The sequence below is a fragment of the Pseudomonas sp. Irchel 3E20 genome (assembly GCF_900187645.1).
Taxonomy (GTDB): Bacteria; Pseudomonadota; Gammaproteobacteria; order Pseudomonadales; family Pseudomonadaceae; genus Aquipseudomonas.
Window position 1 is genome coordinate 1 of record NZ_FYEE01000001.1, and the last position, 57,671, is coordinate 57,671.

The following is a 57,671-nucleotide window of genomic DNA, read 5'->3' on the forward strand; positions in this document are numbered from 1 at the left end:
CATCCCGAACTCAGCAGTGAAACGATGCATCGCCGATGGTAGTGTGGGGTTTCCCCATGTGAGAGTAGGTCATCGTCAAGATTAAATTCCGAAACCCCATTTGCGAAAGCAGATGGGGTTTTGTTTTGCGCGATGGAAAAGCGCGCAAGTGCACCCGAATCCTCACCGTTGGTCAGCAGCGGACAGTGCTAAGGTTCGCCTCTGGTTTTTTGCATTTTTCAAGGAAGCTCCCATGCCGGATGCGACGTCTCTCAGTGCGGGTTTCATGGTGGTTCAGAGCAACAGCCTGGATGAACTGCGCAGCCTGGTGATAAACCTGATGCGGCGTTACCCCTTGGCGCCCCTGGAGAATGAAATTGCCCTGGTACAGAGCAATGGCATCGCGCAATGGCTGAAACTGGCACTGGCCGAAGACCGCGAGGACGACGACCTCGGCGGTTGCGGTATCGCCGCCGCGATCGATGTGCAATTGCCCGGCAGCTTCATGTGGCAGCTCTATCGCATGGTGCTGGGCCGTGACGAGATTCCTTCCAAGTCCCTGCTGGACAAAGCGCCGCTGACTTGGCGCCTGATGCGCCTGCTGCCCGAGCTGATTGACCAGCCGCACTTCGAGCCGCTGCAACGCTTCCTCACCCACGACACCGACCTGCGCAAGCGCTACCAACTCTGCGAGCGCCTGGCCGATCTGTTCGACCAATACCAGGTATACCGCGCCGACTGGCTCGAAGATTGGGCCGCCGGCCGCCATCAGTTGCGCAATGCCCGAGGCGAGCCCAAACCCCTGACGCCGGCCAATTGCTGGCAGGCCCAATTGTGGCGCGCGCTGTTGTTGGACGTGGGCCAGGAAGGCATGGCCCAGAGCCGTGCCGGCGTGCACCAGCGCTTTATCGAACGCATCCATAGCCTGGACACAGCGCCCCTGGGTCTGCCGTCGCGGGTGATCGTTTTCGGGATTTCCTCGCTGCCGGCCCAGGCCCTGGAGGCACTGGCGGGCCTGGCGCGGTTCAGCCAGGTGTTGCTGTGCGTGCACAACCCTTGCCGGCACCATTGGGCCGACATCGTCGCCGATAAAGACCTGTTGCGGCACCAATACAAACGCCAGGCACGCAAGGCCGGCATGCCCCAGGTCATCGACCCGCAAACCCTGCACCAGCACGCTCACCCGTTGCTGGCCGCGTGGGGCAAGCAGGGGCGCGACTACATCAGCCTGCTCGACAGCTACGACGACCCCGGCAGTTACCGGGCGACGTTTCGCGACGGGCGCATCGACCTGTTCAGCGACAACAACCCGCACACGCTGCTCAACCAATTGCAGGACGACATTCTCGAACTGCGCCCCCTGGCGGAAACCCGCGAGCACTGGCCCGCGGTCGATCTGGTGGCGGACGAGTCGATCCGTTTTCACATCGCCCACAGCGCCCAGCGTGAAGTGGAGATCCTCCACGACCAACTCTTGGCCCGCTTCAGCGCCGACCCGGAGCTGAACCCCCGCGACGTGATCGTCATGGTGCCGGACATCGACAGCTATGCCCCGCACATCCGCGCCGTGTTCGGCCAACTCGAGCGCCACGATTCGCGCTTCATCCCCTTCACCCTGGCCGACCAGGGCCAGCGTGGCCGCGACCCGTTGCTGATTGCCGTGGAGCACCTGCTCAAGTTGCCCGACAGCCGCTTCCCGGTCAGCGAGATCCTCGATTTACTGGACGTGCCCGCCCTGCGCGAGCGCTTTGGCATTGCAGAGCGCGACCTGCCCACGCTGCACCGCTGGATCGAAGGCGCGGGCATCCGCTGGGGCATCAACGCCCAGCAGCGCGCCGGCCTGGGCCTGCCGGCGGACCTGGAGCAGAACAGTTGGCAGTTCGGCCTGCGCCGTATGCTGCTGGGTTATGCAGTCGGCAGTGGCGAGGCCTGTGATGGCATCGAGCCCTACGATGAAATCGGCGGCCTCGACGCGGCGTTGATCGGCCCTTTGGTGGCCCTGCTCGACGCCTTGCAGCGCGCCCACCAGGAGTTCTCCAGCGCCGCCACCCCGGCGCAGTGGGGCGAACGTCTGCAAGGGTTGATGCAGTTGTTCTTCCTGGCGGCCACCGAGCACGACGACTTCCTCCTCGCACAATTGGAAGAACTGCGCGAAACCTGGCTGGAAACCTGCGAAACCGTGGGCCTGCAAGATGAGCTGCCGCTCACCGTGGTGCGCGAAGCCTGGCTTGCCGGGTTGGACCAGGGCCGTTTGTCCCAGCGTTTCCTGGCCGGTGCGGTGAACTTCTGCACCCTGATGCCGATGCGCGCCATCCCCTTCAAACTGGTGTGCCTGTTGGGCATGAACGACGGTGATTACCCCCGCGCCCAGCCGCCCCTGGACTTCGACCTGATGGGCAGCGACTACCGCCCCGGCGACCGCTCGCGGCGCGAGGACGACCGCTACCTGCTGCTCGAAGCCCTGCTCTCGGCCCGCGAGCAGCTCTACATCAGTTGGGTCGGGCGCAGCATCCGCGACAACAGCGAGCGCCCGGCGTCGGTGTTGATCGGCCAGTTGCGCGATCACCTGGCCAGCGGTTGGCGGCTGGCCGATGATAGCGACCTACTGGCCGCCGTCACCGAAGAACACCCGCTGCAACCCTTCAGTGCCCGCTATTTCCATCAGGGCGCGGGCTTGTTCAGCTACGCCCGGGAATGGCAGGCCCTGCACCAACCCTGCGCACCCATCGCCCCGGTCGAGGCCCTAGGCCCTTACGTTCAGGAAGAGCCCTTGGCCTTGGGGCAGTTGCAGGACTTTTTACGCAACCCGGTGCGGCACTTCTTCAGCCAACGCTTGAAAGTGTTCTTTGAAGCTGCGCAAGCGCCGCTGGAAGACGAAGAACCCTTCGTGCTGGATGCACTGCAACGCTACAACCTCAGCGACAGCCTGCTGCAAGCGGCGCTGCTGGCCCCCGAGCAGGCCGACGCCGCGCTCGCCGCCCAGGCCCGGCGCCTACAGGGCAGTGGCCTGCTGCCCATGGCCGGTTTCGGCCAATGCTTGCAGCACGAGTTGATGGAGCCGCTGCCCGGCCTGTTGCAACGCCACCAACAGCTGCTGGCCCTGTGGCCGACGCCGCTGGCCAGCGCCATGGCCATCAGCCTGGACCTGCACGGCGTCACCCTCGAAGGCTGGCTCGGTGGCCTGCACCGGCGCAGCGACGGGGCGTTACTGGCGGTCACCCCCATCGCCAACGGCATCGGCGCGATCAAAAGCCGCAAATGGCATCGCTTGATCCGCCCCTGGGTCAACCACTTGGCCGCGTGCGCCAGTGGCTGGCCGATGACCACCGCCCTGGTGGCCAGCGACGACACCCTGCTGCTCGCGCCCCTGGAACCGGGCGCCGCCCAAGCCCTGCTCGGCGACGTGCTGCAAGCCTGGCAAAGCGGCATGCGCCAGCCCTTGCCGGTGGCGGTGAAAACCGCATTCGCCTGGCTAAGCCAAAGCGACCCGGCCAAGGCCGACGCCGCCGCGCGCAAGGCTTATGAAGGCGACGGCCAGACCTTTGAGGGCGAGCGTCGGGAAAGCCCGGCCCTGGCCCGCCAGTTTGCCGACTACAACGCGTTGGTGAGCGACGAAACCTTCGCCGATTGGTGCAACGCCCTGTACCGCCCGCTGCTCGATGCGCCCTGGCGCTCCCAAGCCCAAGACGAGGCTCGCCCATGACCCCTCAAGCGCCACTGGCCCTGGCCTTCCCCCTGCGCGGCAGCCAGTTGATCGAAGCCAGCGCCGGCACCGGTAAGACCTTCACCATCTCGGCCCTGTACCTGCGCCTGGTGTTGGGTCACGGCGGCGAGGCCGCAGGCTTTGGCCGCGAGCTGCTGCCACCGCAGATTCTCGTCGTGACCTTCACCGATGCCGCCACCCAAGAGCTGCGCGAGCGCATCCGCACACGTCTGGCCGAAGCGGCGCGGTTCTTTCGCGACGAAACCCCGGCCCCCGACAGCCTGATCGACGAGTTGCGCGGGCAATTCACCCCCCAGCAATGGGCCGGGTGCGCCAATCGCCTGGACATCGCCGCGCAGTGGATGGACGAAGCCGCCGTCTCGACCATCCACAGTTGGTGCCAGCGCATGCTGCGCGAACACGCCTTCGACAGCGGCAGCCTGTTCACCCAGACCCTGGAAACCGACCACAGCGACCTGCTCGGCGAAGTGCTGCGCGATTACTGGCGGCTGTTCTGCTACCCCATGCAGGGCGATGCGCTGAACTGGGTGCGCGCCCACTGGGGCGGGCCGGCCGCTCTGCTGCCTCGGGTGCGGGCGCTGTTTGCCAGCGAACGCCACGGCGAAGAAGGCAAGCCCCCCGCCGAACTGATCGAAGAATGCCTGCAAGAGCGCCGCGCCGCCCTGGTGCAACTCAAAGCGCCGTGGCTGCAATGGGCCGATGAACTCAAGGCCATTTGCCTGCAAGGCGTGGCCGCGAAAACCGTCGATGGGCGCAAGATGCAGGCGCGTTTTTTCGAGCCCTGGTTCGAGAAACTCAGCGCCTGGGCCGCAGATGAACACCAGGAGCAACTGGACATCGGCACCGGGTTCACCCGCCTGACCCCTGACGGCATGGCCGAAGCCTGGAAGGGCGAGCCGCCGCACCACCCCGGGCTGGACGCCATGCCCGCGCTCAAGGCCAGCCTCGACGCCTTGCCCACCCCGGACTCCGCAGTGCTGCAACACGCGGCACGCTGGATCGGCGCGCGCTTTGAGGCGGAAAAACGCCGCCGCGCCGAGATGGGCTTCGACGACATGCTCCTGCGCCTGGACGCGGCGTTGCAGGTGGAGGGCGGCGAGCGGCTCGCGGCGCTGATCCGCGAGCAGTTTCCAGTGGCCCTGATCGACGAATTCCAGGACACCGACCCGGTGCAGTACCGCATCTTCGAGAGCATTTACCGCATCGAAGACAACGACCCGGCCAGCGGCCTGTTCCTCATCGGCGACCCCAAGCAGGCGATCTACGCCTTCCGTGGCGCCGACATCTACACCTACCTGCGCGCCCGCCAAGCCACCCGCGGGCGCCTGCACACCCTGGGCACCAACTTTCGCTCCAGCCACGCCATGGTGCGGGCGGTCAACCATGTGTTCGAGCGGGCCGAGGCGCGGGAGGCCGGGCGCGGCGCGTTCCTGTTCCGCGAGGCCGATGGCGACAACCCGGTGCCGTTCCTGGCCGTGCAGTCCCAGGGCCGCAAAGAGCACTTGCAGGTGGACGGCCAAGCCCTGGCGGCGCTGAACATTTGGCACCTGGCCAGTGAACAGCCACTGGCCGGCATGCAGTACCGCCAGCACCTGGCCGCGGCCTGCGCCAGCGAGATCGTCAAACTGCTCAACGGCGGCCAGCAGGGCCGTGCCGGGTTTGCCCGCGACGGCGAGGCCCTGCGCGGCTTGCTGCCGGCAGACATCGCCATCCTCGTGCGCGACGGCAAGGAAGCCCAAGCCGTGCGTGGCGAGTTGTCCGCGCGCGGCGTGCGCAGCGTGTACCTGTCGGACAAAGACTCGGTGTTCAGCGCCCAGGAAGCCCACGACCTGCTGGCCTGGCTCAAGGCCTGCGCCGAGCCGGATGTCGAGCGGCCGCTGCGCGCCGCCCTGGCGTGCCCGACCCTGAACCTGCCGTTGGCGGAGCTGGAACGCTTGAACCAGGACGAACTGGCCTGGGAGGCGCGGGTCATGCAGTTTCGCGGCTACCGCGAGCTGTGGCGCAAACAGGGCGTGCTGCCGATGCTGCGCCGCTTGCTGCACGACTTCCACTTGCCGCAAACCCTGATCGCGCGCAACGACGGCGAGCGGGTGCTGACCAACCTGCTGCACCTGAGCGAACTGATGCAGCAAGCGGCGGCGGAACTGGACGGCGAACAAGCGCTGATCCGCCACTTGGGCGAACACCTGGCGGCGTCCGGGCAGGCCGGCGAAGAGCAGATCCTGCGCCTGGAAAGCGACGAGCAACTGGTCAAAGTGGTGACCATCCACAAATCCAAGGGCCTGGAATATCCCCTGGTGTTCCTGCCGTTCATCTGCTCGGCCAAACCGGTGGACGGCAGCCGTTTGCCCCTGAGCTACCACGACGAATTCGACCGCCCCCAGGTCAGCCTGCGGCCCACCCCCGAGCTGATTGCCCTGGCCGACGGCGAACGCCTGGCCGAAGACCTGCGCCTGCTCTACGTGGCTCTGACCCGCGCCCGCCATGCCTGTTGGCTGGGGGTGGCGGACCTCAAGCGCGGCAACCACAACCGCTCGGTGCTGCACCTCTCGGCGCTGGGCTACCTGCTCGGCGGCGGCGCCGCGTTGGCCGAGCCGGCCGGGTTACGCCCCTGGCTTGAGGGCCTGCAACTCGGCTGCGACGCGGTGCACTGCGCCGACTTGCCGCCTGCCGAGGACGTGCGCTTCCACCCCCCGCGCAACGACGCCGCGCTGCTGCCGGCCCTTGTGCCTGCGCGCCGCGCCACGCAGAACTGGTGGATCGCCTCCTACAGCGCCCTGCGCCTGGGCGAAAGCCTGAGCGAAGGCAGCGACGAGGCGCCGGAAAACCCCCAGGCGCAAAAACTCTTCGACGACGAACGCCTCGACCCCGACGCCGTGCGCGAAGTGGTCAGCAGCGGCGGCGACATCCACCGCTTCCCCCGTGGCCCCAACCCGGGCACCTTCCTCCACGGCTTGCTGGAGTGGGCCGGCAACGAAGGCTTCGCCGTGGACCGCGCCAGTCTCACCGACGCCGTGGCCCGGCGCTGCAACCGCCGCGGCTGGGAAGGCTGGATCGACACCCTGGGCGACTGGCTCGCCCACCTGCTGCACGTGCCGCTGGCCATCGGCGCCGGGCAGCCGCCCGTGGTGCTCGGGCAACTGACGCAGTACCGCATCGAAATGGAATTCTGGTTCGCCAGCCACAAGGTTGACGTGCGCCAACTCGATCGCTTGGTGTGCCAACACACCCACGGCGGCGCCCCCCGGGTGGCCGCCGAGCCGGTGCTGCTCAACGGCATGTTCAAAGGCTTTATCGACCTGACGTTCGAGCACGAGGGCCGTTATTACGTGGCCGACTACAAATCCAACTGGCTGGGCGCCGACGACACCGCCTACACGGCGGCGGCCATGGAGGCGTCCATCCTGGAGCACCGTTACGATTTGCAGTACGTGTTGTATTTGTTGGCCTTGCACCGCCAGCTCAAAGCGCGGCTCACCGACTACGACTACGACCGGCACATGGGCGGCGCCCTGTACCTGTTCATGCGCGGCAGCCGCGCGCCGAGCCAGGGCAGCTACTTCGTGCGCCCGCCCCGTGAACTGATCGAACACCTGGACCTGCTCTTCCAGGGCAAACCCCCGGCACCCAAGGCCGAACCCGCGTGGGAACAAGGAGTTTTGCTATGAGCCGTGCCTTCGCCGATTTGCTGCCCGTCGCCCTGGACGCCGAACAACTGGCCGCCCTCGCGCCCCTGAGCCGCACCGACGACCTGCTGTGGGTGTTCAGCCGTTGGGCCGAACGCGGTTGGCTGCGGGCGCTGGACCTGGCCTTCGTGCGCTTTTTGCATGAACTGGAACCGGGCGGCGACCCCTTGGTGCTACTGGCGGCGGCCCTGACCAGCCATCAACTGGGCCACGGCCATGTGTGCCTGGACCTGGTTGAAACCCTCAAGGCGCCGGACTTCGCCCTGTCCCTGCCGCCCGAGGGTGACGGTGCGGTAATCCTCTTGCCCTCCCAGGTGCTGGCCGGGCTGGACGGGGCCCATTGGTGCCAGGCGTTGGCCGGCAGCCGCCTGGTGGCGGGGGCCGCGGACGACAGCGCCGAGGCGCGGCAACGGCCCCTGGTGCTGGCGGGCACGCGCCTGTACCTGCGCCGTTACTGGGCCTACGAGCGGCGCATCGACAGCGCCTTGCGTCAGCGCTTGGCTGTGCACGAAGGGGGCAACACCGACCTGCGTGGGCGCCTCGACGCCCTGTTCGGCGCCCGCGACGCCAGCCAACCGGTGGACTGGCAAAAACTCGCCTGCGCCCTGGCCACCCGCGCCGGGTTCAGCATCGTCACCGGCGGCCCCGGCACCGGCAAGACCACCACCGTGGTACGCCTGCTGGCGCTATTGCAGGCCCCCGCTGTGGCCGCGGGCCAGCCGCTGCGCATCCGCCTCGCCGCGCCCACCGGCAAAGCGGCGGCGCGCCTGAGCGAATCCATCAGCCAGCAAGTGCGCGGCCTGGACGTGGACGAGGCGGTGCGCGCGCGCATCCCTGCCGACGTCACCACCGTGCACCGCTTGCTCGGCAGCCGCCCCGGCACCCGGCACTTTCGCCACCACGCCGGTAATCGCCTGGCGTTGGACGTGCTGGTGGTGGACGAAGCCTCGATGATCGACCTGGAAATGATGGCCAACCTGCTCGACGCCTTGGCGCCCCACGCGCGGTTGGTGCTGCTGGGGGACAAGGACCAATTGGCCTCGGTGGAGGCGGGTGCCGTGCTCGGCGACCTGTGCCGCGACGCCGAGGCCGGTTGGTACGACCCGCAGACCCGCGCCTGGCTGGAGGCGGCCAGCGGCGAAACCCTCGGCGGCGCCGGGTTGCAACAAGACACCGACGCCAGCCACCCCTTGGCCCAGCAAGTGGTGATGCTGCGCCACTCGCGGCGCTTCGGCGAAGGCAGCGGCATCGGCCAATTGGCCCGTTGGGTCAACCAACAACAACCCGAGCAAGCCCGCGCCCTGCTGGCGGCGCACAGCCATGGCGACCTGTTTTGCCTGCCCCTCAAGGGCGAACAGGACCGCGCCCTCGAACGCCTGCTGCTCGACGGCCACGGCGACGGCCCCCAGGGCTACCGCCACTACCTGAGCCTGCTGCGCAGCACCCGCCCGCACGCGCCGACGCACGACCCGCGCTGGGCTGCATGGGCCGGCGCGGTACTGGGGGCGTTCGATGAGTTCCAATTGCTCTGTGCCGTGCGCAAAGGCCCGTGGGGCGTGGAGGGCCTGAACCTGCGCATCACCGCCGCGTTGCTCAAGGCGCGGCTGATCGACAGCGACCAGCAATGGTACGAAGGCCGCCCGGTACTGATGACCCGCAACGACTATGGCCTGGGCCTGATGAACGGCGACATCGGCATCGCCCTCAACCTGCCGGAACCGGACGCCAATGGCACCCTACGCCCGGTACTGCGGGTGGCCTTCGCCCGCAACGACGGCCAGGGCGGGGTGCGATTTGTGCTGCCCAGCCGTCTGAATGACGTGGAAACCGTGTACGCCATGACCGTGCATAAATCCCAAGGCTCGGAGTTCGCCCACACCGCCCTGATCCTCCCCGACGCCCTCAACCCGGTGCTGACCAAAGAGCTGATCTACACCGGCATCACCCGCGCCAAACACTGGTTCAGCCTCATCGAGCCCCGCGCCGGCGTGTTTGAAGAAGCCACCCGGCGCAAGGTCAAGCGCCTGAGTGGGTTGATGCTGGAGCTGGCATAGCACCCCAAACCCCTGCGGGAGTGGGCAGGACTCTGTGGGAGCGGGCCTGCCCGCGATGGCGGTATTCCTGCCGGTGAAGAAGCATCAGGCATACCGCTGCCATCGTGGCCTAGGTATCTACATAACTGGGGTTTAGGTTTGGGGGCATATCCGTTTTTTTGGGGGGGGCGGCTGGCGGTTCCGCCCTGACGGCGGGTCCCTTTTGGCAAACGCCCCAAAAGGAACCAAAAGGTCTTGCCCCTCCATCCGGTGTCTCGCTAACGCTCGACATTCCCTCACTCCGGCATTGCTCCGGGGGCGCGCCGCGAAGGGCCCTCCATGGCCCATCGCGGCTAGTTCGGCATCCCTGCCGAACTGCCCCCTGCGCAAGGCCTGCGTTCGGCCTCCTGGGAATGGGGCGGGTGGATCAAGATCAAAAGCCAGATCAAAAGCCAGATCAAAAGCAAAAGCCGTAGGAGTCGGGCTACCACGCAGGCCTGGTTGTCACCCTTCCCTGCGGGAGTGGGCAGGATTCTGTGGGGGTGGGCAGAATTTTGTGGGAGTGGGCCTGCCCGCGATGGCGGTATTCCTGCCGGTGAAGAAGCATCAGGCATACCGCTGCCATCCTCGGATCGCCGCCCCGACCCAGCCCACCGTTGAACTGTAGGGGCGTGGTCTGGATCCCACCGGCTAAAGGCGCTGTGCTATCGTTGCGGCATTATCCTACGTAGTTAGAAGAGAATTCCTGCATGGTTGTGGCTGTGTCGCCGGCAGAGCGCATGGGTGGATGCAAGCAGTTCCTGTTGGCCAGCCTGTTCTGTCTGTCGGCCCCGTTCGCCCATGCCCAAGCCGCTGCGCCGCGGAGCATGGCCGAGCAGCGTGCCCAGGCTGTCACCCAAGTGGTGCTGGGGATTCTCAGCTACGCCCGTTGGCCCGTGGAGCCGCAGCAACTGCGCCTGTGTGTGGTCGGGCCCACCGAATACACCGACGACCTGGTCAAGGGCACCACCCAAGCCACCGGCCGCCCCGTGCAGGTGCGGCGCCTGTTGGCGGATAACCCGGCGATTCTCACAGACTGCGACTCGGTGTACATCGGCAAACTCAACGCCGACCAACGCACACGTCTGTTCAGTGACCTCACCGGGCGCCCGGTGTTGAGCATCAGCGAGGGCGGCGACCAATGCACCGTGGGCAGCCTGTTCTGCCTGCGGGTCAGCGACCAGCAGGTGTCGTTTGAGGTCAACCTCGACTCCGTAGCCCGCAGCGGCGTGCGCATTCACCCCAGCGTGCTGCAATTGTCGCGTCGGCGGGCGGCAGAGCCGTGAAGCTGTTCAGCCGCTCGGCCCGCCCAACCCTGCAATCGGTGATCGGTCGCGGGCACCTGACGGTGGCGTTGGCAGCGGTGTCGATGGCCAGTGTCTCCCTGACCCTGCTGGGCATGCTGGCCTTGCGGGTGTATGCCGACCACAACCTGCACCTGATCGCCCGGTCCATCAGCTACACCGTGGAAGCGGCGGTGGTGTTCGACGACAAACAGGCCGCCACCGAAGCCCTGGCGCTGATCGCCGCCACCGAAGAAGTGGCCGATGCCCAGGTGTTCGACGCCACAGGCCAATTGGTGGCGCGTTGGCAGCGCCCGGAAAACGGCCTGTTTTCCCATTTGGAAATGCAGGTGGCGCGCAGCTTCCTGGAAAAACCCATCACCCTGGCCATCGTCCACCAGGACCGCACCGTCGGCAGCCTCTTGCTGGTGGGCCACGGCGGCAGCTTGCTGCGCTTTTTGCTCAGTGGCCTGGCGGGCATCGTGCTGTGCACGGCCCTCAGTGCCTGGGTCGCGCTGTACCTGGCGCGGCGCCAGTTGCAAGGCATCACCGGGCCGCTGCGCAACCTCGCCCATGTGGCCCACGCCGCCCGTAGCGAGCGCACGTTCGACCGGCGTGTACCGAAGGCGCGGATCGTCGAGCTGGACAACCTGGGCAACGACTTCAATGCTTTGCTCGATGAAATGGAAACCTGGCAAAACCACCTGCAAAGCGAGAACGAAAGCCTCGCCCACCAGGCCAGCCACGACAGCCTCACGGGCCTGCCCAACCGTGCGTTCTTCGAAGGCCGGTTGATCCGCGCCCTGCGCAACGCCAGCAAACACGACGAGCGGGTCGCGGTGCTGTTCCTCGACAGCGACCGCTTCAAGGGCATCAACGACCGTTTCGGCCACGCCGCCGGCGACGCGGTGCTGGTGGCCGTGGCCAACCGGGTGCGCGCGCAACTGCGTGAGGAAGACCTGGTGGCGCGCCTGGGCGGCGACGAGTTCGCGGTACTGCTTGCGCCCCTGCACCAGATCGAAGACGCCGAGCGCATTGCCGACAAAATCATCGCCAGCATGGCATTGCCCGTGCAGTTGCCCGGCAACGCGGCGGTGATGACCTCCCTGAGCGTTGGCATTGCCGTCTACCCCGACCACGGCGCGACTCCGAGCGCGCTGATCGATGCCGCCGACGCGGCGATGTACCACGCCAAACGCCTCTCGCGGGGCGGGCAACATACGGCCGGGTCGGAGCACTCGGCCGCCCACGTGCAAACCAGGAGCTAAATTCCGTGTTCTCTTTGACTCAGCGTTCCATGCGTTTCTTCACCCTGACCCTGTTCATCGCCCTTGCGGCCCTGGCCGGGTGCCAGAGCGCCCCGCCCAAAGGCCTGACCCCGGCGCAGATCGCCGTGCTCAAGCAACAAGGTTTCGAGTTGACCGAGGAGGGCTGGGCCTTTGGCCTGTCGGGCAAGGTGCTGTTTGGCAGCGACGTGGAAAGCCTCAACGCACCGAGCACGGAAATTGTTGAACGCATCGGCAAAGCCCTGATGGGCGTGGGCATCAACCACGTGCGCGTAGACGGCCACACCGACTCCTCGGGCAAAGAGGCCTACAACCAGCAACTGTCCCTGCGCCGCGCCAAAAGCGTGGCCAAGGTGCTGACCTCCGTGGGCATGCCCGAACACAACATCGAACTGCGCGGCCTGGGCAGCAGCGAACCGGTGGCCAGCAACACCACCGCGGCCGGGCGCACCGAAAACCGCCGGGTATCGATCGTGGTCAGCGCCGACTAAGCCTCGCGGCAAGCCGCAAGCCGCAAGCCGCAAGCCGCAAGTTTCAAGTTTCACGCTTGCCGCTTGCCGCTCCCAATACCATCTGCGCTTGCTCTCCCATCAGCAGCGCTCGGTTGCGCTCGGTCACGTCCCTGATGTAATCCCACAACAACGTAATGCGCTTGAGCTTGCGCAAATCCTCGCGGCAGTACATCCAAAATTGCCGGGTGATGTTGATGTCCTCGGGCAATACCGGCAGCAGGCGCGGGTCCTGGGCGGCAAGGAAGCACGGCAGGATGGCCAGGGAGCGGCCCTGTTGCGCGGCGACGTATTGGGCGATGACGCTGGTGCTGCGCAGGTTGGCGCTGGCGCCGGGCACCACGTTGGCCAGGTATAAAAGCTCGGAACTGAACGCCAGGTCATCGACGTAGCTGACGAACGGGTGCCGCGCCAGGTCGGCGGGGCGGCGGATGGGCGGGTGTTGGTCCAGGTAGGCCTGGGTGGCGTAGAGCTGCAAGCGGTAGTCGCACAGTTTGCAGCACACGTAGGGCCCGTGTTCCGGGCGTTCCAGGGCGATCACGATGTCGGCTTCGCGCTTGGACAGGCTGATGAAGTGGGGCAGCGGCAGGATGTCCACGCTGATCGCCGGGTAGGCATCGACGAAGTGGCTCAACTGCGGGGTGATAAAGAAACTGCCAAAACCTTCGGTGCAACCCATGCGGATATGCCCCGACAGCGCCACGCCCGAGCCGGACACCTGCTCGCAGGCAATGTGCAGGGTGCTTTCGATCGACTCGGCGTACCCCAGCAACCGCTGGCCCTCGGCGGTGAGGACAAAGCCATTGGTGCGCGATTTCTCGAACAGCAGCGTGCCCAGCGCACCCTCCAGGGAACTGATGCGCCGCGACACGGTGGTGTAGTCCACCGCCAGGCGCTTGGCTGCGGTGCTGGCCTTGCGGGTGCGGGCCACCTCCAAGAAAAACTTGAGGTCGTCCCAGTTCAGCGAACCCAGGGAAGTGATGTTTTTTTGCATGTTGGACCGGTTTTTATGTGCGTACTTATTAGAAGTTTGCACATCTATACTCCAAAAACCGTCCGCCCACCAACCCGGACCCCCGCCTCATCCTCAAGGCCACCGCAGGCCTTGGCTCCTTGAACAACGACAAGATCTGGAGACCTGCATGAACGCTTCGCTTACTTCTGCCGATACCACCCTGCAACGGGCCAAGCTGTTGATCGATGGCCAGTGGGTCGAATCCCAAACCAGCGAATGGCACGACATCGTCAACCCGGCCACCCAGCAAGTGCTGGCCCAGGTGCCGTTCGCCACGGCCGCTGAAGTCAATGCCGCCATCGATGCCGCCCACCGCGCCTTCCAGACCTGGAAGCTGACGCCCATCGGCGCGCGCATGCGCATCATGCTCAAACTCCAGGCCTTGATCCGCGAACACTCCAAGCGCATCGCCGTGGTCCTCAGCGCCGAACAGGGCAAGACCCTCGCCGACGCCGAAGGCGATATTTTCCGTGGCCTGGAAGTGGTGGAGCACGCCTGTTCCATCGGCACCCTGCAAATGGGCGAGTTTGCCGAGAACGTCGCCGGTGGCGTCGATACCTACACCCTGCGCCAGCCTATCGGCGTGTGCGCAGGCATCACCCCGTTCAACTTCCCGGCGATGATTCCGCTGTGGATGTTCCCCATGGCCATCGCCTGCGGCAACACCTTCGTGCTCAAGCCTTCGGAGCAGGACCCGCTGTCCACCCTGCTGCTGGTGGAGTTGGCGCTGGAAGCGGGCGTGCCACCGGGCGTGCTCAACGTGGTGCATGGCGGCAAGGACGTGGTCGATGCGCTCTGCACCCACAAAGACATCAAGGCCGTGTCCTTCGTGGGCTCCACCGCCGTGGGCACCCACGTCTATGACCTGGCCGGCAAGCACGGCAAGCGCGTGCAATCGATGATGGGCGCCAAGAACCACGCCGTGGTGCTGCCCGACGCCAACCGCGAGCAAACCCTCAACGCCCTGGTGGGTGCCGGTTTCGGCGCGGCCGGGCAGCGTTGCATGGCCACCTCGGTGGTGGTGCTGGTGGGCGCGGCCAAGCAATGGCTGCCGGACCTCAAGGCCCTGGCACAAAAACTCAAGGTCAACGCGGGCAGTGAGCCGGGCACCGATGTCGGCCCGGTGATTTCCAAGCGCGCCAAGGAACGTGTGCTGGGCCTGATCGAAAGCGGCATCAAGGAAGGCGCCAAGCTGGAACTCGATGGCCGTGACATCAAAGTACCTGGCTACGAGCAAGGCAACTTCGTCGGCCCGACCCTGTTTTCCGGGGTGACCACCGACATGCAGATCTACACCCAGGAAATCTTCGGCCCGGTGCTGGTGGTGCTGGAGGTCGACACCCTCGATCAGGCCATTGCCCTGGTCAACGCCAACCCGTTCGGCAACGGCACCGGCCTGTTCACCCAGAGCGGCGCGGCGGCGCGCAAGTTCCAGAGTGAAATCGACGTCGGCCAGGTGGGCATCAACATCCCGATCCCGGTGCCGGTGCCGATGTTCAGCTTCACCGGCTCGCGTGGCTCGAAACTTGGCGATCTGGGGCCGTACGGCAAGCAAGTGGTGCAGTTCTACACCCAGACCAAAACCGTCACCAGCCGCTGGTTCGACGATGACAGCGTCAATGATGGCGTGAACACCACCATCAACCTGCGTTGAGGAAACAGCCATGAACATCGCATTTATCGGCTTGGGCAACATGGGCGCGCCCATGGCCCGCAACCTGCTCAAGGCCGGCCATTCGCTGCACCTGTTCGACCTTAACCAAAGCGTGCTGGCGGAGCTGGCGCAACTGGGCGGCACCATCAGCGCCTCGCCCCGCGACGCCGCCCAAGGCGCCGAGTTGGTGATTACCATGCTGCCGGCCGCCGCCCATGTGCGCAGCGTGTGGCTGGGCGAGGAGGGCGTATTGGCCGGGATCGGCGCCGGCGTGCCCGCCGTCGATTGCAGCACCATCGACCCGCAGACCGCCCGCGACGTGGCGGCCGCGGCGGCCAAACAAGGCGTGGCCCTGGCCGATGCGCCGGTGTCGGGCGGCACGGGCGGCGCGGCGGCCGGGACCCTGACCTTTATGGTCGGCGCCACGCCCGAGTTGTTCGCCACCCTGCAACCGGTGCTGGCGCAGATGGGGCGCAACATCGTCCATTGCGGCGCGGTCGGTACGGGGCAGATCGCCAAGATCTGCAACAACCTGCTGCTGGGCATCTCCATGGTCGGCGTCAGCGAAGCCATGGCCCTGGGCGATGCCCTGGGCATCGACACCCAGGTGCTGGCGGGGATCATCAACAGCTCCACCGGGCGCTGCTGGAGCTCGGAGGCGTATAACCCGTGGCCGGGCGTGGTGGAAACCGCCCCGGCCTCGCGCGGCTACACCGGCGGTTTCGGCGCCGAGCTGATGCTCAAGGACCTGGGCCTGGCCACCGAAGCCGCCCGCCAGGCCCACCAACCGGTGGTGCTCGGTGCCGTGGCCCAGCAGCTGTACCAGGCCATGAGCCTGCGCGGCGAAGGTGGGCAGGATTTCTCGGCGATCATCAACAGCTATCGCAAGCCGCAGTAAGAGGCTTGGCCTAAAACTCAGTAGCAACAAAACCGGTGGGAGCGGGCCTGCCCGCGATAGCGCCACGCCAGACACCCGATGCAGGGCCTGGCACGCCGCTATCGCGAGCAGGCTCGCTCCCACCGTTGTTGTTCTTGGGTTTTTATCGATTGCCCATCAGGCAAACACAAAATACTTACGCACCGTTTCCACCACTTCCCAGGTGCCTGTCATGCCCGGTTCCACGACAAAAATGTCGCCGGCGCGCAGGTGGATCGGCGCCATGCCGTCCGGGGTTATCACGCAGTAGCCTTCCTGGAAATGGCAGTACTCCCACTTCACGTATTCCACCCGCCATTTGCCGGGGGTGCAGATCCAGGTGCCCATGATCTTGCTGCCGTCTTCGCTGGTGTAGGCGTTGAGGTTGACGGTGTGCGGGTCGCCTTCCAGGCGTTGCCATTTGCAGGCGTCGAGCAGCGGCAGGGGGTGGGTGTCGCGTAGCACGGTAATGGGGGCGGACATGTTGGCTCCAGGTTGTCGGCAGAACAGAACCGGCACCCTAGCCCTTGCCTGCGCCGGCCAGTTGTCTGGGTTCGACACTGGGGTATCCGCAAGCGCAATGCCTGCGGCGGCGGGTGTTTGAAGAATCCTCCGGCAAAGGGCTTTTTTTTGGCAGCAAGTGCGAAATTCAGCGGAGGCTGTAGGAGAATTCGCAAGAATCTTGACGGCTATCGCTCGTATGATGCCTTTCAACGTGGCCGAGAACAGCACAATGAACAACACACCTGCGTGGTGGGACATCAGCCCGCCGTTGAGTAATGCAACGCCCACCTGGCCCGGCGACACGCCGTTCCAGGAAGAGCGCGTGTGGACCTTCGGGCCGCAGTGCCCGGTCAATGTCGGGCGCGTGACCCTGTCGCCGCACACCGGCGCCCATGTCGATGCGCCCCTGCATTACAGCCCCGAAGGCGCGGCCATCGGCCAGGTGCCGCTGGATGTCTACATGGGGCCGTGCCGCGTGCTGCATTGCCTGGACAGCGGCGAGCTGGTGCAACCGGAGCAACTGGCGGGGCAGCTTGAGGGCGTGCCCGCGCGCGTGCTGCTGCGCACCTATCGTCAGGCACCGCTGGACGTGTGGGACGAACACTTCACCGCCGTCGCCCCGGCCACCGTGGAGCTGCTCGCCAGCCTGGGGGTGCGCCTGCTCGGCATCGACACGCCGTCCCTGGACCCGCAGCAATCGAAAACCATGGACGCCCACAACGCCATCGCCCGCCACGGCATGGCGATCCTCGAAGGCATCGTCCTCGACGAAGTGGCGCCGGGGGATTACGAGTTGATCGCCTTGCCCCTGCGTTTCGCCAACCTGGACGCCAGCCCCGTGCGCGCGATCCTGCGCCCGCTCAAGCCCTGACTTAGCCCATAACGATGCGGGCGGCCCGAACCGCCCCAGCCCCGAGGAACCGCCGCAATGAGTCAATGCCCGTACTCCCCCTCCAACCAGGACGCCGACTGGCATAACGCCGAGCTGAATTTTTCCGATTCCATGAGCTACGGCGACTACCTGGACCTGGGCCGCATCCTCAGCGCCCAGCACCCGCTGTCGCCGGACCACAACGAACTGTTGTTCATCATCCAGCACCAGACCTCGGAGCTGTGGATGAAACTGATGCTTCACGAACTCAAGGCCGCCCGCGAACACATCCGCCTGAGCGAACTGCAACCGGCGTTCAAGATGCTGGCGCGGGTCTCGCGGATCTTCGATCAACTGGTGCACGCCTGGACCGTGCTGGCGACCATGACCCCCACCGAGTACCACTCGATCCGCCCGTTTTTGGGCCAGTCGTCGGGGTTCCAGTCGTTCCAGTACCGCGAGATCGAATTCCTCCTGGGCAACAAGAGTGCGACCCTGTTGCGCCCCCACGCCCATCGCCCGGAACTGCTCCAAGCCTTGCAGGAAGCGATTGTCACGCCGTCGCTGTATGACGAGGCGATCGGCCTGATGGTCAAGGCCGGCCTGCACATCGACCCGCAACGCTTTGAGCGTGACCCCAGCAGCCCGACCGCCCACGACCCGTCCGTGGAAGCGGCGTGGCGCGAGGTCTACACCGACCCCAAGCGCTACTGGGACCTGTACCAGTTGGCCGAGAAATTCATCGACCTGGAAGACTCCTTCCGCCAATGGCGCTTTCGCCACGTGACCACGGTGGAACGCATCATCGGCTTCCAACCCGGCACCGGCGGCACCGAAGGCGTGGGCTACCTGCGCAAAATGCTCGACACCGTGCTCTTCCCCGAACTGTGGCGCGTGCGCTCGACCCTCTGATTGCACGTATGGGCGGGGCGCGCACAGGCCCATTGCTCACGGTAGGCCGGGGCGTTTGAGGTGGGCAGGGGGCTGCGCTTGCACCTGGGGTTGCTGGGCGTCGGCCCAGGCGATGGGCGGGCCGCCGCCCCGGGCCATGCTCGCCCCCGCGGCCCGCACCAGCGAACCCCTTTGCAGCACCTGATCGAACACCACCCATGGGTAGAACTTGAGTTTGCCGGCCACAGACAGGGTGGTGAATTTCATGGAGGCCTCGGTCCGCCGCAGGGCGGGAGGCGGCCATCGTCCTCACAACGGGTTGGGGCTGGCGAAACCGTGCGCCGGGGCCGGTAGTCGATAAACAGCGCGCTGCGTGCCGGCCAGGCTTGGAAACACAATCCAGTGTTATTAAACAATCACAATGCCTTGTTCTATTTGGATTTTTCGGTAGTTGCCGGGCGCTTGCCGTTTTCATAACGTTTGAAGTGTTGACGGGGATGCGCCTACTTGGGCAAGTTGGCGCCTTGAAAGTTGCAGGTGGTGTTGGGAGAAGAATTAGCTGCCTCGACTTTTATGGCTGCGGTAACACGCTTTCGGGGATTGAAGAAAGGAACTCACTATGTTTGACAAGGCCGTCGTGCCCGCGCGTTTGTGCATGTACGACTCTTCAGTTTCATTCGTGCATGGGCAAGTAGCGTTAAAACAACCGACGCTGCCGGAGCAGGACACGCTCTATCAGGACTTTCGGGATTTTCAGGCCGACTTTGGCAACTTGCCCCTCGATGAATATATGAAAGAGGGTGACACTTATCGTCGGCGGCGTTTTAACGAAGTTCTGCTGCGCGATGAGGGGGAACATATAGCGTTGACCTTGAAACCGCTGCGGGGTTTTTTTCAGGAGGCGACGGTCAATGGTTATTCCGGTGGTGTCGAGCGGATTTATCAGCCCCTTGAACCGTCAACCATCAATAACCGGTTCCTGCATCAATTGATCGTGGATATGTACCTGTTGTTGCCCGCCGAACGCCGCGCGGTTTCCAGTACCTGGGATATCGGCATTCATCTGTACCGCATCACCGCCCAGCCCGATGTGCCCGGCCAGCCTGTGCCCGAAGGGCCGCACCGCGATGGCCACGAGTTCACTTCCATCACCCTGGTCAAACGCCACAACATCGAGGGCGGTGAAAGCCTGTTCTGCGATCAGCAAGCCCGGGTCAGGCTGCGCCATACCTTGCGCCAGCCCCTGGAAACCGCCTTGTTCGACGATGCGCAGGGTTTGCATGACGTCACGCCCATCCACAGCCTGGATCGAGTGAACAGTGGCTACCGGGATATCTGCGGTTTTTCCCTGAACCCGTGCCCGCAATAACGTCAGCCTTTATTCAAGAAGAGGGTGGGAGCCGGTATGGGAACTAACGAGTGTGTAGGGCCGAACCTGTATTTGTTATCGGATGGGCAAGGGGCGTATGCCGGTAAACATCTGCTGGTGGATTTATACGGTGCACGCAATATTGATAATGTCGAAAGTGTCCGCCGTGCATTGGTGGCGGGCGTTGCCGCAGCGCGGGCGACGTTGTTGCACCAGTATTTTCATTACTTCACGCCCAATGGCGGCGTGTCGGGTGTTTGTGTGTTGGCCGAGTCGCATATTTCGATTCATAGCTGGCCAGAGTTCAATTATGCGGCGGTGGATATTTTCATGTGCGGTGACGCCGACCCGCATAAAGCCGTGGAAGTACTCAAACAATCATTCTCGCCATCGACGGTGGTCGTGGATGAAATTCGTCGTGGTAAAGACATTCTATAAGGAGCGGCATGATGTCGATTGATCTGTCCCAGGAAAACATGCGCAATGCCTACGTCAATATCTGGATCGGGGAAGTCTGGAATAAAGGCAATGTGAACTTCGTCGATTCGATATTTCACCCCGAGTTTGAAGACCACCGGCCGATTCCGCAGTTTGCCGGTAATTTGCAGGGCCACAAGTTAATGGCGGCGGACTGGCACCAGGCCTTTCCCGATGTGCGTTTCAACATCGAAAGCGTGATTGTGCAGGGCAATCAACTGGCCGCTCGCTACGTGGCCGAGGGCACCCATACCGGGGTGATCCTGGGCATCGAGGGCACGGGCGTGCCGGTGCGCCTGACCGGCATCGACATCTTCGGCTTCGAGGATGGCCTGGTGCGCCACTGGTGGCACGAAGAGGATTTCGACACCTTCATCCAGCCGATCCTGGCGGCGGATGCGCAACGTAAGCAAACGGTCTAGGAGGGCGTGGGCATGGACCTCAACAGGGCTGGGCACGCCGCCGAACACGCCTATCGCCGCGACCGGTTCGTCATGCCCCAGGGTTTGGTTTACCTGGCGGGCAACTCCTTGGGCCCGGCGGTGGCCGGGGTGGCGCAGCGCTTGGTGCAGACCTGCGAAGCGCAGTGGGGCCAGCAACTGGCGGGGGCCTGGAAAAAACACGGCTGGCTCGACGCGCCGCAGGCCATCGGCGACAAGATCGCCGGGCTGCTGGGTGCCGACCCGGGCACGACGTTGGTGTGCGATAGCACCTCGGTCAACCTGTTCAAGCTGTTGAACGCGGCATTGGCCCTGGACCCCACCCGCAAGGTGGTGCTGAGCGAGCAGGGGAATTTCTCCAGCGACCTCTATGTGGCCCAGAGTGTGGGCGTGCTGCACCCTGATATCGAGATCCGCATCGTGCCGCGCGCGGCCGTTGTCGATGCCCTCGATCGCTCGGTGGCGGTGCTGATGCTGTCCCATGTCGACTACCGCACGGGGCAAGCCCACGACCTGCACAGGCTCAATGAACAGGCGCGGGCGGTGGGGGCGTTGACGCTGTGGGATGTGTCCCACAGCGTCGGCATCATGGCGCTGGATTTCAACGCCAGCGGCGTCGATATGGCGGTGGGCTGCGGCTACAAGTATTTGAACGGCGGCCCGGGCGCGCCGGCGTTTGTCTACGCCAGGCGCGGGTTGCAGGAGCGCTTGCACAACCCGATCCAGGGTTGGTTGGGGCATGCCGAGCCGTTTGTGTTCAGTGACGGTTTTGTTCCGGCCGCCGGCATCAAGCGCATGCAGGTCGCCACCCCGACGACTTTTTCCCTGGTGGCGCTGGAGGCGGGCGTGGATTTGCTGCTGGAGGCCGGGATGCCCTGCGTCGAGGCCGGCAGCCGCGAGTTGTGCGCCCGGTTTATCGAGGCCTTGGCCCCCCACCTGCGTGCGGGCCGTGTTCGCTTGTTGCACGAGGTGGGCGGCGACAACCTCAGTGGTCATCTGGGGTTTTCGGTGGCCAATGCCCAGGCGCTGCACGAGGGCCTGATGGCGCAGGGGATCGTCGCCGAGTATCGCTACCCGGACCTGCTGCGGGTGGCCTTCAACCCCCTCTACACCAGCGTCGATGACCTGGGGCGCAGCGTGGAAAGTCTTAATCGCCTGCTGGCGCGGGTTTGATGCCGTTCAAGGGAGTCACACGTGATGGAACATGAAGCTTTCAGGGATTCGCCGCAGCGCCGGGACAACCTGCTTCGGGCCCTACGCTGGCTGCAAAGCAGTGGCGTGGAGTACGTCTACATGCAGTTTCCGTCCATCACCGGGCGGTTGCAGGGCAAGGGCATTCCGGCGCGGCATTTTGCGCGTATGGCCGAGAAGGGGTTTTCCATGGTCTACGGCGCCACGGTGAATGTGGCGTTGGACCGCTTTGGCAATTACCTGGGTTACCCGCCCAACGCCTCGGAGTTGCTGGCCTACCCCGAGCCGGAAACCCTGGTGCAACTGCCCTGGGATAAACGGGTGGCGCGGGTGTTCTGCGCGCTGTTTCGCAACCCCGCCGACCCCACGTCGCCCGGCCAGCGCCTGGACGCCGATTGCCGGGGTAACCTGCGCGCCCAACACCAGGCCTTTGAGGCCCGCCACGGCCTGCGACTGCGGGCCGGGATGGAGCCGGAAATGATGTGGTTGCGCCAGCAAGCGGGCGAGCCGCGCTATGTGGGCGTGACCGAGCCGCGTTGTTACCACATTGGCCAGTTTGAAACCTTGCGCCCGGTGTACATGAAAGTGCTGGAATACGCCCACGCCATGGGCTTGGACATGATCCAGGGCGACCACGAGGATGCGCCGGGGCAGTTGGAACTCAACTTCGCCTTCGATGACGTGCTGGCCAGTTGTGATCGGCTGATGACCTATCGGCAGATTTGCCATCAAGTCGCCCGCGAGTTCGACCTGGTGGCGTGTTTTCTGCCCAAGCCGTTTGCCGGGGTTTCAGGCTCTGGGTGCCACTTCAACCTGTCGCTGTGGGATGGCGGGCACGCGGTGTTGCGCGAGGAGGTGTTCGCCCGCACCCAGGGCATGGAGGAGGTCTATAGCCACTATGAAGGCGGCACCAACCTGTTCCTGCCCGCGGCGGGTGACCCGGGCCTGACCGATGTGGGCAAGTTCGCCATTGGCGGCATCCAGCGCCATTTGAATGCCTTGACGGCGATTGCGGCGCCCACGGTCAATTCCTACAAGCGCCTGTGGGAAACCGGTTTCTGGGCGCCGGTGCGGGCCAACTGGGGGTATCAGAACCGTACCTGTGCGATTCGCGTGTCGGCACCAGACCGGGTCGAGTACCGCACCGCCGACGCCATCGTCAACCCGTACCTGATGGCCAGTGCGCTGTTGGCGGCGATTGACGATGGTTTGGCCAACCGTGTGGAGCCCGGCCCCGCCACGGACGGCGACAGCTATGGCGAGCACCCGGCGCCCACGGCCTACGTGCCGCGCAACCTGGGGCAAGCCCTTGAGGCGCTGGACCACGACCCGGTAGTGTCTGCGGCCCTGCCGGGGGATATGAAGGGCTTGTTCCAGGCCATCAAAACCAACGAGTGGCAGTCGTTCCTGGCCACCGTCACCCAGTGGGACTTTGACACCTACCTAGACCACACGCCTTGACCGCGAGGTTTCACGCCGGGCGCTTTTGCTCGGCGCGAAAGGCCAGGTAGTTGGAGGCGAAGATTATCAGCGCGCCGACAAACACCCAGGTTTCCAGGCTTTCGCCGTAGAGCATGAAGCCCACTACGGCGATCAGCGGCACGCGGAAAAAATCGATGGGTATGGCAATCGAGGCGTCCATCAGGTTCAGGGCCTTGGCCATGGCAAAGTGCGCGCTCAACCCGGTGACCCCCAGCAACACGATCCACGGCAGGCACGCCATGGGCGGGGTGCGCCATTGCGCCAGCGACAGGGCCAGGCCCAGGGGCAACTGCAACAGCACCATCCAGATCACGATGATCGCGGGGCTGCTGGTCAGGGTCAGGCGTTTGACCAGAATGATGGACGTGGCGTAGCACACGGCGGCCAGCAGCACGACGAGAGCGGCCGGCTCCAGGGTGGCCATGCCCGGGCGCAGCACCACCAACACGCCGATGAAACCGCCCAGGGCCGCCAGTACCCGGGCAGTGCTCATGCGTTCTTTGAGGAACACAAAGGCCAGCAGCGACACCCAGATCGGTGTGGTGAATTCCAGGGCAAACACCGTCACCAACGGCAGCGCCGCCACGCCCACGGTCCAGGCGTACTGCCCGGCAAAGTGCACCGCGTTCCTGGCCACTTGCAGGCCAAGGTCCCGGGCCTGGCGCAACTGGCGGCGCTGGCGGTAGATCAACGGGGCAATAATCAACAGCCCGACAAAGGAGCGGAAAAACAGGATCTGGAAAATGGACATGAACGCGGAAAGTTCGCGGGAAGCCACCGCCATGCCCATGAAGGAGAGCAGGCTGGCGATCATCCACAGCACGCCGGCGAGCGGCACCTTGATGGGGGACATGCGGGTTCCTCTGGGGGCGGTCATTGGGTTCGCGCCTGTACGTGTACGGTGCCCAGTTTGGCCACCAGGTAATCAATAAAACGCCGGGCTTTGAGCGGTAGGTTAATGCCGTTGGGGTAAAGAATATTGACCGGCGAAGTGGCGAACTCATGTTCGGGGAATAAACGAATCAGAGTGTTGGCCTGAATATCATCCTTGAGCATCCAGGCCGGCAATGCCGCAATGCCCAGGTCGAACAACGCCATTTGATGAATCAGGGTCAGTGAGTTAGAGGCATAACGAATATTGGGCTTGACGATGAATACGTCGCCCGGTTGTTTGCGCAACACCCACTTGCCTTCTTTATACAGCGACTCATTGCTGATCCATGGCAGGGTATTAAGGCAGTTGATGTCTTGTACCCCGTAACGTTCGAGGAACTGGGGGCTGGCGACCAAGTAGTTTTCAAAGTCTGCAATCTTGCGGCACTTGAACGACGAATCTTCCAGCGGCCCGAGGCAGATGGCCAGGTCATGCCTGCCGCTGGCCAGGTTGGCCAGGGGGTAGCCGACGTCATGGACGATCTTCAAGTGAGGGTGAAGCCTGGAGAACTCAGCGATGGCGGGAACGATAAAGCGTGAGCCGTACTCGCGGGGCGAAACGATGCGCAATATGCCACACACTTGCCCGGTACTTTCCTTGAGTGTTTGCAGCGAGCAATCGATGCGCTGCTTTATATCCATGAAGTCATCATAGAAACGCTGGCCGGCTTCGGTGAGTGCCAATGACCGGGTGGTTCTGTTAATCAAGGTCGTGCCCAAGGAAAGTTCAAGTTCCTTGATGTGCACACTGACCATGCTGGTACTGATGTTGAGTTGCACTGCCGCGTGGGAAAACGACTTGAATTGAGCAACTTTTAGGTAAGCAAGAACCCGGTTGTAGTTAAAGTCCATTGTCGTTCCAGTCCCTGGATCGTTGAGCTTAAACAGTTGGCGAGGGTGTTATGCGGTGTGCCGCACAATACACAGCGAGTCCGGGTCTGGCAATTATTGGATAAGTCGATGTTTAGTGGGGCGGGCAGAATTCAGATATGACAAGGTATTTGACCGATATGCCATTGCAATAATGGCTTATGGCTATTTGATTTGGCCGGGAGGGTGCCGGTTCAGGCTTGCGGCTCTTCTTGCACTTCGATGGGTTGGGCCGGTACTTCGATGCCCCAATCCCCATGCAAGTACCAGTCTTCGCCGATCATTTCCGCCGGGTGCATGGTGCGGTCGGCGCCGTTGCCGCAGGCCAGGTCGGTGGTGGCACAGTAGCGGTCGCAGCCCCAGCAGATCCGCTCGGGGTGCTTGGGGTGCAGGGGGAAAGGCTTGGCCATGAAGGGCACCCAAAGGCAAGAGGAGTGCCTGAGGCTAACGCCCACCGGCAGGGGCGCCCTTGACGTTGGTCAAGAAGGGCGCTTTCAGGGCTGTTGCAGGCTCGGCAACACCGCCCGGCCTTGGGCAGACAGCAGCGGCGCAAGCTGTGCCCAGGGGATGGCCACTTCCACGTCGCAGCCATCGCCGCTGGGGTGGTTGGCCAGCTTCAGGCCCTGGGTGTCGAAGCTCAGGTCGTAGGTGCCATAGCTGGCGGCGCCGGGGCAGTCGGCGTCGGGTGGGGTTTGGGCCTCAATCCATTGCGCGAATTTCTGCGCCATCGTGCTGTGGCCGGCGTAGGGGCTGTACCAGTCGAAGCGCCCGCCGACCCAGGTCCAGGGGTCGACTTTTTCCCCGGTGGCCAGGTTCCAGGTGTGCAGGCCCCAACTGATGCCGCCCGCGCCGGTGCCGGTCTGCCAGCGGTAAAAGTTGACGGTGATCCACTGCGACGACCAGGAGTGGGGCAGCACGCTGATTTCGCTGGTGTACACGGCGCCGCGCTGGCCCAGGGATTCGCGGCGCTCGGCGTTGAATTGGGCGAGGCTCTCGGCGTTGTAGGCCAGGGCCAGCAGTTGTTGGTTGATGCGCTGGATGCCCGGGGTGTCGCCGTCGAGGCGCAGCAACGGATGGCCGTTTTGCGTGCGCACTTGGTAGCCGTGGCCGCGGTAGTCCTTTTTCTCCACCTGCACGCTGGGCTTGGCGGTTTCCAGTGCCAGGGCGTAGGCGTCGCTGGCGCAATCGTCGGCGGCGCGGGTGTGGGGCACGCGGCTCAGGGCCAGGGGCAGGGTTTTGCTGCGGTCGGGGGCGTGCCATTGGCCGCTCAGGCGTTCGCCGTCGGGGCTGTCGAGTTGCCATTGGCCGGTGTTTTCGGCCTCTTGCCACTGGCCGCTGTCGGCTTGCACGGTCAACTGGATCGGCGTGAGGAAGCGCTGGTAGTAGTAACTGGCGTTGTTCTCGGGCGTGGCGTTGAAGCACACGGTGATCGGGTTTTTGCCCAATGTGCCTTGCCACACCCCGGCCAGCGGGTGGGCGGCGGCCAGGAGCGGGACGCCTGCGAGGCAGGCGGCTAGCAGCGGTTTGAACATGGGGCGGGGCTTCCGGTGGTCGGGGGCGGTGGCCAGGGCGGTGAGCCTATCACCGGCCCTGGCGCGGGGGCAGCGGTCAGTCGTGGCTTTCGTAGAGCGAGGAGAAGCGGCCCATGGCGGCGACCACGGTTTGCGCACCGACGTGGATCTGGCTGATGACCTCGCCGGCGTGGGCGGTCAGGCGTGCGCCTTCTTCGGCCTTGGTGCGGCTTTCCTGCATCTGGTTGACGGCGTCTTCGGCCAGGCGACTGTTGTGCTCCACCACCGTGACGATCTCGGCGGTGGCCTTGGCGGTGCGTGAGGCGAGGTTGCGCACCTCGTCGGCGACGATGGCAAAGCCGCGGCCCTGGTCGCCAGCGCGGGCGGCCTCGATGGCGGCGTTGAGCGCCAGCAGGTTGGTCTGCTCGGCAATGTCCTTGATGCCGGTGACGATCGCCTTGATGTTCGACGACTGCTGGTTGAGGTCGGTGAACAGCGCCGAGGCGCCGCGCAGGTCGCTGGCGATGGAGTCGACGATGGCCGCGGCATCCTTGATGACAGCGATGCCGTTCTGGGTGGCCACATCGGTTTGCTGCGAGGTTTTGTAGGCCAGTTGCGCGGCCTCGGTTTCCCGGGCCTTCTGCTCCACCTGGCGGGTGTCGTCGGTGGCCAGCTTGATAACGCCGTAGAGCTTGCCCTGGGCGTCGAACAACGGGTTATAGGTGGCGTTCAGCCAGACGTCGTGGCCGGCCTTGTTGACCCGCTGGAACAACCCGGCGCAATGCTTGCCAGCGTGCAACGCGTCCCAGAACTGCTGGTATTCCACGGTCTTGGTATAGGCCTGGCGGCAAAACAGGCTGTGGTGACGGCCCTGAACTTCGCCCAGGGTATAACCGGTGGCCGCCAGAAAGTTGGCATTGGCAGTAATCACATTACCGTTTAAATCAAATTCAATAACCGCCATGGAGCGGTGCAGCGCTTCTATCAGGCTACGGTTGGCACTTTCCTTTAATACCGGGGCAGTAATGTCCGTGGCGATTTTCAGCACTTTTACAACGTGGCCCAGTTGATCTCTTATTGGGATATAACTGGCTTCCAACCACACATCGGAACCGTTTTTATGCACCCGTTTAAAGCGGTCACTCAGGGTCTCGCCCTCGGCCAAGCGCCGCCAGAACGTGGCGTAGGCGGGGCTGGCCACGTAGTCGGCGGGGCACAGGACGCGGTGATGGCGGCCGCGCAGGTCCTCCAGTGCATAACCCAATACGCCGAGAAAAATCGGGTTGGCATCGATAATCTCGCCTTGGGGGCTGAGCTCCACCACCGCCATGCGCGACTTGACCGCCTCCAACGCACTTTGCATGTCACTGTACATATGATGAACGTCGGCAATTTGCCGAGCACAAGCAGACTTCAGAACAAACATGATTAACCGCATAAGTCATAGAGTGAGCGAACCCGCGCGCGATATTTTTTTATTCGTCTCGCAGGGTAAAGCACGCAAATACGCCACGGTAATGGCTTTTTAATATCTGTATCTTAGCGCTGTCTGGGAAGTTATGCGGGAGTATTTGTTGGCCGGCTAAAAACAGTCGCGCCCGCGGGGTGCGGGCGCGTGAGGGCCAGGGCGTTAGAAATCCCGGCGGGTGGCTGCCCAGATGATCGAACGCCAGGTACTGGGCGCTCGGGTACAGCCGACCACCCGTCCCAGCATCCGCACCAACGCCCCGCGCTGGCCGATAAACAGCGCGCTGAGTTCGTGCTGGCCATCTCCCGTGCTCATCGCCGGGACCGCTTCAGCCCTTTGACGGGGTAGACTTGCGCTTTTGTCAGAACGCTCAGGAGTTATTGCGTGAACACGGAAAATCATTCCCAGACGGCCGCGTTTCTTTGGTCTATTGCCGATCTGCTGCGCGGTGACTTCAAACAATCCCAATACGGGCGCATCATCCTGCCGTTCACGTTGTTGCGGCGGATGGAGTGCGTGCTCGCCCCGACCAAGAATGAGGTGATTAAGCAGACCTTCGCTCAGGAAGGCCGCCCCGATACCGTTCGCGAGCTGATTCTGCTGCGCGCTGCTGACCAGCAGTTCTTCAACGCCTCGCCGCTGACCCTCGGCACGCTGTCCGACACCCAGACGGTCGATGACCTGATGCGCTACGTGCAGGCGTTCAGCAAGGACGCCCGCGAGATCTTCGAGCATTTCCACTTTGAGGATTTCGTTCAGCAGTTGGCGAGTGCCAATTTGCTGTATCAGGTGGTGCAGCGGTTTGCGGCCACGGATCTGAGCCCCGAGGTCATCAGCAACTTCGGCATGGGCATCATCTTTGAAGAACTGATCCGCAAGTTTGCGGAAAGCTCCAACGAAACCGCCGGGGAACACTTCACCCCGCGTGACATCGTGCACCTGACCACCTCGCTGGTGATTACCGACCAGGAACATAAGCTCGCGCCCAACAGCATCGTCACCCTCTACGATCCAACCGCCGGCACCGGTGGCTTTCTGTCCGAGGGTGATGAGTACATTCAGTCCATCAGCGAGAAAGTCAGCGTGTCGCTGCACGGCCAGGAGCTCAACCCCGAGTCCTACGCCATCTGCAAGGCAGACATGCTGATAAAAGGCCAGGACGTGGCCAGTATCAAGCTCGGCAACACCCTGTCCAACGACCAACTGGCCCACCACCGCTTCGACTATATGCTCAGCAACCCGCCCTTCGGCGTGGAATGGAAGAAGGTGCAAAAGCAGATCACCGACGAGCACAGCCACAAGGGCTTCGACGGTCGCTTTGGCCCCGGCCTGCCGCGCGTGTCTGACGGTTCGCTGCTGTTCCTCCTGCACTTGGTCAGCAAAATGCGTGCCCCGCGCGACGGTGGCTCACGCATCGGCATCATCCTTAATGGCTCGCCGCTGTTTACCGGCGGCGCGGGTTCGGGCGAGTCGGAGATTCGCCGCTACCTGCTGCAAAACGACCTGGTCGAAGCCATCGTCGCGCTGCCGACCGACATGTTTTACAACACCGGCATCGCCACCTATGTGTGGATCCTCAGCAACAAGAAAACCGCCGTACGCCAGGGCAAGGTGCAACTGATCGACGGCAGCCAGCACTACGCCAAAATGCGCAAATCGTTGGGCAGCAAACGCCAGTACATCACCGAAGATCAAGTCAACGAGTTGGTACGCCTGTATGGCCGCTTCGAGCACAGTGCGCAGAGCAAAATATTCCCCATCGATGCCTTCGGCTACCGCCGCATCACCGTCGAGCGCCCACTGCGCCTGAACTTCCAAACCAGCGCTGAACGCCTTGGCAAGGTGATGGAAGAAAAAGCCCTGCAAAAGCTCGACAGCACCGCCCAGCAGCAACTGATGGCCGCCCTGCAAGCCATGGACGCCAGCCTGCACCGCAACCGCGAACAGTTCACCAAGCTACTGAAAAAAGCCCTCAACGCGCACGGCGTGAGCCTGAGCGCGCCGGAGCTAAAAGCCCTGCTCAATGCCCTGAGCGAGCGCGACCCCGAGGCGGATATCTGCACCACCAAGGGCCAGCCGGAAGCGGACGCCAGCCTGCGCGACAACGAGAACGTGCCGCTGGGCGAATCGGTGTACGACTACTTCCAGCGCGAAGTCATCCCCCATGTGCCGGATGCCTGGATCGACGAAAGCAAAACCGATGCGCGGGATGGCGAAGTGGGCATCGTTGGTTTTGATATTCCCTTTAACCGGCACTTTTATGTGTTCCAGCCACCGCGCCCGTTGGCGGAGATTGACCGTGACTTGAAAGCCTGCACCGACCGCATCAAGCAGATGATTGAGGGGCTGTCTGCATGAGCTTTCCTAGCTACCCGGCATACAAGGATTCTGGCGTTGAGTGGCTGGGCGACGTGCCGCAGAGTTGGTCGGTTCATTCACTTAAACGTACGGTGGATGGGTGCGTAAACGGTTTGTGGGGCGATGAGCCCGATGGCGAGAATGATATTGCGGTCATCCGAGTTGCCGACTTCGAGCGATCTTTTTCGACTGTTGGGCTCGATAAGCTGACCTATAGAAGTATCACGCCTAAGGAAAGACAGTCGCGACTTATCAAATCAGGTGATTTGCTGATCGAGAAGTCTGGGGGCGGAGAAAAAACGCTGGTTGGCTGTGTTGTTTTGTTCACGCATGGGTTTGACGCCATTACTTCAAACTTCGTGGCGAGAATGCGACCGCTCCCGGAGTTCGATAGCCAGTTTCTTTGTTATGCCTTCGGGAATCTTTACCACGGCCGTGTTAACTACCCTTCGGTCAAGCAGGTTACTGGTATCCAGAATCTTGATGCTGAGTCCTACTTGCAGGAGCGGTTTTGCTTTCCTGCGCGAGTCGAACAAACCCAAATCGCTCGCTTCCTCGACCACGAAACCGCCCGCATCGACGCGCTGATCGAAGAGCAGCAGCGCCTGATCGAACTGCTTAAGGAAAAGCGCCAGGCTGTGATCTCCCATGCCGTTACCAAAGGTCTAGACCCCACGGTGCAGATGAAAGACTCCGGCGTGGAGTGGCTAGGTGAGGTACCGGCGCATTGGGAAGCAAATGCACTGAATAAACTCACAGTAAAAATCACCAATGGTTATGTTGGTCCGACACGGGATATTTTGGTTGAGAGTGGCGTTCCCTACGTTCAAGCCACCCATATAAAAAGAGGTGTTGTTAATTTTGATGACGCTTATTTCGTGACTCCTGAGTGGAGCATGAAAATGAGGAAGTCCATCTTGCAGGAAGGTGATGTTCTGATTGTTCAGACTGGCGCAGGCACAGGGGATGTTGGTGTCGTATCTTCAAGGGAGGTCGGCTACAACTGCCATGCGCTGATAATTTTGCAGGCTGAGAAAAATATGCTTTCTGGCGTATTTCTTGGCCAGGTATTGCAGTCGCGTTTCGGGCAGTCAGTTTTGTATTCGATCAGAACTGGCGGTATGCACCCGCACTTGAACTGTGGCGAGGTTAAGTTTGTAAAGATTCCAGTGCCTCCATTAAGTGAGCAGGAAGAAATATCAGACTTTGTTAAAACATTTTCTGAACAAGCGGAGACGCTAATTATCGAGGCGGGCGCAACAATGGATCTTCTGCAAGAGCGCCGCTCCGCCCTAATCTCCGCCGCAGTCACCGGCAAAATCGACGTGCGCGGCTGGCAGCCACAGGTCAACGCGCCATCCCCCGAATTAGCAGAAGAGGCCGTGTAATGGCGGACAGCAAGGAAGCGCAATTCCAGCAGGACATCATCGACGCCCTGGCCGCCCAAGGCTGGCTAGTCGGCACCGCCTGCGGCTACGACCGGCGCACGGCGCTGTATACCGAAGATGTGCTGGGTTACTTCAAGGACGCCTGGCCAGAGCGTTGGGACAAGTTCGCCAAGGCCACCCCCAATGATCCGGATGGCGTGCTGGTGCAGAAGCTGGTGCGCGAGCTGGAGCAGAGCGGCACCCTGGATGTGCTGCGCCACGGCTTTAAGCTGCCGGCGGTAAAGATCGAGATGTGCAGCTTCCAGCCCGACCACGGGATGAACCCGGACACCCTCAAACGCTACCAGTGCAACCGCCTGCGCGTGGTGCCGGAGGTGTCCTACTCGCCGCATGCGCGTGATGCCGCTAGCGGCGGGCAGAGCTACAACCCACGGCTGGATCTGGTGCTGTTCGTCAACGGCATCCCCACCGCCACGCTGGAGTTGAAAAGCGAGTTCAAGCAGTCGGTGGAAAGTGCCAAGCGCCAGTACCGTTACGATCGCCCGGTAAAAGACCCGCTCACCCGCAAACCCGAGCCGCTGCTGACCTTCAAACGCGGTGCTCTGGTGCACTTTGCCGTGGGCCAGAACGAGGTGGCGATGACCACCAAGCTGGCGGGTAAAGACACATTCTTCCTGCCGTTCAACCTCGGCAGCGCGGAAGGCGGCGCGGGCAACCCGATGCCGGATGACGACAGCCAGTACGCCACCAGCTACCTGTGGCAACGCCTGATGCAACCGGATGCCTGGCTCAAGGTGCTGGGGCGCTTTCTGCACCTGGACAAGAAAACCAGCGAAGGCTTTGACGGCACGCCGGTGACCAAGGAAACGATGATCTTCCCGCGTTACCACCAGTGGGAAGTGGTCAATACGCTGATCGATACCACCCGCGCCGAAGGGCCGGGCAAGCGTTATTTGATTCAGCACAGCGCGGGTTCAGGCAAGTCCAACTCCATCGCCTGGACCGCCCATCAATTGGCCTCGCTGTACGATGATGCCCGTCAGCGGCTATTCAACTCGGTGATCGTGGTCACCGACCGCACGGTGCTGGATAGCCAGTTGCAAAACACCATCTATCAGTTCGAGCACGCCCAAGGCGTGGTTAAACCGATCAGCCGGGATGTCGGTAACCAAAGCAAATCTGAGCAACTGGCCGAGGCGCTGGCTGAGCAGACGCGCATCATCATCGTCACCATCCAGACCTTCCCGGCGCTGTTCGATGCGCTGGACAAGTACCCCAAGCTGGCCAGTGGGCGCTATGCGGTAATCGCCGACGAGGCGCATTCCTCGCAAACCGGATCGTCGGCCAGCAAGCTGAAGCAGATTCTCGGCAGTGATGCCCGCGAGGCTGAGGAAATCAGCGCCGAAGAATTGTTGGACGCCGCCGTACAGGCGCGCCAACCCAATGAGCGCATCAGCTACTACGCCTTTACCGCCACGCCCAAAGCCAAGACTTTGGAACTGTTCGGCCGAGAGCCTGACCCCTCAATGCCACGTAGCGCCACGAACAAACCAGAGCCGTTTCACCTGTACTCCATGCGCCAGGCCATCGAAGAGGGTTTCATCCTCGATGTGCTGCGCAACTACATCACCTACAGCACTGCCTGGAAAATCGCCCACCCCGATGGTGAAGACGATGAGGTGGACAGCAAGAAAGCGCGCATCAAGCTGGCGCGCTGGGTGCGTTTGCACCCCTACAACATCAACCAGAAGGTTGAGGTGATCGTCGAGCACTTCCGCGCCAACATCCGCGCCCTGCTCAATGGCCAGGCCAAGGCCATGGTCGTCACCAGCAGCCGCCAGGAAGCGGTGCGTTATCAGTTGGCTGTCAAGGCTTATGTGCAGCAGATGGGGTACAGCGATGTGCACCCGCTGGTGGCGTTCTCCGGCAGCGTCTTGCCGGATGAAGTGATACCCCAAGAGGTGACGGAAAACAGTAGCCTGCTCAACGCCGGCCTTAATGGCCGCGACCTGGCGCAGGCCTTCGATACCCAGGATTTCAACGTGATGATCGCGGCCAACAAGTACCAGACCGGCTTCGATCAGCCCAAGCTGTGCGCCATGTACGTGGACAAGAAGCTGCAAGGTGTGGACTGCGTGCAAACGCTGTCGCGTTTGAACCGTACCTTTGGTGACAGCAAGGAAACCTTCATCCTCGACTTCTTCAACCAGCCGCAGGACATTCTCGATGCCTTTTTGCCGTACTACACCAAAGCCGAGCTGACTGACGTGACCGACCCGCAGATCATCTATGACCTGCACAAGAAGCTGGATGCCGAGGGCATCTATCACTGGCAGGAGGTCGAAGCGTTTGCCATGGCCTTCTTCGACTCCAAGGCGCAAGCCAGCAAACTCAGTTATTACTGCGCGCCGGCCAAGGAGCGCTTTGCCACGCGTTACACCTTCTCATTGGAGGCACGCCAACACGCGCTGGATTACAAACGCACTGCCCAAGCTAATGGCAATAGCGCTGGCTTGAAAAAAGCCGAGCATGCGCTCAAAGAGGCTGGCGAGCAGGTTGACCAGCTCGACCTGTTCCGCAAAAACCTACAAAGCTTTGTGCGCCTGTATGAGTTTCTTTCGCAGATCGTGCCTTATGAGGATCGCGAACTGGAGCAGTTGTGCGTGTACGCCAAGCATCTGCACCCGTTGCTGCGCGTGGATCGCCTGCTACAAGACGATGTGGATGTGGGCGAGTTGCAACTGAGCCACTACCGCCTGAGCAAACGCGCCGAACACCAACTGCGCTTGAGCGAGGAAGCAGGTCAATACACCCTCAAGCCCGGCAGCGATGTGGGCAGCGGTAAGCCCCATGATCCGGAGAAGAAGCGCCTGTCGGAAATCATCGAAGCGCTGAACGATATTTTCGGTGCCGAAACGCAAGATGACGATCAACTTCATTTTGCTACTGGCATCACTCAGCGTCTTTTGCGGCAGGATGACTTGATGGCGCAGGTGAATGCTCACTCGGTGGAGCAAGTGATGCACGGCCTGTTACCCAAGCGCGTGCTGGACACTGTATTGGACGCCATGACTGACCACGAGAAACTCTCGTTGGAAGTGCTGGATAACGAAACGAAGAGCCGGGCGTTTGCGCTGGTGATTTGGAAGATGCTGAAGACGGCGGCGGGCCTCGAAGAGAGCGGCTCGCTCTGCATCTAAGCGGAAACAAGGTTAGGGAGTAACGATTGCAATTCCGGATTTTCAAAGCGTGATGCGGCCGGTGCTGGCTGCCGTGCAGAACGGTGCGCCGCTGCCGCTCAATGAGTTGCGCGAGCGGGTGGCCGATCAGTTCCAACTGAGCGAGGAAGAACGCAAGGAACGCCTACCCTCCGGCCATCAGACGATCATCAACAACCGTGTGGGCTGGGCTCGCACCTATTTGAACAAAGCGGGGCTGCTGTGCATTCCCACCAAGGGCATGGTGCAGATCACCCCGCGCGGCCTCGATGCCTTGGCCAATGCTCCGCAGCGCATCACGGTGGGCTGGTTGAAGCGCTTCCCCGAATTTGCGCACTTTCACACGGCGAAGCCGCAATCGGTCGATGCTCCCGCCGTGCTGAGCGCCGACATGGCCCAAACCACACCGGACGAGCAGTTGGCCGAGGCGCATCAGGCGCTGGTGCAGTCCCTCGCAGACGAGCTACTGGCACACGTGCTAGCAGCCCCATCCAGTTTTTTTGAACAGTTAGTGGTCGATCTGATGATCGCCATGGGTTATGGCGGCTCACGCAGGGAGGCCGGCAAAGCGACCCAGGCGACCAACGATGATGGGATCGACGGCATCATCAAAGAAGACAGACTCGGCCTCGACGTGATCTACCTGCAGGCCAAGCGCTGGACCTACACGGTGCATCGTCCGGAGATCGACAAGTTTATCGGCGCACTGACCCGCCAGCGTGCACGCAAGGGCGTATTCATCACCACCTCGGAGTTCTCCGACGGCGCCCGCACCGCAGCGCTGGGGCTGGATATCAAAGTGGTACTGATTGACGGCGTTGAACTGGCGCAACTGATGGTGGAGAACAACCTGGGCGTGAGCGTTAAACAGGTGTACGAAGTGAAACAGCTCGACAGTGATTACTTCGCGCAGGAGTGATGTGCCGTGCTGCTGTTTGCCTACGCCATAAAACTGGCAGGTTTCGATGAGCGCTAAGTGCCTGATTATATGGTTTGTTTAGTTTTGTTGAGGGAATTAAAGAATCATCTGTAAGTAACTTCTTTAAATGACTTTATTGTTGGATTTCTATGAAAGTTTCCGCGCCCACGTATTTCCGATGAGCGTACTTAAGGAGTTAAACTGGCGGCCTGAGTTTATCGTTCCTCGGCAAGGCCAGAACCCATCAACCACCTGCGGGCATTAACGGGTGTTGGTCGGAGCAGCACTGATAAGGTAGTGCTCTCCTTGGAAAACCGTTCAGGGTGCTCTGCGTATGCTTCCGATTTGTTACCCTGCGGTTCTTCCTGTTTTCACAGCCGTATGGAAAACTGTGCGCTCTGCGCCTCTCACTTTTTGTCTGTTTTGTTGGGACTGCCGATGGACATCATGGATACCAAGCAAGAAAACCTCCTCGAAAAATTACTCAGGCTGGCGACAGATGAACCGGCCCATCGACCTGACTTTTTCAGGGCTCTGTTGAATTCCACTATCTACGTCGTTGGCACTGCCGGCACTGGCGAAGGTCAAGTTCACCTCGAGGCGAATAGCAACATCAGTATCGCGCAATGGCAAAAGCCTGACGGCTCTGTGGTTATCCCGTTTTTTTCTTCGCTGCAAGCACTACAAAGATGCATAGATAGCGAAGACTCCTACTTGGAGATCTCGGCCAGATCGTTTTTTGAAGTCACACTGGGCACCCCTCTTTTCCTCAATCCAAAGTCTCCCTGCGGGAAAGCGTTTTCCCCCCAGGAAGTACGCCTTCTGCTCTCCGGCGAGATTGGCCAAAAGCCGGTACCGCACACGGTCGAAACAGACACCCAAGTGCTGCTCGGACAGCCGTCGCAATATCCGTCGAAGATGGTCAACTCGCTCACACAATTGTTCGCCAAACATCGCAACGTAAAGCGTGCGTTCCTGGCGTTGATGCACGAACCATCGTCTGGTCAAAATCCTCATCTGGTTATTGGTATTGAAGCGGACGGAGATATTGAACGGGTCATGCGCGAAGCCGGCACCGTTGCCGGGGATGCCGTTTCGGCTGGCGAACCCGTTGACCTCTGTCACGTTCACGAAGGGGAACCAGGCCTTAGCGATTACTTCCTCAAGCAAACCGCACCCTTCTATGAACGAAAGCCGGCACGCGGGCTGAGTTCATTGTTTGGCTTTGGCAAAGAGTGATAGAGATCAACACCGTGCTAACTGCCGAGCATGCCTGTGAAGTCGTGCCTGGCCTGTTTGGCGGCGTCATGAGCGATGGAATCTTGGCCGTCGGCTGAACACAAGCGTCATCGCGCTGGCGCCGAGCATCCCGCAAGCCAGCCTCGGGATAAACGCTAAGAGCCAGGTGTTTTTCCTTTCCCAGAAAGCAGTACTTCAAGCGCCAGTAACGGCCTGCGTTGGGATGCACTTCCAGGTACAAGCTCTGTTCGTCATACAGCCATAGGGCTTGTCCTGAGGCTTTGCGTTGCGGCAGTTGGTGTCTTTCAGGGGCATTGGGGGCACATCGCTCTCCGAGCGAGCTGATGAGCGTTTTATGCCCCCATATATGCCCTCGTCAACCGTGGGATGCCCTGGCATCAGGTGGGAAAACGCGGGCAAGAAAAAAGCCATAAGGCTTTGATTTCTCTAGGCTTTACGGCTTTTCTGGGTCTTTCTGGGAAGGCAAAATGGGCCGGGGTCGTTTGAACGTGATCAATAGCTCATTGATATATAGTGTTTTATTTGTTAGGTGAAGGTCTTGGCATACAAGCTTAACGCTGCTGGGCTGTTTGATAATCACTGACTAGGGCCGCATTTAAATTAATTTTATGCACGTTGGTGCCGAGGAGTGGGTTCCATGCGGAGCGGGAAGTTTGGGTAAGTAAATCTACATACAAGAGGTCTATCCGCATGCATCTGCATACTCAAAACCGCATAATGATGGGCTGTATACCTTCCAGCCGCGCCACCTTCAGGGACAGAACCCCTCATGTTTGAGCAAGCCTTCAAGAACATCGACGACATCCTCCACAAGGATGCCGGTTGTACCAGTGAACTGGACTATACCGAGCAAAGCTCCTGGCTGTTGTTTCTCAAGTACCTCGATGCCCTGGAGCAGGATAAAGCGATGGAGGCTGAGCTGGAGGGCAAGTATTACCTCTATATCCTCGACCCCGAATACCGTTGGGAACGCTGGGCTGCGCCGAAGAATGAAAAGGGTGAGATCGACCACAACCGCACCCTGACGGGGGATGACCTCAAGGAGTTCGTCAACAACAAGCTATTCCCCTATCTGCATGGCTTTAAGCAGAAGGCCAGCGGCCCGGATACCATTCAGTACAAAATTGGCGAAATTTTCGGCGAGATCAAAAACCGCATCCAGAGTGGCTATAACTTGCGTGAAGTGCTGGAGATCATTGATGGCCTGCGCTTCCGCTCGCAGTCCGAGAAGCACGAGCTCTCGCACCTCTATGAAGTCAAAATCAAGAACATGGGCAACGCGGGACGTAACGGTGGCGAATACTACACTCCGCGCCCACTGATTCGCGCCATGATCCAAGTAATTAACCCGCAAATCGGGCAGCGTATTTATGATGGCGCGGTAGGCTCCGCCGGCTTCCTCTGCGAAGCCTTCGACTACCTGAGCGACCCAAAAAGGAAGTTAACCACTACTCAGCGGGAAACCCTGCAGAAATATACCTTCTACGGTAAAGAGAAAAAGAGCCTCGCCTATGTGATTGCCATTATGAACATGATTTTGCATGGTATCGAAGCTCCAAACATAGTCCACACCAACACCCTAGCCGAAAACCTGAGCGATATTCAGGACAAGGATCGCTTCGACATTGTACTGGCCAATCCGCCGTTCGGCGGCAAGGAGCGCAAAGAGGTACAGCAGAATTTCCCGATCAAGACCGGAGAAACAGCTTTTCTATTTCTCCAACACTTCATCAAAATTTTAAAGGCAGGCGGCCAGGGGGCCGTGGTCATCAAGAATACTTTCCTCAGTAATAGTGACAACGCCGCAGTGAGCTTGCGTAAACTGCTTCTTGAAAGCTGTAACCTGCACACCGTACTCGATTGCCCTGGCGGCACCTTCCTAGGGGCGGGTGTAAAAACTGTGGTGCTTTTCTTCCAAAAGGGCTCACCAACACGCAAGGTCTGGTACTACCAGCTTGATCCTGGCCGAAATATGGGTAAGACCAATCCACTCAATGATGCCGATTTGGCTGAATTTGTAGAGCTACAGAAGGACTTTGCAGGCTCGCCAAAGAGCTGGAATCTGGACGTCGCTAGCATCGACCAGTCGACCTACGATCTTTCTGTAAAAAATCCTGATGAGGGCGATGAGGTCTCGCATCGCAGCCCACAGGACATAATGGCGGAGATTGTGGCGCTGGATGCAGAGAGTGCGGAAGTGCTGGCGAATATCAGGAGACTGCTGTGAAAGCTGCGTGGCAACTGAAAAGCATTGGTGATGCATGTGAAGTGATCAACGGTGGGACGCCTAAGACTGGTGTTGCAGGATATTGGGATGGGGTGCATCAGTGGATCACTCCAGCTGAAATGGGAAAGAGGCGTACGCCTTATATCGCTCAAACAGAGCGAACAATCACCGATGAAGGTATACAGAATAGTTCTGCTCGCCTCTTACCCCGGCACTCAGTCATCCTTTCCTCCCGGGCGCCTATCGGTCACTTGGCTATCAACACCGTGCCCATGGCTACCAACCAGGGTTGCAAAGGTTTGGTGCCGCGCGAGGGGCTCGACCACAAGTTTCTTTATTACTACCTAATGAACAACGTTGCTCTGCTGAACGACCTTGGCACTGGCGCAACATTTAAGGAGCTATCAGGCGGAAAGCTGAAAGAGGTTTCGCTGCCCGTACCACCAATAGCTGAGCAGCAGCGCATTGTAGCCATCCTAGACCAATCTTTTGACGGTATAGCCAAGGCCCATGCCAATGCAGAAAAAAATTTAAAAAATGCACGTGATCTTTTTGACAGCACTCTCAGTGCTGTGACAGGAGAAAGGGGGGAATTGGGCGACCACGTCACTATCAAGACAGGAAAGCTTGACGCGAATGCAGCATCTGAAGGCGGCCTCTATCCGTTCTTTACTTGTGCAAAAGAAATATATTCAATCGACCATTACGCCTTTGATTGTGAGGCGATTTTGCTAGCAGGTAACAATGCCGTTGGTGACTTTAACGTCAAACACTACAGCGGTAAGTTTAATGCTTACCAGCGAACGTATGTGATAACTATTACCGACGAGAGAAAGCTGCTTTACCGCTTCCTGTACTACCAAATGCTGAAAAGTCTAAAACTTTTTAAAAATCAGTCTGTTGGTGCGGGGACAAAGTTTTTGAAGATAGGCATGATCAAGGGGTTAGGGATTTCGTTGCCTCCCATTGCAGAGCAAAAGCATATTGTTGGAATGCTAGATGCCGTCCTTGAAGAAAGCCAAAGTCTCGAATCTATCTATAAATTAAAACTTACCGCTCTTAATAACCTGAAAAAATCCTATTTGCATCAGGCATTTAGCGGCAACCTGTAAGGAAACAGATGATGAACGAAGCTGAAACCCGCGCCGAACACATTGACCCAGCCTTGCGAGATGCAGGGTGGGGCGTAGTCGAGGGAAGCCGCGTTCATCGTGAGTTTCAGATTACCCAGGGTCGCATTCAGGGCGCAGGTAAGCGTGGCATTGCCGATATTGCCGACTACGTGCTTGTCTATCGCAACACCAAGCTGGGGGTGATTGAGGCCAAGGCCTGGGATAAGCACTACACCGAAGGCGTTGCGCAGGCCAAGGGCTATGCAAAAAAGCTGGCAGTGCGCTTTACCTACTCCACCAATGGTCAGGTTCTTTACGGCATTGACATGCAGACGGGAGTTGAAGGCGATGTCGACAAATTCCCCAGCCCAGAAGAGCTATGGAACCTGACTTTTGCCGAGCACAACGAATGGCGCGAGCGCTTCGCTGCTATACCATTCGAGGACAAGGCTGGTACCTGGGGCGCTCGCTACTATCAGGATATCGCGATCAACCGGGTGCTGGAGGCCATCGCCGCAGAGCAGCAGCGTATCCTCCTAACCCTAGCTACTGGCACGGGCAAGACCTTCATTGCGTTCCAGCTCGCCTGGAAGCTGTTCAAAAGTCGTTGGAGCCTCCAGCGAGACGCTCAGCGCCGGCCTCGTATACTTTTCCTCGCTGACCGCAACATTCTGGCTAATCAGGCCTACAATTCATTTTCCGCCTTTCCTGAAGATGCGCTGGTTCGTATAGACCCATCGGATATTCGTAAGAACGGAAAGGTGCCGAAGAATGGCAGCATTTTCTTCACCATCTTCCAGACTTTCATGAGCGGGCCGAATGACACCCCTTACTTCGGCGAATATCCAGCGGACTTCTTCGATTTCATCATTATCGACGAGTGCCACCGTGGCGGTGCTAACGATGAAGGTAGCTGGCGAGGCATTCTCGACTATTTCTCGCCAGCCGTGCAGCTTGGCCTGACCGCCACACCCAAACGCGATGTCAACGTTAATACCTATACCTACTTTGGCGAGCCGGTTTACGTGTACTCGCTCAAGGAAGGCATCAACGACGGCTTCCTGACCCCGTTCAAGGTCAGACAGATTGCTACAACGCTGGACGAATACGTCCATGTCCCAGGTGATGGTGTGGTGGTGAAGGGCGATGTGGAACCAGGAAGACGCTATGTCGAGGACGATTTCAACCGCATCATCAAAATTCCGGAGCGAGAGGCGTATCGCGTTAAGTTATTCATGGACATGATTAATCCGAAGGAAAAAACGCTGGTGTTCTGCGCGACACAAGAGCACGCGCTCGAAGTTCGGAACCTGATTAATCAACGGAAGAAAAGCTCCGAACCCGACTATTGCGTGCGTGTGACCGCCGATGATGGCGCTCGCGGCGAAGAGTACCTACGGACGTTTCAAGATAACGAGATGACCATCCCCACCATCCTGACCACTTCAAGGAAACTCTCAACCGGCGTGGATGCGCGTAACGTGCGCAATATCGTATTGATGCGCCCAGTAAAAAACATGATCGAGTTCAAGCAGATCATTGGTCGCGGAACACGCCTCTTCGACGGCAAGGACTACTTCACTATCTTCGACTTCGTAAAGGCCCACCATCACTTCAGCGACCCTACCTGGGATGGCGAGCCGGAAGAGCCCACGCCTAAGGGGGGTGGCAAATCTGGTGGTAATGAGGAGGGTGACGATGGGGGCGGGGTAGAGAAGCCTCCCAAACCCCCGGTAGAGCCGCGACCAGAGGTGATAGAGATCAGGTTAAGCAATGGCTCGGTGCGCCGCATCAAGAACATGATGGCGACCTTGTTCCTCAGCGCCGATGGCAAGCCAATGTCTGCCGCGCAGTTTCTGGAAAGTCTATTCGGAAGCCTTCCAGACTTCTTCAAAGACGAAGATGAACTGCGCTCTATCTGGAGCGGGCCAGATACGCGTAAAGCTTTCATGCAGGGGCTGGCTGAGAGAGGCTTCAACAAAGAGGTGCTAGCCGAGATGCAAAGCATCATTGACGCAGAGAACAGCGATATTTTTGATGTGCTGACCTATGTCGCCTTCGACATTGACCCTGTCACTCGGGAAGAACGTGCAATCAAGGCACGAAGCACCCTCCATGGCCACTTCAGCGACAAACAGGAAGTGTTTATTGACTTTGTGCTGGCTCATTACGTGAAGGAAGGTGTGGAGGAGCTTGAGCCGGAAAAGCTGTCGCCGCTCCTCAAGCTTAAGTACAACAACGCCATTGCCGATGCCATCGCCGACCTGGGCAAGCCAGAACTGATCAAGGATGTGTTCTACGGCTTCCAAAAGTATCTCTACCAAGGGCCTGTTGGCTCACCTGGAATCCAGCAGTAGCCTAGCTGCTGAGTAACCAGACGCGATATGACGTCGATGAACGCTAAGGGGAACTCTAAATTCCCCGCTTGAAGTCTAACTTGGGCGACCTGGGTGGGTGGTCAAGAGTGGTGGGTGATTGGCCCATCAGCTGCGAAGCAGGTGATGGACAGTCGACCAACAAGCGCAGCGTCTCTTTACCAAGTGCAAACTCGTACTGTCCGCAGTGGCTTGGGTGGAATACCGTCTGGAATACCCGAATGGCTGGAACTCAAAAAATCTCAAAAGACCGAGAAAGCGCTGGAGGCCGCGTGTTTGCTGGTTCGCAGGCACAAAAAAAGACGTCCGTGGACGTCTTTAGTTGATCAAATGGTGGAGCCGGGGGGATTTAAAATCTATAAATAAACTATTGTTTAAAATAGATTTATTTTTAGATTTATTATTATGTGCCCCCATAGATGCCCCCGTGCACGTATTTCCGATGAGCGGATATTTGAGGAGCTGAACTGGCGTCCTGAATTATCTTTTTCGACCGGGCGAGGCCAGTCAACCACCAGGGAGCATTCAATAGAGTCGGTCGTGTACAACATAATCTCGGTTATCTGGCCAAGAGGGTTTGATGGCCAGCTCAGACCGGGTGCTGGGTAGATGTCAGGTTAAGCAGTTGGGTTTTTTCCGCGGTAGCGCACCATGGGCTCATTTGGGACGATTTGAGCTGAGGTGCGGTATGAGACACTCGATGGTTACCTGTCACAACTGCGGCAAAGGGATGGTTCCGAGAACGACGTACAGCCGTGGATTCTGGGGCTATTCGCCTTCGTCGAATCACTGTCCCTTTTGCCTTAGTGAGAACTGGCATGGTGGGAATCCAGGGTTGGCCACTCGACTGTTCGCTGTGGTTGGCCTGGCTCTTGGTGTTCTGGCCTGCGTGTTTGTGGGAGCTATTCTGTTCAAGGTACAGTGGTGGCTTGGTGTCGAAGGACAATGGCCTCTATTGACGCTGGGCACATGTGCTGTGTCGGTTAGCGCGGGATACCATTTTTACAACTGGTTTGTTGATTGCTGACCGGTGATCATGCTGTGAAAGGCAGCAATCGGCCAGAACTGGTCACTCGCCTGACGACAAAAATGCGCCCACATTTGAGTTTGCTGGAGTGAGCCCCGCTCGATAAAGTTCGACTGTTATATATTGCCCCCTTTATCTTTGCTCGGAAAAATGAAAGGAGCTGCGGCCACGTCAAATTTATCTACTGTTATAGTGATCTTATCGTCATCGGAGTTCATATCACCAGTTACGTCAAGGTTGCTGATCATAAATCCATTTTTAAGATTACTGGCAAATGGGTTTGCGTGGTTCGTAGGTTCGTCCCATCCGTGTGCTCGAATGAACTCTTCAGTAGATATCTCCCCTGCGAGAAGTCGAAGCAGCCCTCTAGATGAGATTGTGATCTTATTGCCTTGCATAGAATATCTTCCTAGTTGATCGTATCCAACGCCTGGTGTTTTCAGCAGCGATGCAGAATGATAGGCGGGACGTAATGGCCTCGGCAAGTTTGGTAACGCGACATGCAACGCTGCGGTCAATGATTCGATTGATTCATTCGTGGCTCGGTGAGAGCGAGCCAAAAGAGGAGCACAGATTAGCTCGTAGCTCATCTGATATTCTGGTGGACTACCGAATGGAGGATGCGGCGCATCTATGGCAACTAACAGCACAGCATCAATACTACTATTCTGACGAAGAAAATCTTCTGCGACTTCTCGCGCGCTATAGGTATAATGTGATTTTCCTCGATTTCCGATTCTAATTAAATCGCAACCGCCATCACAGACGATGACAATACGAAAGGAGTCATCTGGCGCGCCATTTAGCTGTTTAACTTTCCCTTTGAGCGCACTGAATAAAGGGTTGATATTTTTTGACGTAGCTACAGTGTAGCTAGTATGGCTGCCACCACCATTCTCCCAATTCGGATCGTAGATGATTTTAAGGTTGGTGTTGTTTTCGGTACGATCAAATCTGGATTTTATTGTGGGAGCTTCTCTGATGCTATAAACCCATGGTTCAAGCTCTGTTTTGATGAAACTACTCATATCAGATTTTTCAGGTAGCATCAGGCGCATTTTGCTTCTATTGCGCGGCCCTGTGATTTTTCCACGTACATCTATCCAAAAATTTCCGGGGCGCAATCCAAACTTAGATGCAATTCGGAAAATTTCTTCACTGATATATTTAAGTGGGTTCTGAGCATCAAGCCCATCATCTGATATTGTGGTGATATCACCGATGATCGTTAGTGCGCCGCCATCTTGCTTATCTATCGTCCAGCGGATGTCAGGGCAACGTCCATTTGGCAACGCCTGCTCGTGGTTGAGGTGTCCCGCCTGGGAGAGCCCATGCAATATTACTAATTCCCACATTACATGAAGTCGGGTGGCGTCCGTAGCGTTGAGTCTGTTGATGATTGCCGTGAGCTGAGTGGGGCTAAGGGTTTTCGCAAGGTCATTGATGCGAGCTTGCATTGCTCTACGTGAAAATACGAAATTAGTCACTCATTCCCTCCACGGGTCGGTCATCGTCCATGGGCGGCATTATGACATTGCACTCGACGAAGGGCAGCCTATTGGTCGAAAGCAGGCGATCAGAAGCTTCCGCCTATGGCCGACTTCAGCCTGTCGCGGAGGACTGAAACGACCCATTGCCGCCCTTGGACACCGGCAGAGCCGGCCAAAAGCGGTCGTTGTTTTGCCCTAAAATGCCCTAAGCGAAAGCTAACCACGGGTAAAGCGCTTGGTGCCTGATCGAAGATTTGTTGGGCTGACGGATTGGATTCTACGCTGGGCTCCGATGACTCCAGCCTCGGCACTACCGACTTGCATTCCCCATGGATTTCATACAAACCTCGCGCGGCTCCAGGCCATCATCCCAATTTGAGATAAGCTGACTTCATCAAAAAATTCGCGGGGATAAGGACGTGGGCGATCAGGACGAAACGCTGATGGACATAGCGACCATTGATGACCTTGAACACATCAACCCGTCGTCCATCTTGGTTATGAGCAATAGCCTCCACTTCCATACACTGGAACAGGTTTTCCAGGAGGCGACGCAAGCTGCCAAAGCGTCAGGTGATGCCGCTGCGGTGAGGGCATACAGCGTGCTGGCTGTTATTTGCAGCTACCACTTCAATCCAAACCGCACTGATGCATTTAGTCCTCAGATGATCATGGATGGTCGGAGGTCGCTAATACCGAGTGATTACTTAGGTGAGCAGCAGGATGCCTTAACGTATGTTGCAGAGCGCATTGACCATCCACTGCTCCGAGCACGTATCGCAGATAGCTGTTGGCACACCAGTCGAAAGCTCCACAACATGGCCGAGCTCGCGTCCAGATCGTATCTTGATGCGGTGGAATCATTTTTTGCTGGGAGTTTACTGTACCAATATGAGTCAGATTTCGAAGTCCCATCCAAAGTCGTAGACTTAATTGAGCGAGCATTTGCAATATATGCATCCACCGGTAAAAGGAAGTCAATTCCTATCGAAGCAAGAGAGACTTTTACCAAGGCATATGACATTGCAAAAGACAAGCTTAACCTAATTGCATTTCATAGACTCTCTTCCCTTGGCCAAAACTTTGGCTTACTTGAATGGGTAGATATAGCTAAGGACGCTGTATCAATGGCCAACGCCGCTAAAGATAAACAATATGCTGAAGCGGTAAAAAAAGTCTGGCTTCATGCCGCTTACGCATATTCAAAAGTCGGCGACAAGGATGCTTCGACCCAGTGCAGTGTTAAGGCCGTTGAGCAAACGCTGAGAATGCGAGATGCAATTGGCTCAGCTATGGCGAAAGCGTCATGGACAAGAGATGCAATTGGGGAGCTCAGATCTATTGGGGGCATGACTGAGCGTATTAATGAGCTGAAACTCGAACTGCAGGAATATGAGGAAGATTCGTTGTCTGAATTAGGCGAGTTCAGCATACCTGTAGATTTAACCGACGCACGCCAAGCAACGATTGAGGGTTTCGAGGGCTTGGAGGTTCACGAAATGCTATACCGATTAGCATTCGCTGCGAGACCACCAGAAAAAATCTTCCTGCATAAAAACTGTCTTCAGAAGAAAAATAAATACTTCCTATCTTCAAGCATGGGAAAAAGCTACTCCGACCAAGAAGGGAAGATGATTGCTCAATCACCATCAGCTGGTTTCGGAGACAAACCTTCTGAAGAGTGGTTCGACCATGAAAGTCTGACAGAGGTTGGATTCCACTACCATGTTGAAACCGAGGCTTTCGTTAAACCCGCCTGCATCACAATGACTCAAAATGAGTGTATCGACGAGAGACATCTGGAGCCGCTCGTTTACCACAGCGCGTTTGTACCACCAGGGCACGAGGCAATTTTCGCACTGGGTTTCGCACGAATGATTCAAGGGGACATGGTGTCGGCTGTGCACGCGCTCATTCCTCAGTTGGAAAACTCTCTCCGATACGTGCTTACTAACCGGGGCTCCAGAACCGCAAAGCTCAATGTTGACTTGACTCAAGAAGCTCAGTCACTCAGCCAAATGTACTCAAACCGCAAAGAGGAACTTGAACAGGCTTTTGGCAAGGACATCACTTACATGTTCCATCTGCTGTTCAACTTAAAGGGCGGGCCTATGCTGAGACATGAAATGGCTCACGGAAAGCTAACTGCTAGCAACTGCTACAGCGCCCCATGCATCTACGCATGCTGGCTAATGTTCCACATTACCTGTAGTCCTCTCGTCAGCCGCTGGAAAACTCACATTGAGCCGGCAATCCAAGAAGTAGTTCATTGACATCGACTGAAACCACCTGTGAATGCGCAGTCAGCCTCTGAGAATTCACATGAATCGCCCCTAGTTTCGCAGACACCCGACGGCCGCTTTTGGCCGTTCACTGACGGTCATGGTTGCTGAGGGTACAGGTCAAATCCGGCGCAAATGTCTGGTTAGGTGGATTACGACTGGGTGGTCGAGTCAGTGGAAGCACGCTGGTGTCAGCGGATCTGGAGAAGTACGCCAGCGGCAAGGTGAGCTAGTCTTTTCTGCACCAGTTCCTCAAGGCCGATATTCATGCCAGATAAGTCTGAAGCCAATATTGCCACCGCGGACGCGCTCACACTTCTACTGCACAATCAGCACGCCATTAGTGCGGCCATTGAAGAGGTGACAAGGTGGCTCTCTGAGTATGGAGTGAGATGCGTCGCCGATAACGCAGTTTCCGCCATGGAAACGCTGGACGCGAATGATCAAGGCATCACAGACGCCATAATGTGACTACGGCAGTTATAGGCATAACCCAACCAACGACCCGCCCCCCTCATTCATAGGCGAGTCCCGACCCTGAGTGGCCGTTGGGGGCAGGTAGAAATCGGCCTAAGGCGCCGCTGACTCTATAAGAAGTTCGGGGCGATTCACAGACACTCACAACGAGCAGATATCGACCATAGCCGCCGTTGGTCACAGCAGCTATCGGCCAAAAGCACGTCCATCAGGCACTGGCCTCAACGCCAGTGCCTTTGCAGAGAAGCATTGCGTCCTAGTCCAAGTTCAGCCGCTTGCGTGTCTCGTCGCTCATGAAGATATCGTAGATATGGCGATACTCGCGGGCCTGGGTCTCAATAGCCGTTACCTTGTGATACCGAATTGAGTCGTGCACAACAATTACCTTTGTAGGTGGCTTAAACGGATTGTCCAATTCGACCTCGACCACAACGGGAGGCTTTTCGTCGCCAAGTCTTTCAGCATCGGCCTCCGGCGGCGGTACATAGGCAAGGCGGCTTGCCTCGGGGAACAAGACTACGTTGGTACCCGTCTCGCCCGTCTGCACGGATGGGAAGACCAGACCGTCGACCTGCTTGCCAAAGCGCAGCCGTAAGTACTCGAACACCACCTGGGTCGAAAGATAGCTCAGCTCATCATTACGAGCCTTTGGCCTGGACATCTTTTTGACAAGTGAGCCCAAGAATACCTTGCGGTGTAGTGCATCACGAAACCCCACGTCCAGGAGCGACAGATCCGGGGGTTCAACCTGGTCTAGGGCCGTGAGGTCAAGGAGCTTCAGTTCGGCGACTGGAGTCAGCGCTGCGCTCACCACGTGATCCCCGGTGATGGAGCGGATTTCGCTCAGACAGGTCTCTCGCTCCAGCGCGCAATACAGAGCGGAGATTCCGTTCGGCGTCATCCTTTGACTGCTTGCCATGAACCTCGGAGTTGGGCCGAATTGACCAGCGGGATCATTGATTATTTTCTCTGCTTCGCTGAAGCCTTTAGCAAGACGCGCACGGTACATCAAGTCGCCATTTACTATGGTCCGGATGGCTTCAGGCTTAAGTCCTTCGTCATCGGCGACCAACATAGAGAAAACCGAGTCGAGAAATTTTCCGGCATTCGCGTTGAAGAAACGGTGCGTGTACAGCACACCCTCAACGAACTGGTCCCAAAGACCTTCGTAGGAGTTCACCTCCATCGCGTCATCTTCGCCATAAAAGTGCGTAGTGTCGCCGACATCATCTAGATTGAATTCGGAGGGAACGCCGCTACGCAAATCGTCGAAATATGATTCATTTCCGAGATCCAACCATTCCGAGAGAACAATGTCTATTTCTGCAATGGGGAACAGTTCAACCCTGGCCCCATACATCATGCTGAGCTCGTATTCCGAGAGATCCTCCTTACGGGCAATATTCTCGCTAACCCGGGCATAGACGTATTCAAATAGAACATGGGCCTCAATAGCCGTCCCACGGCGCTGGCAATATTTGCATTCAGCTTCCTGACTGTGCGCATCGAACAGCTTCTTGAGAGTTTCCGGAGTGACACATTCAATACAAATCATCGCTTCTTCCTGAAGTTTCTTTTTCCCATGCATGCCTGGAGACATCTACTTAGCAAAGCTGGCAGCGCGCGTGTAACCGCAAAAAGCGGCAGCTGATTGCTAAGGTAACCTCCTTCAGGGATCATTTGAACTGACATGCCAAGGAGGCCGAGCCACTCATGTCCACAGATAAATCTCTTGTTGCTGCCCTTCAAGCGCTATGGGACATCCCGCCACCCGGCCCACAGAACCTCTGGAGCAGCCGGGAGTTCGTCGCTCTGAAGGAATTGCTCACCAAGCGTTACCGCAGCGGAAAATCCACCTTCGGGCTGGAGGCCTCCATCGGCAATGCGCTTAGGTCGCTGGGTCTACCATGCAGCACCCCCCATCTGCTCAACCAGCCCAGGCCCGACATGGACAAGGTGGCCGCCGCGTTGGCTCACGAGTTTCAACGAACCACCACTAGGCGGCGATATCTATGCCCGCTTGATATGGCCGATGAGCTCCCGTCCTTTCAGTTTGGCAATGCCCGGATAGGTCGATTCACAGCTGCCGAACTTGAGATTTTGTTCAATGCGCCCCGCTTAGAGCGCTGTTATCCCGGAATACGGCTGGATACTCAGCGCCTGTCCCAGTTTCATTGGATGGTCGTAGAGGAAGACATCTCGGTTCAAGGCGAATCGGGCAATCGCCAGTTCTCCTGGCTGGACTTCCCCTTCGGAAAGGATCTGGGCGAGATTGTTCCCCACAGTGGGCGCTTCCCCGCGGCGGTAGAGCGCGCGCTGTTCTTCTTGCTGCTGGCGCCATGGGAAGACTGGGCCGAGATGACCGAGGTGGACTGGCGGGGTTTCCGGCTGCCTTGGGTATACACCCTCGACAATGACCTGTGTGCGTTCCCACCTCCGCCGCCGCTCCCAGAGCAGCTGTCGTGGGAGCCATACGCTCATCAAGTGGACCACGAAGAGTGGGAAGAATCCGAACGCCCGCTGTGGCTGCGAACCTGGGCAACCGCCGAGGATGTGCGGCAGGCGCTGGAAACTAGGTGGGCGCTGCTGCAAGCAGCGCGTACCCAGGCGTCGGAACTGTTCTCAACTCCGGTGGAGCACTTCCTTGTCCGTGCGTTCCTTTCCTATGGCATCGATGAAGTGATGGCTCACCTCATCATGATTGAGGCCGCGTTTGGAGCTGAGGCAGACCACAGGCGCAAGCTGCGACTGGCAGGCGATAATCACGATGAATCGGCGACACGCAGGGTTGCGGCAAGACTGAGTGCCGCCATAGTCGAGCCGGGCGCAGCGAAGGAGTATCTGGACCTTTACGACATGCGATGCACCTACGTTCACGGGCGCCCTGAAGGTCGTGTCATCTCCAGCCAACAGCGGGTCTTGGCACGTCGCCTTGCACGCGAAGCGGCAAACTCCTTGGTTGGCCTAGCGCAAGCACAACAGTCCCGCGAAATCGTCCTGCTCGACTTGCTCAATCGCGGCGTGGCGAACCTCCCTCCCAAGCCGTGACCATGCGGCTATGTCGCGGGACTGCTATGCACATCGCGGCATGGGGAAAAGAGCTTGGGGGAGAAAGGGTCAAGGGAAGGCGTTTAAGGGGAACAGGCCCTGGCCCTACCCGAAAAAGCTACTGGCTCACCTTCAGGTTCTAACACCGGCCTCCAGATACGGGAAAAGGGTGAAAAACCAGCCTTCTCCTCGCCGTCATCCAGCTCGGCGTCAGCTGTAGTGCTCAAGAACAACACCAGTAGTTATCCAAGGGAGCTCCGGCCTAAATCCAAGAGCAGTGTGATGCCGGGCACTTCAAGGGCAGCGACCGCGCACACGGCAATGATCAGCACGGATGGACGCAAAGCTGACAGAGCGGTATTCATCTCTCTGTCATTGTTTCGCGTGGTCCGCCGCTAACTCAGTCGCAGCCTCATGAGGGTAGGGGGTGTGTTGCGAATGTCCGCATTGGGTCGACAGGCGCCTCAGGCTTGACCGGTGACACTCGACCCATAACGCCCTTTCGAGGAGGACAGCAATCGGCCAAAAGCAGTCATTCTGACAGTCTCCGAGACTAGTGGCGATTCGCTTTTATTCTAGTGGTTTGTGAAACCTCAATACAAGGATCAGTATTAAAATCCGGCGAAGAACCAATTCTGCTATCACTTATGGAAACCATGTCCCTCCTAATAATGTCTTGGGTTATAGTTTCAGATTCCAAACAGAATGATCCATACCAAGCTTCAACTTTTCGGAGCTGACCATGCACATCTACAGCTGTAACTTTTGCAACGAGATGAACAGGGATGTTTCTGTTGCTGTCGAGTAACGATTCAGTCAGGGGCACAGTCAACCTCAACATTTTCATTGCGCCTTTATCTAAAACAAAAGGCACCTCGGCAAACCTTTCATCCAATAGGGATGGAAAATACCCTCCGTCAGTAACCCCATGGTAGGTTTTAATTTCTATCTTGCTAATAAGATAAGGTAAATTTCCACCGTTTGAGAATACAAGCTCTACATCGGTACCAACCTTCGCTGCGCTCGACTCTGCAAAACTGACCGCTCTAACTACTACAGAATCAACCTCTCTAACTGAATAATAAAAACTCAAGCCAGAAATAACAATTGCAAGTAACGAAAATGCCAGTGTAATGGAGTCTTGATGTTTGAAAAGTTTCGAGGCCATTGCCCCTCCATAGATACAATGAAGAATGCCGCTGCGCCCATCCTACACCAACGAAACAGTCAGCATGTAGGCATCGGGCCACGGAGAGCTGTAAATCGCCCCCAATTTCATAGGCTCGTTCGAAATTCGTCTATTGGCCGGTTTCTGCCCTTCGCGACAGGCTGAAATCGGCCAGTAGCAGTCAATAGGAAAGGCAGCAAACGACACCGAACTGACGTTTGGATCCTAGGCGGAAAAGGCGAAAAGAATGAGGCTCCGTGCGCGCTTAAACTGCTCTTGGGTTGGGCGGGTGGCTAAGCCGCCGTTTACTGGACTAAGCAAGGCTGTCCGTAAACATGCCCCAACAGTTTCCTGTGAAGGTCTCGAACTTCTACCGCTAATCCTTTCATGGCATCAGCGGTGGAGCCCATTAATAAGTTTTCCGCTGCCGCTCTAACTAATTGCTCGTACAGCACGTCAGCCTCCATAAACGCAACATTTCCCATCCTTAATAATTCCATTCTAGCCGCGGCATGAGCCCGTGCGGTGTCTTCATTATTAGACTTTATCATTGCAATCACGCCTTTCATTCGCATGTAAAGACGAACAAGCGTGGAAGAAATTTCTGGAGATAAGTTCGCTAGGCACGTAGGTGCGGCATCATAAATAACGAAGGTGTTCTCACCTATTGGAAACTGGACAATATAGGGTTCACCCTCGCTTAAGGCTTCAAGATCTCCTGCGTATTCTTCATCAAAGATCTTCAAGGCAGTTGTGACTTCAACCATTAATAGTTCCAGCGTCTGTTTCGTGGTCCGTGCGTCCTCTTCAGCTACTTTAGCGAGCGCAAACGCGTGCGCACGTTCTGTCGCCTTAAAGCCAAACCATCCAGCGATCGCAGCACCGACGACGGCTGAAACAGCTTCTTTGGAAAAAACGGCTTTAAGCAGCTCCCATATTACGTCGTAGTTCATGCCGCCTCCTCCATCTTTAACAATTACCACTCACTTGCGAGGACTTCTAACTCTTGTTTGGGGATTTTATGTAGCCCCATTAGATGGCAGAGGGTCACGCCCGGCCCCGAAATCATTGATCTGGCTGGAATGACGAGTCCTGGTTCATACACGTTATCGCCGCGACCCGCATTGACGTTATAGCTGACGATGAGTTGCTGTTGGTACAAAACCAATGCCTCTATGCTGATGCTATGGGAGTTCGGATGCATGGGTTCGCGAACCTGCCAGGGGCGGTCGCGTGTTTTGAAAGAATTGATCTGTTCTACCAAGCTTAGGATCACAAGCTGGCGATAGGTCATGCTTTCCGCCAGGCTCAGTAGGAAATTGGCCTGCGCCTTCGACACCGAGGGATAGAAAACCAGACCTGAGTAAAAATTGGCGAGATAAGGCAATTTTTGCTGTTCATGCTCCTGCTTCGCAGCTAGCAGCACTCCCTCGAAAACCTCTTCAGCAGGCGAAGGCCCATTTTCACTTTTGTCAAAGAAACCGTCTGAACGCGGTTCTTCCCACAGCAAACGCTCTTTAATCTCACTAATAGCGATCGCAGCGACACCGCCCACTCGCTCTTTTTCTTTCATAGACATGAAACGTTCTGCTACATCGTCCAACACGTTCGCGCAGCCCTGCCCGAGTGTTGCACCAATAACCGCCCCCGCCATTGAGTCCGATGGACTTATTAATCCCTGCACAACAGCACCGACGCCTGCCCCTACGATCTTTACGCCGTGTCCAAGCAGACTTTTTAAGCTTTCATTGCTCATACCGCCTCTCCCTGAGTGCATTCAAAGCGCCACCATACGCTCGTGAGCCGATCGCGGGGAAGCTTGAGCTCGTACTAGAGGACGAGATAGAGGTTGAGGTGCAGTGGAGGTGTAATGATGAACCGGCGTTGGGACCCTTCACATCATTTGACGTTCTTCCATTGAACAACGGCATCGATGGCGGGGCCGTTGAACGTCAAGGGCCTGAAACCTGTGTCGAGAGCTACCCGCTATGAGAGATAGCTCTAGACCATGGAGGCATTTGTATCGGAAGCCGCTAGCGAACATTCACGCTACGCCTGCTAGCGGAATTCGCGCTATGGGCTATTGTTCGTGCCAGCATATTGGAATCACGATCTGAAGTGCAGGTTGATTTCGAGCCAATAAGGATGGGCTGCGGTGTTTTCAAAAGCTGATGGCTCGGTACAGCCGCTGCTTAATCATCTCTTGGGCGAGCAGCTACAAACGGAAGGTTTACGACATGTCTAGATGTACAGCACCGGTACATGGTCATCGTTCGGCAAGCGCAAGAGCAGCGTGTCCCGCATGTGGCAGCGGATATAGCGGGTACGGATCGCGATCGTATTCATCCTCGTCCTACGCACCATCCTATTCGTCCCCGTCTCATGGCGGGGGTGGTCGCAGTAGCGGCGGTTCATCCAGCAGCGCAAAGCCGCGCTGGTCGAAGCCCGGATCCTCTGTGGCCTACACCTCCGCCGAGGTAAGAACGCTCACACCGGTACGCGAAAATGTCGAGAGGCGTGCGACAGTACCTGATCTACGTGACGTCTTTCTTTGTCACGCCTGGGACGACCGGAAAGGATCCGCGAAGGAGCTGCATGATGTACTCGAGTCGCTCGGTGTTTCCGTTTGGTTCAGCGAGAAAGATGTCCTTCTAGGCTCTTCCTTACTGCGTGAAATTGATAAGGGATTGGCGAAGTCTCGAGTAGGAATTGTGCTGGTGACCCCTGCTTTGCTGCGTCGCCTAGCAGCTGAAGGCATCGCTGACAAAGAGCTTTCCGCGCTCCTCGCAAGGGATCTGCTGGTTCCCATCATTCACGACACCACATACGAATCGCTGCGCGAAGTCAGTCCTCTACTCGGTTCGAGAAGCGGCCTGAGCACTGCTGAAGATACGTTTGCAGATATCGCGGCCAAGCTTGCCGAGTTGGTCGCCCCGTAGCTTCACTGTCCATGCGTACGGCTTTACTTACAGACCTGTTATCAATCGAAGGAGTTGAACACATGAGTATCAAACCCGGCCCCAAACCGATCGCTGAATCCACCGGCAAAAAGGACCAACGCCGTCGTGTTACTGAAGAAAACAAACCCAAACATCCTGATCTGGAAGTACATAAACACAAAAAAGCTGACTGACCTTAATAGCGGTGAGAGGGGGGTGAGTCACGTAGGTTTGGCCCCTTCTGGCCGTATTCCGCCTATCGCGTCCGACTGAAAACGGCCATTAGCTGTCATTCCTGACGTGCAACAATCAGACGTAAGCAGTCGGTCACGAGCGTCTGCTTCTGGCCGGTTTCTGCCTGTCACAAAGGGTCGCTATCGATCCAGAGTGAGTGAAGAAGCTCTCGGGCGACGTTTGTGAGTATTTCGCCCCGTTTTGCAAAGGCTTCGTCAGCGGCAGCGTTTTGCGCAGAAACGACGTCCGCCGAACTGCCTGATTGCTACTGACGCGCGGTTTTATTCTCCAGCAGCAATCCCGAAGCCAATGCCAGGAAGCTTTCGGCTACATGCTCGGAAGCCGTTTGCGGATCCTCGGCATTGGCAATCCACAAGGACGCGCCGAGCAGCGCGCCCATGATCAGGCGTGCTGTCGCTCCGGTGTTGACCGCTCGGATCGTGCCTTCATCGATCAGTTTTTGGATGCTGCGCTGAGTGCTGCGGATACAGGCATTCTGGCTTGGCCATTGCGATGGATCGCCCAGCACCGACGGGCCGTCGAGGAACACAATGCGCTGGATTTCAGGTTCCAGGGACATCTTGATGTAAGCGATGGATTCATCGATAAAGCCGTCCCAGGTGGTGCTGGCCTTCGCGATGATGACCGACAGTCGCGCCACCATTTCTTCATCAATCTGGGCGATGACGGCCTGTAGCAAGCCTTTCTTGTCACCAAAGTGATGGTAAAGCGCGCCACGGGTCAGCCCGGCTTTAGCGGTCAAATCATCCATCGAACTGTCCGCATAGCCCTTCGCAGCGAATGCGTCCCGCGCCGCCTTGATCAGCTTGCCGCGGGTCTCGGTAATCATGTCCACACGCTTCTGCGCCATCAGTCCTCGTCCTTATCAAAAAAATAACATTCATTGCGTATGTGAGTTGACATACGCTGTGCATGTCGTATTGTGACTTACATACGTGGCGTATGCAATGTGTCTTGGCAGTGTGCTGCTCAGGCGCTGAAGCGCCTTCATTCAGCACAGGATACTGATCAATGCGTGAGCAGCGCGACTCCGATATTTCACGCCTCAGCACTAACCAGGGCAAAACCATCGGGCTGATTGTCAACCCTGTTGCCGGCATGGGCGGGCGTGTGGGTTTGAAGGGCACCGATGGTCCTGAGGTTCTGCAGGAAGCGATTCGCCGTGGCGCGCGGCCGGTCTCAAGCGAACGAGCCGCTCAAGCGCTCAAGCGTCTGGCGGCCTCGGCCACGCCATTTCGATTGATGACCGGCGCTGGGGCGCTGGGCGAAGACATCGCCCGCGCCGCCGGTCTTGACCCCGTCGTCGTATATCGACCATCACCAGGATCGAGCCGGCCCGAAGACACGCGGAAGGCTGCGCTCGTCATGGCAGACGCCGCCGTCGATCTGCTGCTGTTCGCCGGGGGCGATGGGACTGCGCGTGATGTGCTGGAAATGGTCAGCGATCGAGTGCCCATCCTCGGTATCCCGACGGGCGTGAAAATGTATTCCGCCGTCTTCGCCACCAATCCCGAGAACGCCGGGAGCCTCGCGGCACGTGTTATGGCCGGCGAGTCCAAGGTGCGCTTTCGCGAGGCGGAGGTCATGGACATTGATGAGGCCGCCATGCGCATTGATCAGGTGTCGGCGCGCCTGTATGGCTACGCGCTCAGTCCGCACGAGCGTCATCTCGTGCAAAACGCCAAGACCGGTTCCGTCCCCAATGAAAACCTGGCGCTCGACGCCGTGGCCCGACAGGTCGTCCGCCAGATGAAAGTCGGCTGCCTTTACCTGCTGGGGCCCGGCACCACGACACGGCGAGTGATGACAGAACTCGGCCTGCCGTCGACGCTGCTTGGCATCGACGCGGTCATGGACGGTGCGCTGGTAGGCGCCGACCTCAACGAGCAAGCGTTGATCCGCCTGATGGAAGGCCATGAGACACGGATCATCGTCGGCGTGCTTGGCGGCCATGGCAGCTTGTTCGGACGCGGCAATCAGCAGCTCAGCGCGGAGGT

44 protein-coding genes and 2 pseudogenes (1 of these 46 running past the window's edge) are annotated in these 57,671 nt (G+C 59.1%); 29 read left to right on the plus strand and 17 right to left on the minus strand.

From position 1 onward, the window contains the following. Nucleotides 1–232 precede the first annotated feature (232 nt). The 6 genes from recC to CKW13_RS00030 all read left to right on the plus strand — a co-directional run bounded on the left by recC (nt 233) and on the right by CKW13_RS00030 (nt 12,521). Nucleotides 233–3,682: an exodeoxyribonuclease V subunit gamma gene (gene recC / locus CKW13_RS00005; protein WP_095105723.1), complete on the plus strand. Its 3,450-nt coding sequence runs from the start codon at nt 233–235 to the stop codon at nt 3,680–3,682. Beyond that, the gene (gene recB, locus CKW13_RS00010) at nt 3,679–7,371 is read left to right on the plus strand and encodes an exodeoxyribonuclease V subunit beta (RefSeq protein ID WP_095105726.1); all 3,693 of its coding nucleotides are present in this window, start codon (nt 3,679–3,681) and stop codon (nt 7,369–7,371) included. Before recC ends, recB begins: the two co-directional genes overlap by 4 nt. Continuing rightward, nucleotides 7,368–9,443 carry an exodeoxyribonuclease V subunit alpha gene (gene recD / locus CKW13_RS00015; RefSeq protein WP_095105729.1) on the plus strand — a complete coding sequence of 692 codons (2,076 nt, stop codon included), beginning with the start codon at nt 7,368–7,370 and terminating at the stop codon, nt 9,441–9,443. The genes recB and recD overlap by 4 nt, the downstream gene beginning before the upstream one ends. A gap of 728 nt (nt 9,444–10,171) precedes the next feature. Then, nucleotides 10,172–10,747, plus strand: a complete 576-nt coding sequence (locus CKW13_RS00020) for a YfiR family protein (RefSeq protein ID WP_095105731.1) — start codon at nt 10,172–10,174, stop codon at nt 10,745–10,747. Further along, nucleotides 10,744–12,012, plus strand: a complete 1,269-nt coding sequence (locus tag CKW13_RS00025) for a diguanylate cyclase domain-containing protein (RefSeq protein WP_095105734.1) — start codon at nt 10,744–10,746, stop codon at nt 12,010–12,012. Before CKW13_RS00020 ends, CKW13_RS00025 begins: the two co-directional genes overlap by 4 nt. A 29-nt stretch (nt 12,013–12,041) precedes the next feature. After that, nucleotides 12,042–12,521, plus strand: coding sequence for an OmpA family protein (locus tag CKW13_RS00030; RefSeq protein ID WP_095105737.1), 480 nt, complete (start codon nt 12,042–12,044; stop codon nt 12,519–12,521). 43 nt (nt 12,522–12,564) lie between these two features. Here CKW13_RS00030 and CKW13_RS00035 read toward each other — a convergent pair whose 3' ends face one another. Continuing rightward, on the minus strand, nt 12,565–13,533 hold the full coding sequence (locus tag CKW13_RS00035; RefSeq protein WP_095105740.1) for a LysR family transcriptional regulator: 969 nt from the start codon (nt 13,531–13,533) through the stop codon (nt 12,565–12,567). A 148-nt stretch (nt 13,534–13,681) separates the two neighbouring features. Between CKW13_RS00035 and CKW13_RS00040 the strand changes: the two genes are divergently transcribed. Beyond that, entirely contained in the window at nt 13,682–15,208 is a 1,527-nt protein-coding gene (locus CKW13_RS00040; RefSeq protein ID WP_095105743.1) for a CoA-acylating methylmalonate-semialdehyde dehydrogenase, read from the plus strand. Nucleotides 15,209–15,218: 10 nt separating this feature from the next. Continuing rightward, on the plus strand, nt 15,219–16,106 hold the full coding sequence (gene mmsB / locus CKW13_RS00045; protein ID WP_095105746.1) for a 3-hydroxyisobutyrate dehydrogenase: 888 nt from the start codon (nt 15,219–15,221) through the stop codon (nt 16,104–16,106). Between the two features lie 156 nt (nt 16,107–16,262). Here mmsB and CKW13_RS00050 read toward each other — a convergent pair whose 3' ends face one another. Beyond that, complete coding sequence (locus CKW13_RS00050) at nt 16,263–16,607, minus strand: cupin domain-containing protein (protein WP_095105749.1); 345 nt, start codon at nt 16,605–16,607, stop codon at nt 16,263–16,265. A 250-nt stretch (nt 16,608–16,857) separates the two neighbouring features. Between CKW13_RS00050 and kynB the strand changes: the two genes are divergently transcribed. Both kynB and kynA read left to right on the plus strand, forming a co-directional pair. Beyond that, nucleotides 16,858–17,499 (plus strand): arylformamidase, encoded by a 642-nt coding sequence (gene kynB, locus CKW13_RS00055; protein ID WP_095106982.1) that lies wholly within the window; start codon nt 16,858–16,860, stop codon nt 17,497–17,499. Between the two features lie 57 nt (nt 17,500–17,556). Next, on the plus strand, nt 17,557–18,411 hold the full coding sequence (kynA, locus tag CKW13_RS00060; protein ID WP_095105752.1) for a tryptophan 2,3-dioxygenase: 855 nt from the start codon (nt 17,557–17,559) through the stop codon (nt 18,409–18,411). A gap of 36 nt (nt 18,412–18,447) precedes the next feature. Here the strand turns inward: kynA and CKW13_RS24610 are convergent, their stop codons facing one another. Next, a complete protein-coding gene (locus tag CKW13_RS24610; RefSeq protein WP_256576477.1) occupies nt 18,448–18,657 on the minus strand; it encodes a hypothetical protein in 210 nt (69 codons plus the stop codon). Between the two features lie 352 nt (nt 18,658–19,009). On the opposite strand from CKW13_RS24610, the gene CKW13_RS00070 reads away from it, so the two are divergent. The 5 genes from CKW13_RS00070 to CKW13_RS00090 are packed head-to-tail and all read left to right on the plus strand — an operon-like array spanning nt 19,010 to nt 23,328. Beyond that, the gene (locus CKW13_RS00070) at nt 19,010–19,759 is read left to right on the plus strand and encodes a 2OG-Fe dioxygenase family protein (RefSeq protein WP_095105755.1); all 750 of its coding nucleotides are present in this window, start codon (nt 19,010–19,012) and stop codon (nt 19,757–19,759) included. Nucleotides 19,760–19,795: 36 nt separating this feature from the next. Then, complete coding sequence (gene speD, locus CKW13_RS00075) at nt 19,796–20,197, plus strand: adenosylmethionine decarboxylase (RefSeq protein ID WP_095105757.1); 402 nt, start codon at nt 19,796–19,798, stop codon at nt 20,195–20,197. A gap of 11 nt (nt 20,198–20,208) precedes the next feature. Continuing rightward, nucleotides 20,209–20,658, plus strand: coding sequence for an ester cyclase (locus CKW13_RS00080; RefSeq protein WP_176465017.1), 450 nt, complete (start codon nt 20,209–20,211; stop codon nt 20,656–20,658). A gap of 12 nt (nt 20,659–20,670) precedes the next feature. Then, nucleotides 20,671–21,849, plus strand: coding sequence for an aminotransferase class V-fold PLP-dependent enzyme (locus tag CKW13_RS00085; RefSeq protein WP_095105762.1), 1,179 nt, complete (start codon nt 20,671–20,673; stop codon nt 21,847–21,849). Nucleotides 21,850–21,873: 24 nt separating this feature from the next. Continuing rightward, nucleotides 21,874–23,328 (plus strand): glutamine synthetase family protein, encoded by a 1,455-nt coding sequence (locus CKW13_RS00090; RefSeq protein WP_095105764.1) that lies wholly within the window; start codon nt 21,874–21,876, stop codon nt 23,326–23,328. A gap of 10 nt (nt 23,329–23,338) precedes the next feature. On the opposite strand, the gene CKW13_RS00095 is transcribed toward CKW13_RS00090, so the two are convergent. The 7 genes and pseudogenes from CKW13_RS00095 to CKW13_RS24625 form a co-directional block, all read right to left on the minus strand. Further along, entirely contained in the window at nt 23,339–24,202 is an 864-nt protein-coding gene (locus CKW13_RS00095; protein ID WP_095105767.1) for a DMT family transporter, read from the minus strand. A 20-nt stretch (nt 24,203–24,222) separates the two neighbouring features. Continuing rightward, nucleotides 24,223–25,134: a LysR family transcriptional regulator gene (locus CKW13_RS00100; protein WP_095105771.1), complete on the minus strand. Its 912-nt coding sequence runs from the start codon at nt 25,132–25,134 to the stop codon at nt 24,223–24,225. A gap of 212 nt (nt 25,135–25,346) precedes the next feature. Continuing rightward, nucleotides 25,347–25,562 carry a DUF3079 domain-containing protein gene (locus CKW13_RS00105; protein WP_095105774.1) on the minus strand — a complete coding sequence of 72 codons (216 nt, stop codon included), beginning with the start codon at nt 25,560–25,562 and terminating at the stop codon, nt 25,347–25,349. Nucleotides 25,563–25,646: 84 nt separating this feature from the next. Next, nucleotides 25,647–26,684: a hypothetical protein gene (locus CKW13_RS00110; RefSeq protein WP_095105777.1), complete on the minus strand. Its 1,038-nt coding sequence runs from the start codon at nt 26,682–26,684 to the stop codon at nt 25,647–25,649. 76 nt (nt 26,685–26,760) lie between these two features. Then, nucleotides 26,761–27,105 (minus strand): annotated as a pseudogene (locus CKW13_RS24890) (methyl-accepting chemotaxis protein); the annotation flags it as partial. 219 nt (nt 27,106–27,324) lie between these two features. After that, nucleotides 27,325–28,101: pseudogene (locus CKW13_RS24895) on the minus strand (PAS domain-containing protein); the annotation flags it as partial. 192 nt (nt 28,102–28,293) lie between these two features. Continuing rightward, entirely contained in the window at nt 28,294–28,446 is a 153-nt protein-coding gene (locus CKW13_RS24625; RefSeq protein ID WP_256576478.1) for a hypothetical protein, read from the minus strand. Between the two features lie 69 nt (nt 28,447–28,515). Here CKW13_RS24625 and CKW13_RS00125 point away from each other — a divergent pair, with 69 nt between their 5' ends. From CKW13_RS00125 to CKW13_RS00145, 5 genes are all read left to right on the plus strand, one after another. Then, entirely contained in the window at nt 28,516–30,489 is a 1,974-nt protein-coding gene (locus CKW13_RS00125) for a class I SAM-dependent DNA methyltransferase (protein ID WP_095105780.1), read from the plus strand. Next, entirely contained in the window at nt 30,486–31,877 is a 1,392-nt protein-coding gene (locus CKW13_RS00130) for a restriction endonuclease subunit S (protein ID WP_095105783.1), read from the plus strand. The genes CKW13_RS00125 and CKW13_RS00130 overlap by 4 nt, the downstream gene beginning before the upstream one ends. Continuing rightward, on the plus strand, nt 31,877–35,077 hold the full coding sequence (locus CKW13_RS00135; RefSeq protein ID WP_095105786.1) for a type I restriction endonuclease subunit R: 3,201 nt from the start codon (nt 31,877–31,879) through the stop codon (nt 35,075–35,077). Before CKW13_RS00130 ends, CKW13_RS00135 begins: the two co-directional genes overlap by 1 nt. Before the next feature lie 52 nt (nt 35,078–35,129). Further along, complete coding sequence (locus CKW13_RS00140) at nt 35,130–36,014, plus strand: restriction endonuclease (RefSeq protein WP_256576494.1); 885 nt, start codon at nt 35,130–35,132, stop codon at nt 36,012–36,014. Between the two features lie 438 nt (nt 36,015–36,452). Further along, on the plus strand, nt 36,453–37,253 hold the full coding sequence (locus tag CKW13_RS00145; RefSeq protein ID WP_218192041.1) for an enhanced serine sensitivity protein SseB C-terminal domain-containing protein: 801 nt from the start codon (nt 36,453–36,455) through the stop codon (nt 37,251–37,253). Here CKW13_RS00145 and CKW13_RS24900 read toward each other — a convergent pair. Then, a complete protein-coding gene (locus tag CKW13_RS24900; protein ID WP_371856209.1) occupies nt 37,177–37,482 on the minus strand; it encodes an Arm DNA-binding domain-containing protein in 306 nt (101 codons plus the stop codon). The genes CKW13_RS00145 and CKW13_RS24900 overlap by 77 nt on opposite strands. Nucleotides 37,483–38,043: 561 nt before the next feature. Between CKW13_RS24900 and CKW13_RS00155 the strand changes: the two genes are divergently transcribed. Genes CKW13_RS00155 through hsdR form a run of 3 tightly spaced genes read left to right on the plus strand, consistent with a single transcriptional unit; the run spans nt 38,044 to nt 42,970 of the window. Beyond that, nucleotides 38,044–39,501, plus strand: coding sequence for an N-6 DNA methylase (locus CKW13_RS00155; RefSeq protein ID WP_095105792.1), 1,458 nt, complete (start codon nt 38,044–38,046; stop codon nt 39,499–39,501). Further along, nucleotides 39,498–40,613 carry a restriction endonuclease subunit S gene (locus tag CKW13_RS24370; RefSeq protein WP_176465018.1) on the plus strand — a complete coding sequence of 372 codons (1,116 nt, stop codon included), beginning with the start codon at nt 39,498–39,500 and terminating at the stop codon, nt 40,611–40,613. The genes CKW13_RS00155 and CKW13_RS24370 overlap by 4 nt, the downstream gene beginning before the upstream one ends. Before the next feature lie 11 nt (nt 40,614–40,624). Then, the gene (hsdR, locus tag CKW13_RS00165; RefSeq protein WP_095106988.1) at nt 40,625–42,970 is read left to right on the plus strand and encodes an EcoAI/FtnUII family type I restriction enzme subunit R; all 2,346 of its coding nucleotides are present in this window, start codon (nt 40,625–40,627) and stop codon (nt 42,968–42,970) included. A 1,161-nt stretch (nt 42,971–44,131) separates the two neighbouring features. Here the strand turns inward: hsdR and CKW13_RS00170 are convergent. Next, on the minus strand, nt 44,132–45,502 hold the full coding sequence (locus CKW13_RS00170) for a hypothetical protein (RefSeq protein ID WP_256576479.1): 1,371 nt from the start codon (nt 45,500–45,502) through the stop codon (nt 44,132–44,134). 422 nt (nt 45,503–45,924) lie between these two features. On the opposite strand from CKW13_RS00170, the gene CKW13_RS00175 reads away from it, so the two are divergent. Together CKW13_RS00175 and CKW13_RS24630 are read left to right on the plus strand one after the other, a co-directional pair. Further along, nucleotides 45,925–47,778: a DUF4209 domain-containing protein gene (locus CKW13_RS00175; RefSeq protein ID WP_256576480.1), complete on the plus strand. Its 1,854-nt coding sequence runs from the start codon at nt 45,925–45,927 to the stop codon at nt 47,776–47,778. A gap of 276 nt (nt 47,779–48,054) precedes the next feature. Next, nucleotides 48,055–48,258, plus strand: coding sequence for a hypothetical protein (locus CKW13_RS24630; RefSeq protein ID WP_095105798.1), 204 nt, complete (start codon nt 48,055–48,057; stop codon nt 48,256–48,258). Nucleotides 48,259–48,520: 262 nt separating this feature from the next. Here the strand turns inward: CKW13_RS24630 and CKW13_RS00185 are convergent, their stop codons facing one another. Then, nucleotides 48,521–49,819 carry an RES family NAD+ phosphorylase gene (locus CKW13_RS00185; protein WP_095105801.1) on the minus strand — a complete coding sequence of 433 codons (1,299 nt, stop codon included), beginning with the start codon at nt 49,817–49,819 and terminating at the stop codon, nt 48,521–48,523. A 158-nt stretch (nt 49,820–49,977) separates the two neighbouring features. Between CKW13_RS00185 and CKW13_RS00190 the strand changes: the two genes are divergently transcribed. Next, nucleotides 49,978–51,312 (plus strand): hypothetical protein, encoded by a 1,335-nt coding sequence (locus CKW13_RS00190; RefSeq protein ID WP_095105804.1) that lies wholly within the window; start codon nt 49,978–49,980, stop codon nt 51,310–51,312. A 553-nt stretch (nt 51,313–51,865) separates the two neighbouring features. On the opposite strand, the gene CKW13_RS24105 is transcribed toward CKW13_RS00190, so the two are convergent. The 3 genes from CKW13_RS24105 to CKW13_RS00200 all read right to left on the minus strand — a co-directional run bounded on the left by CKW13_RS24105 (nt 51,866) and on the right by CKW13_RS00200 (nt 54,236). Further along, the gene (locus CKW13_RS24105; protein ID WP_141233933.1) at nt 51,866–52,480 is read right to left on the minus strand and encodes a hypothetical protein; all 615 of its coding nucleotides are present in this window, start codon (nt 52,478–52,480) and stop codon (nt 51,866–51,868) included. Nucleotides 52,481–52,785: 305 nt separating this feature from the next. Next, complete coding sequence (locus CKW13_RS00195) at nt 52,786–53,433, minus strand: hypothetical protein (protein WP_095105806.1); 648 nt, start codon at nt 53,431–53,433, stop codon at nt 52,786–52,788. A 23-nt stretch (nt 53,434–53,456) separates the two neighbouring features. Continuing rightward, nucleotides 53,457–54,236, minus strand: coding sequence for a hypothetical protein (locus CKW13_RS00200; protein WP_095105809.1), 780 nt, complete (start codon nt 54,234–54,236; stop codon nt 53,457–53,459). Between the two features lie 700 nt (nt 54,237–54,936). Here CKW13_RS00200 and CKW13_RS00205 point away from each other — a divergent pair. After that, nucleotides 54,937–55,419 (plus strand): toll/interleukin-1 receptor domain-containing protein, encoded by a 483-nt coding sequence (locus tag CKW13_RS00205; protein WP_017337404.1) that lies wholly within the window; start codon nt 54,937–54,939, stop codon nt 55,417–55,419. A gap of 62 nt (nt 55,420–55,481) precedes the next feature. Beyond that, the gene (locus tag CKW13_RS24635) at nt 55,482–55,613 is read left to right on the plus strand and encodes a hypothetical protein (protein WP_256576481.1); all 132 of its coding nucleotides are present in this window, start codon (nt 55,482–55,484) and stop codon (nt 55,611–55,613) included. 305 nt (nt 55,614–55,918) lie between these two features. Here the strand turns inward: CKW13_RS24635 and CKW13_RS00210 are convergent, their stop codons facing one another. Continuing rightward, nucleotides 55,919–56,524, minus strand: a complete 606-nt coding sequence (locus tag CKW13_RS00210; RefSeq protein ID WP_095105812.1) for a TetR/AcrR family transcriptional regulator — start codon at nt 56,522–56,524, stop codon at nt 55,919–55,921. A 161-nt stretch (nt 56,525–56,685) separates the two neighbouring features. On the opposite strand from CKW13_RS00210, the gene CKW13_RS00215 reads away from it, so the two are divergent. Further along, nucleotides 56,686–57,671, plus strand: partial view of an ATP-NAD kinase family protein gene (locus tag CKW13_RS00215; protein ID WP_095105815.1) — the 5' portion only. The gene runs 181 nt beyond the window's last position; 986 of the gene's 1,167 nt are visible here — the first part of the coding sequence; the start codon lies at nt 56,686–56,688; its stop codon lies off the right edge, out of view.

Coding starts and splice junctions, on each gene's coding strand:
- recD (WP_095105729.1), top strand. CDS start 7,368: ATGAGCCGTGCCTTCGCCGATTTGCTGCCCGTCGCCCTGGACGCCGAA.
- CKW13_RS00085 (WP_095105762.1), top strand. CDS start 20,671: ATGGACCTCAACAGGGCTGGGCACGCCGCCGAACACGCCTATCGCCGC.
- CKW13_RS00095 (WP_095105767.1), bottom strand. CDS start 24,202: ATGTCCCCCATCAAGGTGCCGCTCGCCGGCGTGCTGTGGATGATCGCC.
- CKW13_RS00110 (WP_095105777.1), bottom strand. CDS start 26,684: ATGTTCAAACCGCTGCTAGCCGCCTGCCTCGCAGGCGTCCCGCTCCTG.
- CKW13_RS00200 (WP_095105809.1), bottom strand. CDS start 54,236: ATGAGCAATGAAAGCTTAAAAAGTCTGCTTGGACACGGCGTAAAGATC.
- CKW13_RS00100 (WP_095105771.1), bottom strand. CDS start 25,134: ATGGACTTTAACTACAACCGGGTTCTTGCTTACCTAAAAGTTGCTCAA.
- mmsB (WP_095105746.1), top strand. CDS start 15,219: ATGAACATCGCATTTATCGGCTTGGGCAACATGGGCGCGCCCATGGCC.
- CKW13_RS00020 (WP_095105731.1), top strand. CDS start 10,172: ATGGTTGTGGCTGTGTCGCCGGCAGAGCGCATGGGTGGATGCAAGCAG.
- CKW13_RS00140 (WP_256576494.1), top strand. CDS start 35,130: ATGCGGCCGGTGCTGGCTGCCGTGCAGAACGGTGCGCCGCTGCCGCTC.
- CKW13_RS00035 (WP_095105740.1), bottom strand. CDS start 13,533: ATGCAAAAAAACATCACTTCCCTGGGTTCGCTGAACTGGGACGACCTC.
- CKW13_RS00030 (WP_095105737.1), top strand. CDS start 12,042: ATGCGTTTCTTCACCCTGACCCTGTTCATCGCCCTTGCGGCCCTGGCC.
- CKW13_RS00105 (WP_095105774.1), bottom strand. CDS start 25,562: ATGGCCAAGCCTTTCCCCCTGCACCCCAAGCACCCCGAGCGGATCTGC.
- recC (WP_095105723.1), top strand. CDS start 233: ATGCCGGATGCGACGTCTCTCAGTGCGGGTTTCATGGTGGTTCAGAGC.
- speD (WP_095105757.1), top strand. CDS start 19,796: ATGGGAACTAACGAGTGTGTAGGGCCGAACCTGTATTTGTTATCGGAT.
- CKW13_RS00135 (WP_095105786.1), top strand. CDS start 31,877: ATGGCGGACAGCAAGGAAGCGCAATTCCAGCAGGACATCATCGACGCC.
- CKW13_RS24630 (WP_095105798.1), top strand. CDS start 48,055: ATGCCAGATAAGTCTGAAGCCAATATTGCCACCGCGGACGCGCTCACA.
- CKW13_RS24610 (WP_256576477.1), bottom strand. CDS start 18,657: ATGAAATTCACCACCCTGTCTGTGGCCGGCAAACTCAAGTTCTACCCA.
- CKW13_RS00080 (WP_176465017.1), top strand. CDS start 20,209: ATGTCGATTGATCTGTCCCAGGAAAACATGCGCAATGCCTACGTCAAT.
- CKW13_RS00090 (WP_095105764.1), top strand. CDS start 21,874: ATGGAACATGAAGCTTTCAGGGATTCGCCGCAGCGCCGGGACAACCTG.
- CKW13_RS00070 (WP_095105755.1), top strand. CDS start 19,010: ATGTTTGACAAGGCCGTCGTGCCCGCGCGTTTGTGCATGTACGACTCT.
- CKW13_RS00185 (WP_095105801.1), bottom strand. CDS start 49,819: ATGATTTGTATTGAATGTGTCACTCCGGAAACTCTCAAGAAGCTGTTC.
- CKW13_RS00190 (WP_095105804.1), top strand. CDS start 49,978: ATGTCCACAGATAAATCTCTTGTTGCTGCCCTTCAAGCGCTATGGGAC.
- CKW13_RS00050 (WP_095105749.1), bottom strand. CDS start 16,607: ATGTCCGCCCCCATTACCGTGCTACGCGACACCCACCCCCTGCCGCTG.
- CKW13_RS24635 (WP_256576481.1), top strand. CDS start 55,482: ATGAGTATCAAACCCGGCCCCAAACCGATCGCTGAATCCACCGGCAAA.
- CKW13_RS00155 (WP_095105792.1), top strand. CDS start 38,044: ATGTTTGAGCAAGCCTTCAAGAACATCGACGACATCCTCCACAAGGAT.
- kynB (WP_095106982.1), top strand. CDS start 16,858: ATGAACAACACACCTGCGTGGTGGGACATCAGCCCGCCGTTGAGTAAT.
- CKW13_RS00195 (WP_095105806.1), bottom strand. CDS start 53,433: ATGAACTACGACGTAATATGGGAGCTGCTTAAAGCCGTTTTTTCCAAA.
- CKW13_RS24625 (WP_256576478.1), bottom strand. CDS start 28,446: ATGAGCACGGGAGATGGCCAGCACGAACTCAGCGCGCTGTTTATCGGC.
- kynA (WP_095105752.1), top strand. CDS start 17,557: ATGAGTCAATGCCCGTACTCCCCCTCCAACCAGGACGCCGACTGGCAT.
- CKW13_RS00040 (WP_095105743.1), top strand. CDS start 13,682: ATGAACGCTTCGCTTACTTCTGCCGATACCACCCTGCAACGGGCCAAG.
- CKW13_RS00210 (WP_095105812.1), bottom strand. CDS start 56,524: ATGGCGCAGAAGCGTGTGGACATGATTACCGAGACCCGCGGCAAGCTG.
- CKW13_RS24105 (WP_141233933.1), bottom strand. CDS start 52,480: ATGGCCTCGAAACTTTTCAAACATCAAGACTCCATTACACTGGCATTT.
- CKW13_RS00145 (WP_218192041.1), top strand. CDS start 36,453: ATGGACATCATGGATACCAAGCAAGAAAACCTCCTCGAAAAATTACTC.
- CKW13_RS00130 (WP_095105783.1), top strand. CDS start 30,486: ATGAGCTTTCCTAGCTACCCGGCATACAAGGATTCTGGCGTTGAGTGG.
- hsdR (WP_095106988.1), top strand. CDS start 40,625: ATGAACGAAGCTGAAACCCGCGCCGAACACATTGACCCAGCCTTGCGA.
- recB (WP_095105726.1), top strand. CDS start 3,679: ATGACCCCTCAAGCGCCACTGGCCCTGGCCTTCCCCCTGCGCGGCAGC.